Source organism: Geothrix sp., from assembly GCF_030219325.1.
In the GTDB taxonomy this organism is placed as follows: Bacteria; Acidobacteriota; Holophagae; order Holophagales; family Holophagaceae; genus Geothrix.
On the sequence record NZ_CP126625.1, the window covers coordinates 3,668,049 to 3,723,008 of the forward strand.

The following is a 54,960-nucleotide window of genomic DNA, read 5'->3' on the forward strand; positions in this document are numbered from 1 at the left end:
AGGAACTGCAGGGCCGTGAAGAGGGCGGCGAAGATCAGCACGATGGCCCAGGGCGTCCGCTTCCGCAGGCGCGCCCGGAAGTGCTGCTGGAGGGCACCGATTCGCATGGTCTCCAGCATGCCCGAGGCTTGGCCTTCCGGGGCGGGGGTCGCCGGACGGCCCCTCCGGACCGCCCATCCGGCGGGCCGGACCGGTGGTCCGCCCTGGAACGGCGGAGCCGCCGCCGGCACCCAAGGAAGCGCCCCGGAGTCCCCATGCGCCCCGTTCTCTCCCTCGCCCTGCTCAGCGTCCTCTCTCTGCCCGCCGCCGAAAGGAAGGCCCCCATGTCCCTGCACGACATCTCCCTCAACACCCTGGACGGCAAGCCCCAGTCCCTGGCCGCCTACAAGGGCAAGGTCGTCCTCGCCGTGAACGTGGCCAGCGAGTGCGGCTACACCCCCCAGTACGCCGGGCTGCAGAAGCTCTACCTGGAGCAGAAGGAGCGCGGCCTGGTGGTGCTGGGCTTCCCCTGCAACCAGTTCGGCGGGCAGGAGCCAGGCAGCGCCGCCCAGATCGAAAGCTTCTGCCAGAAGAACTACGGCGTGACCTTCCCACTCTTCGAGAAGCTCGAGGTGAAGGGCGCGAACCAAGCGCCCCTCTACCAGTTCCTCACCGCCAAACACGGCGAGCCCGCCTGGAACTTCCACAAGTACCTGGTGGGAAAGGACGGCCAGGTGATCCAGGCCTTCAGCAGCAAGGTGGCCCCGGACAGCGCCGAGCTGAAGGCCGCCATCGAGGCCGCGCTCAAGTAGCCTTCCCGAGCGGGTCGTACCGCTACCATGACGCCATGCGCGATCCGGAAGCCCTGCGGGACCAGCACAAGCGGCGCCTGGCCTGGATGCCCTGGCTCTACTTCGCGCTCAAGGCCCGGCACCGCGCCTGGGCCGAACCCTGGCAGGCCGAGGTGCAGGCGCGGCTCCTGGCCCAGGAGACCGTCCAGCTCGGGGCGGGCTGCTTCATCGCGCCCGATGCGGCCATCTTCGGCGAGCCGGGGCGGGCCGTGGTGATCGGTGACCGCTGCGCCATCGCCGCGCAGGCCTTCCTGCACGGACCGATCCTGTTGGGGAACGACGTGAGTGTGAACGCCGGGGCCCGGCTGGACGGCGGCCGCAAGGGCCTCGCCGTCGGCGACGGCACCCGCATCGCCAGCGGCGCGGCCATCTATGCCTTCGACCACGGCCTGAAGCCCGACCGCGACATCAAGGACCAGCCGGTGCGCTCCCGCGGCATCCGGCTTGGCCGGGATGTCTGGATCGGCGCCAACGCCGGCATCACGGACGGCGTCAGCATCGGCGACCACGCGGTGGTGGCCATGGGCGCCGTGGTGACGAAGGACGTGCCGGACTGGGCCATCGTGGCCGGCGTGCCCGCGGTGATGGTGGGCGACCGGCGGGAGCGTTAAGCGACTTGAGGGCGCCTCTTGCCACAGGGTGGCGCCGCTGCGTTGCAGTTCGCGTCCGCTCCCGTTTGGCCGACGATCCAAATTGCTGTTTTCGTTGATGTTTTAACCTTGGCACGGCTCGTGAAATCCAAGGTGCATGGGGCCAGCACCCTCCCGCCCCATGTAGGAGGTCCCATGCGAAGCCTGGTCCTGCTTGCCCTCGCGGTCCTTGCGACCCTGCCCCTTTCCGCCCACGAGCACGGGCGTGGCCCCCGCCGGGTCGTGGTGGTCGAGCGCCCCTATTGCGCGCCCTATCCCCGCTGGGAGGCCCGGCACTGGGACGACCGGCGCTGGGAGGATCGGGACGAGCGCTGGGAGCGCCGCCGCGCCTACGGTCGCTACGACTGCGACGACGACCGCATCGTGCTCGGCCTGCCCCTGCCCAGGCCCCTGCTGCCCCCGCTTCGCGGCCAGGTGGTCATCCGCCTCCGCTAAGAGTGCCCTTCGACAGTCCCTGTCCAACCCCTGGCTGGACACTGGATCGAGGCCAGGCTGCCGGACCCACGAATTTTTCGCCTCGGGCCTTGACAAAGGCGAATTAAAAACGAATACTGGGTAAACGGGACAGATGGAGCCCCCATGCGGACCCCTTCACGCAGATTTGGTTACAAGTTCAGCGGCTACTTCATGGAATACGGCCCCATCGAGGCCGAGAGCCTGGATGCAGCCAAGGCCGAGATCCGGCAGCGCCTGAGCGTGACCCGCCTGCCCCTGGGGCTCCAGGTCTGGGACCTGGCCGAGCGCCCCCTCACCCGCTGGCGCGTGGACGCCGCCAGCTAGAGGCCTGGGCCAGCCACCCTATTCCCCGTGGGCCTTCCACCAGGTCTTGCCTTCGGCCACGTCCTGGGCGATCTGGACTCTCAGCTCATCGACCGAACCGAACTTCACCTCGCCGCGGATGCGGTGCAGGAACCGCACGGTCAGACGGGTGCCGTAGAGGTCGCCATCAAAGCCGGGCAGGTGGGTCTCCACCGTGAGGCGGCGGCCCTCGAAGGTGGGCTTTTCGCCCACGTTCGTGAGCCCCAGGCGCACACCGCCCTGGTGGGGAAGGAGCACCTCGGTGACGTAGACGCCGAAGGCCGGCAGCTGCTCCTGCTCCCAGGCCAGGTTCGCCGTGGGGAAGCCCAGGTGGCGGCCGCGCCGGTCGCCCTCCACCACCACGCCGGTGAGGGCGTAGGGATGGCCCAGCAGGGCCGCCGCCGCCTCCGCGTCACCCGCGTCCAGAGCCTCGCGGATGCGCGTGCTGGACAGGCGGCCGCCATCCGGCGCCCGCAGGGCCAGGGTGCGCACCTCGCAGCCATGGGCCGCGCCCCAGGCCTCAAGGGTCTCCACGCTGCCGCTGCGGTCCCGGCCGAACTGGAAGGCGCGGCCCACGTGCAGCTCCACTGGCGCAAGGATGCCCTGGAGCCGATCCAGGAAGGCCTCGGGGCTCAGCTCGGAGAAGGCCCGGCTGAAGGGGATCACCCAGGCCAGGTCCATGCCCGCCGCCTCGAAGGCCGCCAGCCGCTGCTCGAGGGTCATGAGCAGCTTCGGCTTGCGCTCGGGCGCCACCACCAGGGTGGGGTGCGGGTCGAAGGTCACCACGGCGGCGCGCTGACCCAGCAGCCGGGCCCGGCCCGCCGCGATCTGCAGCAGTTCCCGGTGCCCCGCATGGACGCCATCGAAGGTGCCCAGGGTCACGACGAAGGGGCCCGAGGCCGGGGCGGTTTCCAGATCGTGGCGCCAGACTTCCATCACTCCGCCCCGTCCTGCTCGGCGGGCCAGGCCAGGCTGGCCACGACGCTGCCCGCCAGCACCGCCGCGATGACCAGGAGGCTGATCTGCACCGGGATGTGCACCCACTGGGCGATGCACATCTTCACACCCACGAAGGCCAGCACCACGGCCAGCCCCGTCTTCAGCCGGTGGAAGCGGTCCATCATCTTGGCCAGCAGGAAGTAGAGGCTGCGCAGACCCAGGATCGCGAAGATGTTCGAGGTGTAGACCACGAAGGGATCGCGGCTCACGGCCAGCACCGCGGGGATGGAGTCCACGGCGAAGACCAGGTCCGTCACCTCGATGGTGATGAGCACCAGCAGCATGGGCGTGGCGAGGCGACGGCCCTCCCGCAGCACCCAGAAGCGCTCGTGGCCCCCGGTCTCGTCGTAGGGCACCAGGCGGCGGAAGGCCCGCACCAGCGGGTACTGCGTGGGATCCGAATCCTCCTCGGCCACCAGCAGCATCTTCAGCCCGGTGTAGACCAGGAAGCCGCCGAAGACATACATCATCCACTCGAAGCGGTTCAGCAGGGCCGTGCCCGCCAGGATCATCCCCGCCCGCATGATCAGCGCGCCCAGCACGCCCCAGAACAGCACCCGGTGCTGGTGGCGGAGGTCCACCTGGAAGCTGCGGAAGACCAGCACGAACACGAAGAGGTTGTCCACGCTGAGGGACTTCTCCAGCACGTAGCCCGTGAACCACTCCAGGCCCTTCTGCGTGCCCTCGGCCTGCCAGATGAGGCCGTTGAAGATCAGCGCCAGGGTGATCCAGACGGCGCTCCAGATGCCCGCCTCGCGCACGGAGGGGGCGTGGATCCGGCGGTTGAACACCCCCAGGTCCAGGGCCAGCATCAGGAACACGAAGGCGTGGAAGCCGACCCACGCCCACCAGGGCGCAGCTTGGAGCAGGGCGTCGACCAAGGATCCTCCAGACTCCCCAGCTTACCTGGGTTGGCCAGGGGCCTGCCGGGTACGACGGAAGGGGCCCCGCGGGGCCCCCTCCGTCACCTGGACACCGTCCTACTTGCGGGTCTGGGCGTCGTGCTTCTCGCGCTTGATGCGGCGGCTCTCGCGGTTCTGCTCGCCCTCGATCTTGGCGGCTTCCTTCTTCGTGATCTTGCCGTCGGCCTCGGCCTTGGCGATGTCCTTGTTGATCTTCCCCTCCTGGCGCTCCAGGCGGGCGGTCTCCTTGGGCGTCAGCGAGCCGTTGGCCACGCCCTTGGCGATGCGCTGCTGCTGCTTCTCGGCGCGCTTCTCGGCGCGGGCTTCGCGCTTGGGGGTGGTGGTCTGGGTGCCCGGCTGGGGCGCCTGGGCGAAGAGGGAGGCGCCCGCGACGAGGGAACCGATCAGGGCGGCGGAGAGACGGCGGAGGTTCATGGCAGATCCTTTTGGGTGGGGGGCGACGGCCCCGCTGGTGTTCATTTCACGGCCCGTGCCAAGTGGGCATCTCTTCTGACCCCAAGGCATCGGAATTGGTTGAAGCGCCCCCGCGTGGATCCTTGCCCCATCCTCCGCCCGGCGATGTCGCAGCCTGCCTCACCACGGCCCAACACGGAGCCGGGGGAATCCCTCATCATGTCCCCATGAGCCTGCCCCGCTTCTTCCTGGCGCCGCTGCCCGCCGCCGAGAACGCCCTCGTACCCCTGGACGCCGAGGCGGCCCGCCACCTCAAGGCCCTGCGCCTGAAGCCCGGCGCCGCCCTGGAGCTGGTGCTGGGCGCCCAGGCCTGGACGGCGGACCTGGCCGAGCTGGACCGGGGCCGGGCCGTGGCGCGCCTGGTGGCGCCCCTGCAGGAGGACCGGGAGCCCCCCGTGGCCCTCCAGGCCTGCCTGCCCCTGCCCGCGCAGCTGAGCCTCTTCGACGAGTGGTTGCCGCCCCTGGTGGAGCTGGGGGTCACGCTCATCCAGCCCGTGGTCTACCAGCGCAGCGAGTTCGACGCCACCAAGACCGCCGCGCGCATGGAGCGGTGGGCGCGCCTCATCCAGTCCGCCTGCGAGCAGAGCCACCGCAGCCGCCTGCCGGAGCTGCGGCCCCCCATGCCCTTCGCGGCCCTGCCGACCTGGGAGGCACCCCAGAAGTGGGTGGCCTACGAGCTGGCCACGGGCCAGGCCAATCCCCCCTGGCGGTCCGAGCCCCTGGCCTTCACCAGCGGCCCCGAGGGCGGCATCACGGACGGGGAGTTCGCGGCCCTGCGCGCCGCCGGCTGGCAGCCCGTGAGCCTGGGCCGCAGCATCCTCCGCGCGGTCACCGCCCCCGTGGCCCTGTTGGGCGCCGTGCAGTACCAGCTGGGCGGGGGCCGTCCCGCCTAGGGCGCCTTCGGTGCCGGAAAAATCATGGTGGGAGGATGGCGGCCGATGACCTACCTGATCCGTCCCCGCGAAGCTGCTGTCGCCCGGGCGCCCCGGGAGGACCCGCCATGAAACGCCGAACGCTGCTCTGCACCCCCTTCCTGCTGGCCGCCCCCCTGGTGGCCGGCGACTACGACGCCCTGGCCCGGACCCTCCGCCAGGCCTGGCCCCAGTGCGGCACCGTGGCCCTGGTCTGCGACACCGCCGGCAGCAAGGGGGTCATCGAGGCCATCACCGGGGCCATGGCGGGCATGAAGGTCATCGTGATGGACGTGAAGGGCCAGCAGGACATCGGCAAGGCCGTGGCCACGCTGACCGGGCGCCACCCCGATGCGGTGGTGCTGGTGGCTGGGGACAAGGTGGCCGGGGACGGCAGCAGCGCCGCCGCCTTCCTCATCCAGCGCCTGGGCGCCGCCAAGATCCCCACCGTGGGCACCACCGAACAGGCCGTCAAGCAGGGCGCCGTCTTCGCCGTGGGGCCCGGCACCGGTGGCAAGGTCCTCGGCAACGCCAAGGCGGCCGGCGTGGCCGGCGTCAGCCTTCCGGCCGGAGCCCTTTCCAACTAAGGTCCGGGACAGACCACCCCCTGGAGGCTCCGGGGCGGGGGTCCCCCATCGGGAGTGGTCTGCGGATTGGGGTTGGAAAGATGCCTTTTCCACCCTGTTCGGTCAAGACCCCCCGGGAGGGGTCGATGAGTCCTCCATGTGCCCGGTCCGGCGTGTGCCCGGATGGCCCCAAGGAGATCGAACCATGAAGCTTGTGACCCTTCTGTCCGCCGCCGCCCTGATGACCACCACCCTGGCCGCCGGCGAGTACGACGCCCTCGGCAAGGCCGTGCGCAGCGCCTGGCCCTCGGTCGCCACCGTGGCCGTGGTCTGCGATTCCGCCAACCACAAGGGCGCCATCGATGCCATCGCCGGCGCCATGCCCGGCATGAAGCTCATCGTGGTGGACGTGAAGGGCCAGCAGGACATGGGCAAGGCCCTCAGCACCCTGGGCAGCCGCCACCCCGATGCCGTGGTGCTCGTGGCCGGCGACAAGGTGGCCGGCGATGGCACCGGCGGCGCCGCCTTCCTCATCCAGCGCATGGCCGCCGCCAAGGTCCCCACCGTGGCCACCACCGAGGCCGCCGTCCGCCAGGGCGCCGTGCTGGGCCTGGGCGCGGGCACCGGTGGCAAGCTGCTGGCCAACGCCAAGGTGGCCGGCGTGGCGGGCGTCACCATTCCCGCCAGCGCCAGCCAGATCTGATCACACCACAACACACGAGGTATGCTGAAGGCTCCCCCGGGAGCCTTCATGCGTTTTCTGCTGCCCATCCTGGCCGCCACCAGCCTGCTCGCCCAGACGGCCCACCCGGCGCCCAAGGTGCAGGAGGGGCCCCTGCGCGCCCACCTGGCCTTCCTGGCCGATGACCTGCTGGAGGGCCGGGGCACGGGCCAGCGCGGCGCCGAGCTCACGGTGCGCTACCTGGAGACCCAGCTGCAGAGCCTGGGCCTGCGGCCGGGGAACGGCGCATCCTACCGCCAGCCGGTGTCCCTGCTGGGCCTGAAGGCCCTGCCCGGGCGCAGCACGCTGAGCTTCCTGGGTGGCGGCGCCTGCGCCACGCCGACCTTCGGCAGCGAGATCGTCTTCGGTTCCGGCGTGGCCCAGGCCGAGCAGACCTTCGACGCGCCCGTGGTGTTCGCGGGCTTCGGCATCGACGCGCCCGAGTGGCGCTGGGACGACTACAAGGGCCTGGACCTGCGGGGCAAGGTGCTGCTCATGCTGGTGAACGAGCCCGCCCCCACCGCCGAGGAGCCGGGCCTCTTCGATGGCGCCAACCTGAGCGCCTACGGTCGCTGGACGAAGAAGTTCGAGATGGCCGCGCAGCACGGCGCCCTGGGCGTCCTGCTGGTCCACACCCCGGCTTCGGCCACCTACGGCTGGACCGTGGTGCGGCCCAGCTGGGAGGCGGAGCGCTTCTCCCTCGCCCAGGGCCCCCGCGGCACCGGGCTGCAGGGCTGGGTCACGGAGGAGGTGGCGAAGGCCCTGGCGAAGCAGGGCGGCCAGGACCTGGACGCCCTGCGGGCCCAGGCCCAGCGCCGCGACTTCCGGCCCCTGGCCCTGGACCTGCGCCTGCAGGGCACGCTGCGCAGCGAGGTCCGCACCGTGGCGCAGTTCAACGTGGCGGGCGTGGTGCCGGGCACCGATCCCGTCCTGAAAGAGGAACTGGTGGTCTACAGCGCCCACTGGGACCACCTGGGCAAGGGCCCGGGCCTGGCCGTGGACACCCACGCGCCCGCCGTGCCCGGCCACGAAGCCGACACCATCTACAACGGGGCCATCGACAACGCCTCGGGCTGCGCGGCCCTGCTGGCCATGGCCCAGGCGGCCCGCCACGCCCCCGCCAAGCGCAGCCAGATGTTCCTGTTCGTGTGCGCCGAGGAGCAGGGCCTGCTGGGCTCCCGGGCCTACGCCGAGGCGCCCCTCTGGCCCCTGGCGAAGACCGCCGCGGATCTCAACCTGGACAGCCTCAACTTCGTGGCCCCCACCCGGGATATCGGCCTGCCCTTCCGCGAGCGCAGCACCCTGGGCGAGGTGGCCGAGGCCGTGGCCAGGGCCTCGAACCTGACGGTGGCCCCCACCCATCCCGACACCGGCGGGGGCTACTTCCGCTCGGACCACTACAGCTTCGTGCAGGCCGGCGTGCCCGCCCTTTCCGTGGGCGGCGGCCGCGACTTCCTGGGCGCCGACCCGGCCGCCCTCAAGGCCAAGGCTTCCGCCTACGGCAAGCGCTACCACCAGGTCACGGACGAGTACGACCCCGCCTGGGACCTGCGCGGCATGGTGCAGCAGGCCCAGTTCACCTTCGACCTCGGCCAGGCCGTGGCCAACGCCCCCACCAGGCCCACCTTCAAGACCGTCAAATAGGGCCGTGGCGCTGGTCACAGGGCCGAACAAGCGCCAGCCACGGGCTGGTAGGCTGGGCGCGCGTGATCCCGAATCCCGCTCCCGACCGCGCGCCCAGTCGGGGAACCATTTCCAATCAACCCTCTCCCAACTTAGACGACAAATCCCCTCCCGAACCCTGTCGTCTAATACTAGTTAGGCATCCCTACTGAGGCAAAAATGACCAACGATGTTCAGCATTTGAAGCTTTTGACGATTTTCCATTATGTAATGGCAGGGCTCACTTGCCTACTTTCATCGTTTTTCTTGTTTCACGCCTTTATCGGTTGGTCGGTGATGCACGGAACCGGACCATTCCGTGAAGCCGCCAAAAGCGCCCCTCCACCCGGTTTTGGAATCATGTTTTTCGCCGTCGGAGTACTTGCCGTTTGTCTCGGCTGGCTGTTCGGAGCCTCAATTGCATATGCTGGCTATTCGATCGCGAAACGGAAGCATTACCTTTTCTGCCTCATAATCGCCGGATTGATGTGCGGGTTGTGCAACCCAATCGGAACGGTCCTCGGGGTCTGCACATTCGTCATTCTGCTCCGGCCCTCCGTAAAGGAAATATTCCAACAAGACACTGTACCCACGGAATGAAACTATCGTCGGTGCCTGGCTGCCTAACCCTCCGCTCAAGTCGGACCCCGCCTGCATTGCCTTCCGCTCTCTGCCACCTTCTTAATTCCTCGGCTTCGCTCGCTGGCTCGGTGCGGGTGCGACCACGGAGCTTCCTCCCCTAGGGGCCCGATATGAGCGCGATGAGCTTTGGCGTCCTGGTCTTCAATCAAGTTGAGGAGCTCGACTTCGTGGGCCCCTGGGAAATGCTCCGGATGTGGAGCAAGCTTGCCGACGGTCCCGACACCTGCCTCATCGTGAGCCAGTCTCTCGATGCGGTCGTTTGTGCGAAGGGGCTGTCCATCAACCCCCACACCTCCTTCGCCGACTGCCCAGCGCTCGACTACTTGCTCATCCCCGGGGGTCAAGGCACGCGGCACGAGGTGAACAACCCCGTGCTCATTGATTTCGTCGCGACTCAAGCAAAGAGCTGCAAGGCCGTGCTGTCCGTCTGCACGGGCTCGTTCCTGCTGCACGCGGCCGGTCTGCTATCCGGCAAGACGGCCACCACTCACTGGGGTTCGCTGGACCGCCTGCGGGCACTCGGAGACGTCTCGGTCGTGGAGCAGCGGTACGTCCAAGACGGCAGCGTTTGGTCGTCCGCAGGCGTGTCGGCGGGCACGGATCTCATGCTTGCCTTTATTGCGAGCGTCGCCGGGGAAGAGGCCGCCGGTAAAGTCCAGTCTGGCGCAGAATACTATCCATCCTCAGTTCGGTACGGCGGCTTTGAAAACCAGGCTCACGCACCCGCATACCTCCGCGGCACCTGACCCGCCGCTCAGGCCGGGCCCCAGCCGGCTCATTCTGCGCTGGGCAGACGGCACACACCCCTTGATGTCGAGACCTTGGTGTTGGCACCCCAGATCACGGAGGCTCCCATGAGACAGCTCAAGATCATCGAACACATCTCGCTGGACGGCGTGATCCAGCATTCGGCCGATGGTGGTGATTTCCCCTACAGCGACTGGACCGCGCCCTATCGGACCCCCGCTGGCCGGGAAGCCGTCACGGCCGCCCATGGCGAGCGCTTCGATCTGCTGCTGGGCCGTCGCACCTACGACATCTGGTCGGGCTTCTGGCCGAAGGCGCCGAGCAGTCCGATCGGGGACCGCCTCAATGCGGCCACGAAGTACATCGCGACCCACCGTCCGGAAAGCCTTGACTGGGGCCCCTTCGAGGGCCTTGGACCGGACCTCGTCGAGGACATTCGCCGCATCAAGTCGCAGGAGGGCCCGGGCCTCATCCTCTCGGGCAGCTCCACGCTGACCTCGACGGTGCTCGAACATGGCCTGGCGGATGAGGTTGTGCTGATCGTCTCGCCGGTGCTGTTGGGCACGGGGAAGCGCTTCTTCGCGGAGGGAACCCCGGCCCGCTCCTTCGAGCTCGTCAGCACGCACGCCACGCCGTCTGGCGTCATCCTCAATGCGTACAAGGTCGTCGGGCCTTTGAAGACCGGAACGCCGTAGCCTGGCAGGCATGAAAGATGTGCCTGCCCATCGTTGCACTCGGAGCTGCCGCAGGCAGCAGCGCCGGTGAGCGCCTTCGTTAGCCCCCATTCATAGGACGCCCGGACCATGAAACCCAAAGAAGTGGTTGCCGCGTGGGTCGATGCCTTCAACAGGGCTGATGCGGCAGCCTTGGCCTCCTTCTACTCGGAAACCGCCATCAACCACCAAGTCGCCGAACGGCCCGTTCAGGGCCGTCCCGAAATCTACCAAATGTTCACCGCCGGGTTTGCCACTGCGAAGATGGTTTGCATCGTAGAGGCCATCTTCGAGGACGGTGAATGGGCCATCCTCGAATGGCGAGACCCGCTCGGCCTCCGGGGTTGTGGGTTCTTTCATGTTGTTGGTGGCCTGATCGTGTTCCAGCGTGGCTACTGGGACAAATTGAGCTTCCTGCGCCAACGCGGCCTTCCCATTCCAACCCATTGAACATTCCCGTCATCATGCTCATGCGGGCTGGCCCTTGGCTCAATTCGGACGCCGCCGGCATCACCCTCCTGCAGCAGAGCCGCAGCCAGCAGAAGCATTCCACTCCCCACCACCGCGCACCGGAGGTCCCATGAAACGAGTCACTGGCATCGGCGGCATCTTCTTCAAGGCCAAGGACGCCCCATCCCTGCGGGCCTGGTACAAGCGGCACCTGGGCATCGATGTCCAGGCCTGGGGCGGAGCCGCCTTCGACTGGACTGACGCCGAGGGCAAGCCGGTGGCAGGCACCACGGCCTGGATGATCGATCCGCAGGAAAGCGACCACTTCGCCCCGAGCCCCGCTCCCTTCATGGTCAACTACCGCGTGGAAGACCTCCACGCCCTGGTCAAGGCCTTGATAGAGGAGGGCTGCCACGTGCTCGAAAACACGGACGATTCCGAGTATGGCAAGTTCGCCTGGGTCATCGATCCCGAGGGAAACAAGATCGAGCTGTGGCAGCCGCCTCAGGGCCAATGAGCGGGCCCGTCCTGGAATCCGTCATCACCTGTCCTGGGTGCGGCCACTCCAGGCCCGAGACCATGCCGACCGAAACCTGCCGGTGGTTCTATCAATGCACCCATTGCGCCGTCATGCTTCGTCCAAAACCAGGGGACTGCTGCGTGTTCTGTTCCTACGGATCGGTCCCATGCCCTCCCATCCAGGCCCGTGGAACCTCAGGGGACGCCTGTTGCGGGGCCTGACCCTCCGCTCAGCCCGGACCCCGCCCCCCTGCCTTCCGCACCCTCTCCTCTTCGCGCGTCCTGAGCTTCGCTTGGCGCCGCGGCACAGGCAGAGTCGATCAGCCTCCGTCGGGCCACCCGGTGACAACTCGTTCCAAAACAACCCTGGAGCCGTTGGTGAGATGCGATCGGTTTTCGTGACGGGGTTCGTGTTCATGCTTGCCAACCGGTTGAAGTGATCCATTCGTGGAGACCTCCACCCGGGCCGACCAACCGGCCGCGGTCCCATCGCCGGCGTTGATCCTCTCGCCCTCGGGCCCGGGCCGCTTCGTCCTGTTCGCAGGTGCAGGGGGCGGCTGGCTGTTCATCGGGGGTTCGGCTGTATGCTGGGCATCGGTCGCGGGGTCTCGGCCATGGTCCGATGGGTCCCATTCGCGAGACCCGCCAAACCATCGGCCTCCCTGGCCCCAAGCATCCTGGGGCTTTTGGGGACCCTTCATGGCCCTCAAATCCCTCCTGACTCTGAGTGGCTGCGCCCTACCCCACCTGCAGCCCTTTCTCCTCTGGAGCATTCCTTGATCACGAGCCCCCCCCGTGTCTGCGCCATCGCCACCCTCGGTTTCCTGCTGGGCTGCGCTTCACCCCACACGCTGACGCAACGAACGCCGGTCCTCGAATTCACCACGCCGTTGTCACCCAGGGAGGTGGCAAGCCGGATCTCCAGAGAATGGTCGAAGGAGCTCGCCAACATCAGCACCCTCCTCGATGGCGACGGATACCTGATCAGCTACATGCATCCCTTCGCCGGAGCGGATGCCACCGTCTCCATCCAGCCGAGCGGAAGCGGGTCGAAGGTCCGCTACTTCGAGCGGATGCCCTCGCTGACCCCGGCCTGGATGTCGGCTCCGGTGAAGGGTTGCAACATCCAGGCGGCGGAAAAGGCGTCCTGATCCCGCGTCAGGACCCTTCGCCACGGCCTTCACGACCCGGTCCGTCCGCCCCTGCCTTGGCCCTGGGCCACCCGCCCCCCACCCCTTCCTCCCCGGAGGCCCCCTTGCCCAGCCCCCGCACCCGCGCGGCCCTGCTCTTCGCCCTCGCACCATGCCTCCTGGCCCAGGCACCGGAGCCCCAGAGCGGCCTCGACCTGGCCCAGGAGGTCATCGAGGCCTACGGGGCCAAGCAGCGGTTCTCCGCCGCCATCCAGGGCCAGCTCCAGACCTTCAAGGCGCAGAACCCGAACCTGCCCGGCGCCCAGATCGAGGCCTTCGCCCGGGAGGTCACCAAGGATGAGCTGTACGTCCGCCTGGCCCGGACCCTGGAGGCGGCCTTCACCGTGGATGAGCTGAAGGCACTGCTCGTCCACTTCCGGAGCAACGGCTGCCGGAAGGCCTTCAACGACCCCGCGCTGGATCCGAAGACCCTGACCCCCGAGGACCGGCTCGACATCGACCGCTTCCTGAAGTCGCCGGTGGGCGTGAAGTTCAGCGGGGAGTGGCCGCGGCTCAAGCAGGCCTTTGCGGACATCGGCCGGCAGTGGGTGACCGATGCCCTCGAGCGGGTCCGCCAGGCGCCCGCGAAGAAATCCGGCCACCATTAGGGAGCGGCCCCCCGGGCCTGCCCTTCCATCCCCGCCTGCACCTGGAGTCCCCCATGCGCCGAGCCGCCGCCCTGCTCATCGTCCCCGCCTTCTTGTCCGTGGGTTGCACCCGGCCCGACCTGGACGTCACCAAGATCAAGGTCGGGATGACCAAGCGGGAGGTCCTTGAGCGGGTGGGCAACCCCACGAAGCGCACCGAAGTCGATCTCCACACCGACCTGCACGAGTACGAGGCCTACGACCGCTACGGCGCCATCAAGATCAACAGCCGCTCCCTGTTCGTGCGCTTCGTGGACGGCAAGGTGGAAGCCGTGGGCACCCTGGAGGACCTGAAGGCCGGGCGCTCCGTCCTCCGCACCGAGGCATCGAAGGCCAGCCCCGCCAGCGCCCCCTTGGCCGCGCCGAGCGCCCCGGCCTTCGACCTGCGGACGGAGCTGGAGAAGCTGGAGAAGCTGAAGAAGGACGGGCTCATCAGCGAGGCGGAGTTCCAGGAGCTGCGCCAAAAGGTCCTGGCCAAGGCCAAGGCCCAGTAGCGACGGCCCGATTCCGGCCCTTGCGGCGGCCCCGGCCCCGGCTACCATTGATGTGATTTTTTGCATCAATGTCGCGGGGGCCGCGGGCCGCCCGCCTTTCGGGCCTCGGCCCAGGAGCCGCCGTGAAGATCGCCGTCATCATCGTCCGCACGCTCATGGGGCTGCTGTTCCTCTTCGCCTCGGTGACCTACCTGTTCAAGCTCATCACGCCCCCGGAGCCCACGGGAGCCATGAAGACCTTCAGCGCCGGCCTGGAGGCCGCGCGCTACCTCATGCCCACGGTGAAGGTCCTCGAGCTGACCTGCGGGCTGGCCCTGGTGACGGGCCGCTTCGTGCCCCTGGCCACGGTGCTGCTGGCCCCCATCATCGTGAACATCCTGCTGATCCACGCCTTCCTGGGCCCCGAGGGCCTGCCCGTGGCCATCTTCCTGGTGCTGGCCAACGGCTTCCTGGCCTACCACCACCGGGAGAGCTACCGGCCCCTGTTCCGGGCCTGAGGTCCGGCCACTGGCGTCAAGCCTGCGGCCGGCCCCCTGACTGGGGCCCGATCATGGGCCCCAGCCCAGGCCTTGAATTTCGACGGCCCTGGGACCCTTGGGTCGAAATGGCCCCACCCTGGGTGAAATCAGTGTAACTGCTGGAAAAGCACGCGTTGAGTGGCTGGTTCCCCGATGGGGCTGGGTCATTAAATTTCCATTCTGGAATTTTGCTGCTTTTTACTATGTCGTGGACATACAGGGCCTTGGTTCTGGCGAATGAAGTTGGTCCATACCTTGCTGTGGCTTCCGGTGTCCTGCCACCCCTGGTGCCGAATGACCGCCCCCTCCACGTCAGCCCCGAGTGTGTCGGGTCAAGGCAACCCGGAAGTCAGACCTGGGCGACCCGGGGCTGCCTCTCTGAAGACCCGGCGCAGCCTGGATCTTTGCTTTGACCGTGGGCTTTGGCTCGGGTTCGGCACGGAACCTGGAACGCAGGTCCGCGAGCAAGAATTGAGGGCGGCTTGACCTACCCTGTGCCGTCCGGTGCACCCCTGCCCACACCACCAGACTGGACGGGTCATTCCCCGTCCACGCTGGTACCGGTGGAGCCGCAGCCCATGACGGACTGGTTCCATCCGGCCCAGCTCGCCGCCACGGCGATCCAGGTGGTCATCTCCACGGTGCTGGGCCGGCAGGCGGATCATCGGATTCTGGAGGCCCTGGCCGCCGGACCCATCGAAACCTACGACTACAGCGCTGGGGACACATTCACCTTCGACTATGTGGCGGATACGGGCGACGGGTGGGATTCCACCTACACCTTGGCCTACCACCTGGCCCAGCCCGGCCTGCATCTGCCCGAGGGGACCGGCACGCGGACCCTGCCCAGGGGCCAGGTGCTCCTGTTTGGCGGGGACGAAGTCTACCCCGTAGCCAATCGGGCCCAGTATGAGAAGCGCCTGGTGGGCCCCTTCGAAACCGCCATGGCGTTGAGTCCCGACCAGAAGCAGGCTCCCCACGTATTCGCCATTCCCGGAAACCACGACTGGTACGACAGCTTGGTGGCCTTCACCCGGCTGTTCATCGGCAAGAGCTGGTTCGCCGCCTGGCAGAGCCGCCAGACGCGGAGCTACTTCGCCCTGAAGCTGCCCCATGGCTGGTGGCTGATGGGTGTGGATGTCCAACTGGATTCGGACCTGGATGCCCCCCAGGTCGAGTACTTCGAGCAGGTCGCCAGGACCATCCCCGAGGGGGACCGCATCATCCTCTGCCTGCCCGAACCCCACTGGATCTACCAGCAGGAACGAGATACCGGCCACTGGGATCGGGCATCCTGGGAGCGGCCCCAGTCTGATTCCCCCGGATCGCAGCCCATCCGCTCCAACCTGGACTACCTGGAACGCAAGCTGTTCAAGAACCAGGTGGCCGTGATGCTGGCCGGGGACCTCCACCACTACCGCCGCCACGCCCACCCCGATGGCCGCCAGAAAATCGTGGCCGGCGGCGGCGGTGCGTTCATGCATGCCTCCCATCCGTGGTCCCAGACCCCCTTGGCCGATGGCTCTCAGCTCAAGAGCGTCTGGCCCCCGACCTCCGAATCTCGGGCCCTCGTCTGGGGCAACCTGAAGTTCCCCCTGCTCCATTGGCCCCTGGGCCTGCTCATCGGGCTCTGCTACCTGCTGATCGATTGGACATTGCAGGTGGACCTTTCCGGGTTCCGTTTCTCGGAGTTCGGCTCCGCCCTGGGCCAAGCACTGCTGGAAGTCCTGCGACGTCCCGGGGGCGCATTCCTGATGCTGGGCCTTCTGGGTGCCTTCATCCTCTTCGCGTCTCCCGAGAGCCGGCGCTTCCGGTGGATCGCAGGCCTGGCCCACGGGCTCGGCCACCTGCTGCTCTGTTTCGTCCTGGGCTGGGGAGCCACCCGTCTCACGGTGGTGGCCTGGGGCCAGACCTACCAGAGCTGGAACCAGCTCCTTCTTGGCGGTGCCCTGGTGTTCCTGGGCGGGGCGATCCTGGGGGCCCTGCTCTTCGGGCTCTACCTGGCCCTCTCCCTCAACGTCTTCGGCCGCCACTGGACCGAAGCCTCCAGCGGCCTCGCGATTCCGGACTGGAAGAACTTCCTCCGCCTCCAGATCGGGTCGGACGGCGCCCTGAGCATCCATCCCATTGGGTTCCGGCGCATCTCCCGCCGCTGGAGGGCTGGCGCGGCAGACCCCACGGGACCTCGCCTGGAGCCGGATGATCCTGCCTTCACAGGACCGGAATACATCGAAGCACCGATCCAGGTGCCGGGACGGCGACCATGACGATCCTTCCCGAGACTTCCATCCCCTTCACCGCCGGTGACGGGCGCGCCCTGCGCTTGCGCCGGCTGGGCCTGGCCGACGAGGCCCCGAAGGGTCCCGTGATGCTCGTGCATGGCGCTGGAGTCCGCTCCAGCATCTTCCAGGCTCCGGTGAAGGAGAACCTGGTCCAGCGCCTGGTGGCCGAGGGCTACGACGTCTGGTTAGAGGATTGGCGCGCCAGCATCGACCTGCCGCCCTGCAATTGGACACTGGACCAGGCGGCCCTCTACGACCATCCGAAGGCCGTGCAGAAAGTGATCGAAGTGACGGGCCGCAACCAGATGAAGGCCATCATCCACTGCCAGGGCTCCACCAGCTTCGCCATGTCGGCCCTGGCCGGGCTGGTGCCCGAGGTGGACACCATCGTCACCAACGCCGTGTCCCTGTGCCCGGTCATTCCAGCCTTCTCCCGGTTCAAGCTGGCCTTCACCCTGCCCCTGGTCCACCGGATCATGGATGGCCTCGATCCCCAGTGGGGCGAGTACGCGCCGGACTGGAAGGCCAAGCTCATCCGGGCGGTGGCGGTGTACACGCACTTCGAACGCGAGAACGCCGTCAGCAAGCTGGTGAGCTTTACCTACGGGTCGGGCCATCCCGCCCTGTGGCGTCACGAGAACCTCAATGAGGCCACCCTGGACTGGCTGCGGCGCGAGTTCGCCCGCGTGCCCCTCAGCTTCTTCGAGCAGATTCGCACATGCGTCCGGGCCGGCCACCTGGTGAGTGTGGATGGGCGTCCGGGCCTGCCTGCGGATTACGCTGCTGGCCCGCTGCGCACCGAAGCCCGCTGGACCTTCCTCGCGGGGGAGCTGAACCGCTGCTTCCTGCCAGAGAGCCAAGTGCGGGCCCATGCCTTCTTCGATGCCCGGCAGCCGGGGCGTCACCGCCTTCATCTGTTCCCGCGCTACAGCCATCTGGACATTTTCATGGGCCAGGCGGCCAGCGAGGATGTCTTCCCCGTGATTCTTTCGGCCCTGCAGGGCCAAGGTTGAGGCGGTACCCATGGGCGTTCCCTCCCGAGTTCTTCGCGCCACTGGCCGCCATGCACTGGTGGATGGCATTCCCTTCCAGCTGCCCGTGCTGTGTGAGGAAAGTCCGGCCCTCTTTGCGGTCTTCCCCATCGATGCAGACAAGGCCAGGGCCCTGCTTCCGGGCAACGAAATCCATCCTTTGCGTTTTTGGAACAGGGGGCTTCTGGTGGTCTCGGTGATGGACTACCGCAAGACCAGCATCGGAAAGTACATCGAGTTCAGTGTGGGCATCGCCTGTACCCGGGGACCCAAACCCGCCCCCCGTCTCCTTCCGGCCCTCCTGCCCTGGTTCTTCAACACCGGCCAATTCGTGGTGGAACTGCCGGTGAGTACGGAGATCTCCACCAAGGGCGGCAAGGGCATCTGGGGCATGCCCAAGCACCAGGGCAGCCTGGACTACCAGATCACGGATCAAACCGTGAGCAGCCAGTACGATCTGGATGGCCAGCTGGGCATCCGGATCTCCATCCAGCGACCGGGCCGAGCCTGGCTTCCCCTTTCGGTGTCTGCCTCCAACTATTGCGCCTACAGGGGCATGATCTGGAAGTCCAACCTGCACTTCAAGGCCAAGGCCGGGCTGACGATGTTCAAGAAGGGCATCGCGGAACTGCTCATCGGCGACCATCCGCGTCTGGCGGCCCTGAAGGGCCTGGGGATCGGGAAGGACGCCCTCTTCGCGGCCTTCATCCCCTCCGCCCAAGGTGTCCTGGATGATCACGTGGAAGGCTGGTTCTACTCGGAGCCAAACCCCATCACCGCCCGCCCCGAAGGGTTCGAGAGCGTGGTGAACCTTGGCCTGGGCCAGGACTGGCCGCCGGCCCCAACCGCGAACGGAAGGAGATCCCAATGAAGCAGCCCTGGACCATCGCCACGAATCTGGGCCTGATGCTGGGCTGCGTCTCCATCTACATGGGCGTGGGCTGGTTCATGTGGGTCATGTCGTTCCCGTCGGCACCCCTTCTCACACCCGACAACATGGCCGTGGTCATGCTGCCCCAGGTGGCCGCCGCCACGCGCCTGTTCACCTTCCTCGTCACCCTGATGGTGATCTGCGAGTCCCTGCTGATCTGGCAGCTCTGGCATACCCCCTTCAGGGTCTGGGCCCTGCTCGCTCTCATCCTTCTGGTGGCCGCCACAGGGGTGCACGTCACCTACTTGAAGCCCATCAATGACGAGCTGGCCAGCCACGCTCCCACGCTGGCCCGCCTCCAGGAACTGCTGATCCCGTGGGTCCACTACAACCGGATCAAGGTGATCCTCTGGAATCTGGAGTGGCTGAACATGGCCGTGATCCTGCTGCGCCAGAGCGCGGGCTACTTCGCGGCAAAGGCGGCTTGATGACCTCGCCACGGCTCCGACTGGTCCTGCTGATCATCGCGGTCCTCACCCTGATCAGCGGGGTCACCCAGATGCTGCTGCCCGCCGTCGTCCTTCACCTGGTGGGCGGACCGGACAACCCCGGCGCGCGCCACTTCTTCGGCATCGTGGGGATGTTCATGGTCCTCTTCGGCGGCCTGGCCTTCCAGTCGCTTCGGGCACCGGAGCCCCAGCAGACACTGCCCCTGCGGTGGGCTGCCCTCCAGAAACTGGGCGCCTCCATCGCCGTGGGCCTGGGGTTCCTCCATGGCCTCTTTGGCCCGCTCGCGATGCTGGTGGCCGGTTTCGACCTGCTCTCGGCGGTGCTGTTCTTCGCCTACCTGCGCCACCTTCCGGGACGGCTGCCATGACCCGCTGTCACTTCGCCGCGCCTCCGGGCGAGGGGCCCCGTCGGTCCCTGCTGCTGGCGGGGGGCGGGATGCGCGTGGCCTGGCAGGCGGGCGTCCTCTTGGCCCTGGACGAGGCGGGTGTCCGGTTCCAGCACTTCGATGGCGCTTCCGGGGGCACGCTGAACCTGGCCATGCTCCTCTCGGGACTGACACCCCTCGAGATGGTCCAGCGCTGGCGGGCTCTGGAGCTCGGGGACTTCATCTCGCTGCTGCCCCTGGCGGACTACCTGAAGGGCGCCTGGCCCGCCCTGGGCGACGCGGACGGCGTGCGCGACAAAGTCTTCCCCAGCCTCGGCATCGACTTCGATTCGATCGGGGCCTGCGAAGGCCTGAGCGCCACCTTCAATCTCTGCAACTTCACTCGGAAAACCCTGGAGGTGGTGGAGCACACGGCCCTGGAACCCGACCTGCTGGTGGCCGCCATGTCCCTGCCCGCCTTCATGCCCGCCGTCCACTGGAAGGGCATGACCTATACGGACGCGGTGTGGATCAAGGACACGAACCTGTGGGAGGCGGTGAAGCGCGGAGCCGAGGAACTCTGGCTGCTCTGGTGCATCGGCAACACGCCGACTTACCGGGACGGGGCCTTTCCCCAATACGTCCACATGATCGAAATGAGCGCGAACGGCGCGCTCTTCGAAGAGCTTGACCGCATTCGCGATCTCAACGACCGGATCCAGCGGGGCGACTCGCCCTTCGGCCAGCGCCAGCCCATCCAGCTGCATGTCATTAAGCCCGCCCAGGCCCTGCCCCTGGACCCGGATTTCTATCTGGGCCGAGTGCGGGCGGAGTCCCTCGTCGCCCTGGGCCACCGCGCCGCCACAGACTACCTGAGCCGCTGCAGCCCCGTCGGGCTTCCCCTCACTCCGGAGGTCACCACCATGATCGATGCAGCTCCCGGACTCTCCTTCCGCGAAACCATGTCGGGTCCCTTCAGCCTTGGCCAGCAGGATCCGCAGGCCGGCGCTGACGCCCAGGGCCCGACCCTCGCCATGCATGCCACGGTCTTCATCCAGGATCTGGACCGCTTCCTGTCTGACCCGACACACCTGGGCAGCCTCAGCGGCACCATCGACTACGCCCCCTTCGGAGCCCCGCTCGAGGCCCACCATGGCGTCTTCCGGCTGTTCTCGCCCACCGATGAGCCGAACACCCAGTACATGGTCTACGAGCTGGCCTTCGAGAAGGATGGCGAGCCCCACTATCTGGCCGGGCACAAGGTGGTGCGCCAGGATCCGGGCTTCGACATGTGGAAGGACACCACCACCCTCTACACCAAGCTCCACAGGGGCCCCGATGCCAAGGGGGAGGTGGTGGGGGCGGGGGTCCTCAGCCTGGGCATGACGGATCTGCTCAAGCTCCTGAGCACGGTTGAGGTCCCGAATGCTGACCCCGCCCAGCGGGTGAGCACCCTCGCCAAGTTCGGGACCTTCTTCCTGGGCGAGCTCTGGAGTACCTACGGCAAACACCTGAGGTGAACATGGTCTGGGACGTGCTCGTCATCGGAAGCGGGTTCGGAGGCGCCATCGTGGGCAGCCGCATGGCGGAAAAGGGCGCCAAGGTACTGATGCTGGAGCGGGGGCGCTGGTGGGACAAGGCCGATAAGCCTGGCCGTAGCGCCTATCCCCGGGGCATCGGTGATCCCTGGCTCTGGAACCAGTCGGCCCCCGAGCGGGAGAACGGCTGGATCGATTTCAGGAATTTCCAGCACATGAGCGTGGTTCAGGGCGCCGCCGTGGGCGGCGGCTCCCTCATCTACGCCAACATCAGCACCGAGGCTCCGCCCTCGGCCTTTGAGGGAGGCTGGCCACCGGAGCTGACCTATGCGGAACTCAAGCCCCACTACGACCGGGTGGCCGCATTCATGAACGTCATGCCCATTCCCGAGGGGCAGTGGACCGAGCGCATGAAGTTCATGCAGCGTTCCGCCGCCGCCATCGGCGAGCCGGCACGGTTCCGGCCCCTGGAGCTGGCCGTGTCCTTTGATCCCCAGTGGCGCTATGCCCCGGACGGATCCACCGAACGGGTGGAGATCTCCCGCCGCTTTGTCAACGCCCAGGGCGAGGAGCAGGGAACCTGCGTGCACCTTGGCAACTGCGACATCGGCTGCGAAGCCGACGCCAAGAACACCCTGGACCGCAACTACATTCCCATGGGCGTTCGGCACGGAATGGACGTGCGACCCCTCCACCTTGTGCGCAACATTGAGCCCTGCCCCGGGGGAGGCTATGTCGTCCACTTCGACCGCATCCAGAACGGACAACTGATCCCCGGGGAGGAGAAGGCCCGCCAGGTGGTGGTGTCCGCGGGCTCCCTCGGCTCCACGGAACTCCTGCTGCGCTGCCGTGACGAGCACCGCACCCTGGAACGCCTGAGCCCCAGACTGGGCGAGGGCTGGTGTAGCAATGGCGATTTCCTCACCCCGGCCTTCTATCCGGACATGGCGCCCCTCCACCCCAGCAAGGGACCCACCATCTCCAGCACCATCTCCTTTCTGGATGGCAGCCAGGGCGAGCGCTTCTGGATCGAGGATGGGGGCTTCCCGAACCTGCTGGCGGATCAAGCCCGGAACCTGGGCGGAGGCCGGATTCGCAACCTGCGCGCCAAGCTGCTGGTGGACGTCCTCCAGCGGCTGCTCCGGGCTCATCCCGAGCCCTTCCCGCACGTGATGCCCTGGTTCGCCCAAGGCATGGACCGGGCCGAAGGCGTCATGGCCCTCCGCCGCCGGTTCTGGATCTTCGGACGGCGGAGCCTGCATCTGGACTGGGAACTGCCCAGCGGCAAGCCTGTGGTGGACGCGATCATCGCCATGCACAAGCGGCTGACCGAGGCCACCGGCGGCACCTTCCACGCGCCTGTGAACTGGAATGTGGCGCATCACCTCGTCACCCCACACCCCCTGGGTGGCTGCATCATGGGCCGCGGACCCTCCGATGGGGTGGTGGACCACGCAGGCCGGGTCTTCGGCCACGAGGGCCTCTACGTGGCCGATGGCGCCATCATCCCCCGGGCCCTGGGCGTCAACCCCAGCCGCACCATCGGGGCGCTTGCCGAGCGAGTGGCGTCACTCATGTAGGCCCGTGGGCTCCTGACGCACCTCCCCGGCCGGTTCTCGCGTCCCCCGGAGGGAGGCCCTGGCGGCCCCCGTGTGGATGCTGGCGGTTGGGCCCACCAGCCCGATGCCACCGGCGTGGCCCACCTGCCCTGGACGCTCCCCGGCGTGGACCTCGGGCCCCGGGGCTTTCCGGCGGACGTGGCGGTGGCGCCCGGCACGGCGTCTGCGCCCTACGCCCGGGCGAACCTGTCCACCTGATCGCCCGGTGGTCTTCCCTGGGCCTTCCATGCCGCCTCGAGGCGCGAATCCCGGGCATGCGGAACTTGCCGGCCCCAAGACCCCCTTGGAGCCTGGCGATGGGAGGGCCATCATGAAGGTTGGCCTGTCGGGCCTTGGCCCGCCGGCGCCGATCGACCCTTCTTTCCCAGGAGCAGACCCATGGCCATCAAAGTAGGCATCAACGGCTTCGGCCGCATCGGACGCATGGTGTTCCGCGCCGCGGTGCAGAACTTCCAGGACATCGAGATCGTGGGCATCAACGATCTGCTGGAGCCGGAGTACCTCGCCTACATGCTGCAGTACGATTCCGTGCACGGCCGCTTCAAGGGCACCATCGCCGTGGAGGGCACCACGCTGATCGTGAACGGCAAGAAGATCCGCCTCACGGCCGTGAAGGATCCCGCCGAGCTGAAGTGGAACGAGATCGGCGCGGACGTGGTCATCGAGTGCACGGGCCTCTTCCTCACGCAGGAGACCTGTCAGAAGCACCTCGCCGCCGGCGCCAAGAAGGTCATCCAGAGCGCCCCCAGCAAGGACGACACCCCCATGTTCGTCTTCGGCGTGAACGACAAGACCTACGCGGGCCAGGCCATCATCAGCAACGCCTCCTGCACCACCAACTGCCTGGCCCCCGTGGCCAAGGTGCTCAACGACGCCTTCGGCATCAAGCGCGGCCTCATGACCACCGTGCATGCGGCCACCGCCACCCAGAAGACCGTGGACGGCCCCAGCAACAAGGACTGGCGCGGCGGCCGCGGCATCCTGGAGAACATCATCCCCAGCAGCACCGGCGCGGCCAAGGCCGTGGGCAAGGTCATCCCCGAGCTGAACAAGAAGCTCACGGGCATGGCCTTCCGCGTGCCCACCAGCGATGTGTCCGTGGTGGATCTCACGGTCGAGCTGAACAAGGAGACCACCTACGAGGCCATCTGCGCCGCCATGAAGGCCGCCTCCGAGGGCCCCATGAAGGGCGTGCTGGGCTACACCGACCAGAAGGTGGTGAGCACCGACTTCCGCGGCGAGAGCTGCACGTCGGTCTTCGACGCCGAGGCCGGCATGGCGCTGGATGGCACCTTCGTGAAGGTGGTCAGCTGGTACGACAACGAGTGGGGCTACTCCAGCAAGGTGCTGGAGATGGTGCGCGTCATCTCGAAGTAGGCGGATCAGGGAAAAGCCCCAATAGGCGGAGGTTCGCGGAGAAAAGCGGAGATGGTTCTTTTCCGCTTTCCTCCGCTTCTCTGTTGCCCTCCGCTTTAAAAATTCCTTTTCAGAAATTCACCGCCATTCATTGGATTGTCCCTGTGGACCTGCTGGAATGCAGGGGCTCTTCCCTTCCAGGAGGCACCTGTGCTGCGATCCCTGCTGCTGCCCGTCCTCATCCTGCTGGGTGGAGCCGCGCTCCCGGCCGTGGCACAGACCAGCCCCGCCGCGCAGATCCCGGCGGACCTGCCCAGGGGCGAGCGGTGGCTGAGGCATTTCAGCGAGGACCTGCTGCCGTTCTGGAACGTGCCGGACGCCTGGGGCTCGCCCCGGGGCGACTTCCCCACCTTCCGCGCCAACGACGGCAAGGCCGTGGACTGGGCGAAGCCGCCCGCGGAGCTGGCGGAGGCGCCGGGCTGGATCAAGGAACAGTTCGGCCGTGAGTACGTGCGCATGAAGTCGCGCCAGACCTACTTCTACGGCGTGGCCTACCACCTGACAGGTGATCCCAAGATGCTGGCCCTGGCCCGGGACGGCGCGGCCTTCATCCGCAGGCGGGCCCTCGATCCGAAGACCGGCAGCGCCGTGTCCTACTGGGAAAAGGGCGTCCCAAAGCCCGAGGTGCTGGCCCGCACCACCCAGGACCTGGCCTATGCCCAGCTGGGCCTGGCCATGTACTACTACCTGACCCGGGACGAGGCCACGCTGCGCGACATCAAGAAGCTCAAGCGCCACATCTTCGCCCAGTACTGGAACCCCCAGTGGCAGGCCCTGCGCTGGGTGAAGAAGGAGGGCCCGGACGGCGAGCACCTGCGCCAGGAGCTGGTGGCCCAGCTGGACCAGGTGAACGCCTACCTGCTTCTGCTCACGCCCATCCTGCCCGCGGCGGACCGCAGGGAATGGACGGCCGACCTCAAGCGCCTGGCCCAGGCCATGGTGCGCGACTACCACGACGCGGAGCGCCACCTCTTCTGGGGCACCATCCACGACCCGGCCCAGAAGCAGCTGGGCTCGCGGCACACGGACTTCGGCCACAGCGCCAAGGCCTACTGGATGCTGGAGCGCATCGGGCGGCTCACGCAGGATCAGGCCCTGGTGGGCCTGGCCACCAGCGGCGCGAGGGCGGTGCTGAAACAGGCCTACCTGCCGGAGTCTGGCACCTGGGGCTCGCGGCTGCGGCCGGACGGCAGCGTCGGCACCGGGAAGGAGTGGTGGATCTACGCGGAGCTGGACCAGCTGGCGGCCACCCTGGCGCTGACGGACCCGGCCCAGGCCGCGCCCCTGCCCCGCACGGCGGACTTCTGGTTCAAGCGCATGGTGGATCCCGTGAACCACGAGGTCTGGGGCGGCACCGGGGGTGCCCCCGACTTCGAGCCCTGGCAGGGTCCCAAGATCCACCAGTGGAAGAGCGGCTACCACTCGGCCGAGCATGCCCTGGTGGGCTACCTCACGGCCCAGGCCCTGCATGGGGAGGCAGCCACCCTCTACTTCGCGCCTCCCAGCACCAAGGTGCTTCTGCGGCCCTATGTCTTCGAGGGCACCGCCGCCAGCCGCAGCAGCGAAGCGCTGCCGGGCTTCCCGGGACGGCGGAAGGTCGAGGTCGCCTTCACCGGGCTGAGGTAGGCCGGGCGAAGGGCTTATGAAACCTTTCCTTGCCTCTATCTGAGGCGGCTACTTCCGGATGATGGCCGAGGTGAGGGCGGGGAGGGTGACGGTGCTGGTCCCGCCGGTGGTGATGATGGTGACGGCCGTGCTTCCCAGGGGGATGGGGGTCAGGCCCGCCTGGACGCCATCCGCCAGCAGGGAGGCGGTGCTGAGGTCCATGCCCGCATTGAAGGACTGGGCGCTGGTGCCGGCGTTGTGGAACACGAAGAAGGTCGAGGCATCCACGGTGGAGGCCACACACTTGTAGCCGAATGCCAGGGTGCTGGAACCGACGCCCACCGGGTCGATGCGGGTGAGGTTGGCGGCGCGGACGCCATCCGGCAGGCGGAAGGCGTTCGTGCTCTTCCGGATGGCCGTGAGGCCCTGGACATAGCTGTAGAGCTTGTAGCCGTTCTGGGTGGCGTCGTAGTTCGTGAAACCGCCGGTGATCGGATCGCTGGCATAGACCGTGGACCACTTCACCAGGTTGATGGCGTCCGAGGCGTTGTAGGAGTTGTCCACGAAGGAGCGGTGGGAGCCGGTGCTGGACTTGGTGTTGGCATAGCCGCCGGTGGTCTCCTTGGTGCGGAACATCTCGTCCCCGGCGTGGAGGAAGGCCAGGCCCTGGGAGGTGAGCAGCACGGCATAGCCCACCTTGGCCCGCTTCAGGAGCTCCGCGTCGCCGGTGGCATCCTTGGTCACGTTGGTGGCCATGGCGAGGACGTCGTAGAGGCAGAGGTTGTCGTGGCAGGTGAGGTAGCTCACCACGTTGTTGGTGGAGCCCGGCGCGAAGCCGTTGGTGGGCAGTCCGGCAACGTTAGAGAAGAGGTTGGCGGGGCTCTGGCCCGCGCCCGACAGGAAGGCCGCGGCGCCATCGCTGGGATAGCCGTTCTTGAAGATCTGCCGGTAGCTGTCGGAGAACATGGCGATGTTCTGGCCGGTGAAGGCGGTCGCGTGCACCTGGTCCGCCCCGCTGGTGGCGGCACCGTTGTAGTCGGTGGCCACGCCACTGTAGAAGCCGTTCCAGCCCTCGCCCAGGAAGACCACCTTCGGGTTGAGGGCCGCGGCGGCATTGTAGGCGGACTGCACGGTCTGGGTGTCCAGCACGCCCATGAGGTCGAAGCGGAAGCCATCCACCTTGTACTCGCCCACCCAGTGGGCCACGGAGTCCACGATCACCTTGCGCACCATCTTGGCGTCGGAGCGCACGTCCTGGCTGCCGGCGCCGTTGTTGCTCGTGCTCCGGTAGAAGTAGCCCTGGATGCCCGAGTCGCCCAGGACATTGTTGTTGGCCGTGTGGTTGTAGACCACGTCCAGGATGACCCCCATGCCCTGCTTGTGGATCTCGTTGATGAGGGTCTTCAGCTCGTTGATGCGGGCGGCGGGATCCAGGGGGTTGGCGGAGTACATGCCCGAGGGCGTGAAGTAGTTCTGGGGGTCGTAGCCCCAGTTGTAGTTGGCGCCCACGGTCTTGGTGATGTCCAGCTCGCGGGTGCGGATCTTGGTCTGGTCGTAGTTGTAGTTGGCCAGGGGGCAGAGCAGCTGAACATGGGTGACGCCCAGCTTCTGGATGTGGGGCAGCATGGCCACCAGGCCCTTGTAGGTGCCCCAGGTGGTGCCGTTCGCAAAGGCGGCGCCCAGGTTCGGGTCCACGGTGAGGTCGCGGATGCCCGCCTCGTAGACGATGGCGTCCCGGTTGGAGGCGTAGGCGTAGGGCACCACGGTGGTGCCATCCGGGCCCTTCATCCGGGAGCCGTCGAAGTAGTTCGCCGCGCCCACATAGGCCCAGCCGCCATCCGGCAGGGTGGTCGCCGGACTGAGGATGGCGCCCTTGCCGATGCTGTCCCCGGGGATGGTGGTGCCGTTGGCGTGGACCCACTGGGCCATGGATTTGGCGTAGGGATCCAGCACGTACTCGCTGCCCACCTTGTAGACGTAGAAGGTCTGGGCCGGGAGGGGGATGGAGCCCGTGGACCAGACGCCGCCGGCGCCCCGGGTCATGGCCACGCTGGCCGCAGGTGAGCTCAGGGCGTCGTTCCAGCTGGCGTACAGGTACAGGCTCACTGCGCCGGCGTTGGGGTTCCAGTAGTTGAACGTGACGTTGGCGCCGCTGAGGAGGGCGCCCAGCTGGGTGTTGGGCACGCCGTAGAAACTGGTGTCCGCGGGCGTGGCGTTGGCATCCTTGTCCATGGCCATCGCGTTCGGCGTGGAGGGCGTGGAGCCCCCGCCACCGCCGCCTCCACCGCAGGCGAGGAGCAGGATCAATCCGGAGGCCGAGAGGGAAGCTAGCAGGCGTGTCATGGGACCTCCAGATCGAAACAGGGCTGGAACCTAGCGGGTGGCCCGCTTGTACATCCGGCTGTAGTACTCGTCGAGCATGCGCTGGACGCCGAAGGCATCCCGGGTGCTCTGGATGGAGGCGACCATCATGTCCACCCAGGTGCCGTGGCGGTCGTAGTAGGTGGGCAGCACCTCGTCGGCCAGCACCTTCTTGAAGGCCTTGAAGTCGTGCTTGTCCAGCACCGCCTCCTCCTCGCTCTCGAAGCCATCGCCGAACTGCCAGCCGTTCACGCCGTGCTGGCAGGCCTCGGGCCACCAGCCATCCAGGATGGAGAGGTTCAGCACGCCGTTCATGGCCGCCTTCATGCCCGAGGTGCCGGAGGCCTCCTTGGGCCGGCGGGGGTTGTTCAGCCACACGTCCGAGCCGCGGGTGAGCATACGGCCGATCTCCATGTCGTAGTTCTCGAGGAACACCACGCTGTTGGGGTAGCGCTTGGACATCTCGAGGATGTTCTCCACGATCTTCTTGCCATTGTCATCCAGGGGATGGGCCTTGCCGGAGAAGACGATCTGCAGCCTGCCGCTCTTGAGCAGAGGTTCGATGAACTTGCGGTCCGTGAAGATGAAGTTGGAGCGCTTGTAGGGCGCGGCCCGGCGGGAGAAGCCGATGAGCAGCTGCTCGGGGTCAAGCTTCACGCCGGTGCGCTGCTCCACGAAGGCGATGAGCTTCTTCTTGTTGTCCAGGTGCGCCTTCCAGAGGGCCTCCTTGGCCTTCTTCGAGCCGTCGCAGGCGGCGGCCAGGTCCAGCATCCGGGGATCCACCCAGGTGGGGCGGTGGATGGCGTTCGTGATGCCGATGATCTCGCAGCGGCCGGAGATGTCCTTCCACATCTTGTTGGCGGTCACCCGGTGCAGGTCGGCCACGGCATTGGCGATGCGGGAGAGGTGCAGGGCCCCCACGGTCATGTTGAAGGGGCTGCCGCCCAGCTGCTTGAGCTGAGCCTTGTTGAGGCCCAGGTTGGCGCCCATGTACAGGAAGCGGTCGATGGGGTGGGACTCGTTGCCCTGCACGATGGGCGTGTGGGTGGTGAAGACCACCTCTTCACGGGTTTTGGCCAGGGCGGCATCAAAGGTGGCCCCCTTGACCATGCGCTGGTGCATGAGCTCGAAGCCGGCGAACAGGGCGTGGCCCTCGTTGAAGTGGTAGACATCGGGCTTGATGCGCAGGGCCTGCAGGGCCCGCACGCCGCCGATGCCCAGCACCATCTCCTGGGCCACGCGCTCCTCGCCAAACCAGCCGTAGAGCTGGCCCGTGATCCAGCGGGACTCGCCGTCGTTCTCTTCGATGTCCGTGTCCAGCAGGTAGAGGGAGTCCACCCCGAAGGTGTTCACGCGCCAGACCTTGATCTTCACGGGCTTGCCCTTGATCTCGATCTCGACGAGAACGCCCGTGTCCTCCAGGAACTCGTGGTTGCCGCTGCGGTAGGCGTCGTAGACCTTGCCGGACTCCGCGTCCACCATCTGCTCGCCGTAGCCCTGCTTCCAGCGGATGCCGATGCCCACCATGGGATAGCCGTGGTCCTTCACGCCCTTGAGGTAGTCGCCGGCCAGGATGCCCAGGCCCCCCGCGTAGATCTTGAACGGGCTATCGAGGGCGTACTCCATGCAGAAATATGCGACCCGGGGCAGCTTCTTCACAGACATGAGGACTCCTTCGTCGTTCATCAAGGCACTGCGCGCCATTCTTGCGAATGGCGCGAGAGGAAAAGATCAATGGGCGGCTGTCGCGACGCGTTCGAGCAGGACGACCGACTCGGCCTGGAGGGCGACCTTGCCGCCGGTGACCTGGGCGGTGCGGCCGGTGTAGGCGTCGCGCAGGGTCTGGCCGTCTTCGAAGACGCCGGCCACGCTGAGGCTCACCGGGCCCTTGGCGTCCAGGGCCACCACCACGCGGTCGCCGCTGGCGGCCTCCACGCGGCTGAAAGTGTAGGGCGCCTCGCCCAGCTGCCTGTGCTCGCCGGTGGCCAGGGCGCGGTGGCGGGCCCGGAAGGTGCCCAGCTTGCGCCAGTGGGCCAGGACCTTGGCATCCACCTTGTCCCAGTTCATGTCGGAGCGGGTGGCCTGCTGCTGGTCGGTGCGCGGCGCGATGCCCAGGGGCCGGGCGGTTTCGTCGCCGTAGAAGATCTGCACGCCGCCAGGCGCCAGGAGCAGGGCCGTGCCGCCTTCGATGAGGCGCTCGCGCTCGAAGAGCTCGGTGTCGTGCGAGGAGATGTAGTTCAGCATGTGGACGGGCTTGCCGGCCTGGGCCGCAGCATAGCTCTTGAAGAGCTTCTCGGGCTTGGCGAAGCCGCCCTCCTGCTGCTGGAAGTCGAAGTTGATCATGGCGTCGAAGCCCGAGGCCGTGAGCTTGTGCTTGGTGGGCCCCACGCCCCAGTACTCGCCCACCATCCAGAAGGGGGCGTCGTCCACCTTGCGGGTGGGGTTCTTGGCCTTGAACTCGGCCAGGGCCTTGGCGGCCTCAGCCTTGAGCTGCGCCCAGGCCTCGGCCTCCACATGCTTCACCGTGTCGCAGCGGAAGCCGTCGATGCCGAACTCGCGCACCCAGTCCGTGAGCCACTTGATGAGGTAGCCGCGCACCGTGGTGTTGGGCAGGTCCACGGCCCGGGTGTCGGCCTTCTCCTTGAGGAACTTCGGGAGCTTCACGAACTCGGTGCTCTCCGTGCGGAAGTCCGGCAGGTAGGCCAGCTGCATGGTGAGGTCGTCGCGGCCGCCGTCGATGTAGCCGGGCAGGCCCGCGCGCACCCAGGGGCGGCCCCACCAGTCACCGAACTTGAAGGAGTTGTAGTCGATGTAGTTGTGGTAGTTCCGCAGGAGGTTGGCGTCCTTCTCCCAGTCCGGCCAGAGGACGTCCACCTTCAGATCCTTGGCGGTCTGGATGTCCAGGTAGCCGGGGTGGTTCAGGACGATGTCGAAGAGGATGCGGATGCCCTGGGCGTGGGCCGTGTCCACCAGCTCCCGCAGCTCGTCGGGGGTGCCCATGTTCTTGTCCAGCACCGTGTAGTCCAGGGCGTAGTAGCCGTGGTAGGCGTAGTGCTTGAACTCCTTCTGCCCGCCCTGCACCCAGCCGTGGATCTGCTCGTAGGGTGCCGTGATCCAGAGGGCATTCACGCCCAGCTCCCTGAACCAGCCCTCCTTGAGCTTCAGGGTGAGGCCCTTGAGGTCGCCGCCGTGGAAGGTGCCCACGTCCGCCTTGGGGGTGGTTTCCCGCTGCCGGCCGTAGCTCTGGTCGTTGGCCGGGTTGCCGTTCACGAAGCGGTCCGTCATCACGAAGTAGACGATGGGGTTCTCGGCGAAGGTGCCGGGGATCGACTGGGGTTCCTGGGCGACGCAGCGCAGACTGGCCGCGAAAAGGCCCGCGGCCAGAAGGAGAGAACGGGTGGCAATGCGCATGGAACCCCCTGGGCTCAGATTCGGAGAAACGCGCCAGGGAAGGTCGAATCCCCTCCCCTGGCGAAAGCCCTGCTCCGGAGCGAAGCTCTGGAGCCCTTCCAAACTACTTCTTGCAGACGTGGTCCTTCAGGGCCTCTTCCTTGGAGAAATAGATGGTGCGGTCTCCCGTCACCACCCAGATCGCCTTGTGGGCCCGGCCGTCGAAGGCCATGTCCTTGGCGCCCTGCTCCTTGATGTCGCCCTTGTGGATGATGTAGTTCACCTGGGACTTGGAGCCGGTGTTGAACTCCTCCAGGTCCACGTGCCAGTAGACGCCGAAGTCGTTGGTGCCCGTGGGCATCATGGGATTGGGCCACTCGATGTCGGGAAGCGGCATGTTGGGGCTCTTCCAGAGGTGCACACCCCACTTGACGTAGTTGCCGTCGCAGCGGTGGTAGTTGATCTCGATCTTGCCGTCGGGAGGAGCGGCGATCGCGGGGGAGATGGCCAGGGCGATCACGGCGATCGCCTTGAGGAGGCTCGAGCGGAGGCTCATGCGTGGCTCCTTGTGGGGGGTGGGAGGGCGAGGGCCCTCGGGTTGGGGAAGATCAGCCCTTGTTGGCGCCGGAGGTGAGGCCGGAGATCATCCACCGCTGGACGAGGATGAAGACGATGGCGATGGGCAGGCCGGAAAGGACGGCCGCCGCCGCGAAGTCGCCCCAGAGGTACTTCTGGGCGTAGAGGAACTGCTTGGAGCCCACGGCGATGGTGAGCTGGTCCTGGCTGCGCAGCAGGATGGAGGCCACCGGGTACTCGTTCACGGCGCCGATGAAGGCCAGCAGGAAGACCACCATGAGGATGGGCAGGGCCATGGGCAGCAGCACCCGCCAGAAGGCCTGCCAGGGCGTGGCGCCGTCCACGGTGGCCGCCTCTTCGATCTCGGCGGGGATGGTTTCGTAGAAGCCCTTGATGGTCCAGATGTGCAGCGCGATGCCGCCCGAATACGAAAGGACCAGGGCCCAGGGGCTGTCGATGCCGAAGAGCGGGAAGGTGTGGCCCAGGCGCGAGAAGATCGAGTGGATGGCGATGAGGGCCAGCACCGTGGGGAACATCTGCATGAGCATGAGGCCCATGAGCGAGGCCTTCTTGCCGGCGAACTTGAGGCGGGCGAAGGCGTAGGCGGCCGTGGTGGAGAGCAGCACGGCCACGGCGGCCGACAGGGTGGCCACCTTCACGGAATTCCAGAGCCAGCGCAGCACCGGCAGGTCGGGGATGATCACGCGGCCATCGGCGTTGGTCACGGGCAGGCCCAGGGCGAAGCGCCAGTGCTCGAGGCTGATCTCCTTGGGAATCAGGCTCCCCGTGGCGAAGTTGCCGGGGCGGAACGAGATGGAGATGGTCACCAGCACCGGGAACAGCACCAGGGCGCAGAGGAAGATGAGGAAGGCGTGGGCGGCGATGACGCGCCAGCGCTGGGACTTGTCGATGACGATGGCCATGGCTCCTCCCTTCAGCGCTTCGTGTCTTCGGCGATCTTGGTCGACCGGATCTGGATGACGGAGATGGCGGCCACCATGAGGAAGACGACCGTGGAAATGGCCGCGCCCAGGCCGAACTTCTGACCCGAATCCTGGAAGGCCATGCGGTAGGTGTAGGACACGAGGATGTCCGTGGTGCCCGCGGGCACCGACGTGTTCAGGAAGTCCGGCAGACCGCCCGTGAGCAGGCTGATGAGCACGAAGTTGTTGAAGTTGAAGGCGAAGGAGGAGATGAGCAGGGGCGTCAGGGGCTTCAGGATCAGGGGCATGGTGATCTTGAAGAAGTTGGTGAGCGGTCCCGCGCCTGCCACCGCCGAGGCCTCGTAGAGGTCGTTGGGAATGGCCTTGATGAGGCCCATGCAGACCACCATCATGTAGGGGAAACCCAGCCAGGTATTGACGATGAGGATCATCGTCTTGGCCAGGAAGGGATCCGAGAACCAGGTGGGTTTCAGCCCGAAGAGGGTGCCCAGCACGAGGTTGATCTCGCCCGTGTTGTTGTTGAAGAGGCCCTTGAACACCAGGATGGAGATGAAGCCCGGGATGGCGTAGGGCAGGAAGAGCAGCAGCCGGTACACCGAGCGGAAGCGCAGGTTCTCCCAGTTCAGGAGCACCGCCAGCACCATGCCCAGGGCCGTGCAGAACACCACCGTGAGGGCCGAAAACACGAGGGTCCAGACGAAGATCCGCACGAAGGGTTCGCGCAGGGCGGCGTCCGTGAAGATCTCCACGTAGTGCTGCCAGCCGATGTCTACCTGGAAGCCGGGATCCACGGGGTCACCGCTGGCGGTCACGTAGAAGCCGGTCTTGAAGTCGGGGTTCAGGCGGCTCTGGTCCTGGTTGTTGGTGAGGCTGCCGTCCTTGTTCAGGGTGTAGAGGGAGCGGGCCGAGGCGAACTCCCGCAGCCCGGTCATGCGCACCTGGCCCCCGCTGGGCAGCATCACTGCGAGGCCCTTCAGGAACTCCTGGTGCTCGATGAGATCCTTCAGCGGCATCTCCTCGCCCGCCAGAGGCGCGGCCAGGGGTTCGGCCTTGAGGGTCCAGGCCTTGGGCGGGCCCAGAACGAAGGGCTCGGTCACCAGGGTGGCGCTGCCCCCTTCCGCATCCTCCAGGCGCAGGCGCCACCTCCCGCCCTCGGCATGGAGGGTGGAGGTGTAGGTGGGGCCTTCGGCGCGGTAGGTCTCCTCCAGCAGGTATTGGGTGGCGCGCTTGTAGGTAAGCAGGTTCTTGGAGCTGTAGTTGGTGAAGCCGATGCGCACTGTGTAGAGCATCGGGAAGACCACGAAGATCAGCGCCGCCCCGATGCCCGGGAAGAGGTAGCGGTAGGCGTAGGTCCTCGGCGAGGTGTAGATCCAGATGAACGCGGCCAAGGTCACCAGCATCACGCCGGCCAGCAGGCTTTCACCCGTGGCGTAGATGACGGTGATGAAGTACAGCCCCACCAGGCCCAGGAGGAGCATCAGGGCGGGCTGGAGGAAGCGCTTGAGGGCCTTGGGCATGGCGCGGTCCGGAACGAGGCGTGCGGGGCGGGCCGAGGCCCGCCCCGCATCGGGGTGGCGGCTACTTCAGGATCCGCTTGGCGGCGGCGTCCAGGGCTTCCTTGGGGGTCTGCCGGCCTTCGGTCATGTTGTTCAGGGCCGAGACCATGGCGGCCCAGAAGCGGCCCATCTGCGGGTTGTTGGGCATCACCACGCCATCCTTGGCGCTGGCCATGGAGACCTGGATGAAGGGATCGTTCTTCATCTTGGCGAAGACCGCCTTGTTGGCGGGGGCGCCGATGGCCACGTCGGCGTTCATGGTCTCGAGGCCCTTCTGGCTCAGCATGTGGTTCTCGATGAACTCGCGGGCGATGTCCACGTTGCCGGCGCCGGAGGCGGCCTTGGTGATCATGGCGCCCAGGTAGCCCACGAAGGGTGCGGCGGGCTTGCCGCCCACGCTGGGGATCTTGGCCACGCCGAAGTTGATCTTGGCCTTCTTGAGGTTGTCCCAGGCCCAGGGGCCGCTGATCATCATGGCGATCTTGCCCTGCGCCATGCCGGCTTCCATGTCGGCGTAGGTGGCGCCCTTGGGCATGACGCCCTCCTTCACCAGGCGGGTGAGCATCTCGGCGCCCACCAGGGCCCCGGCGTTGTTCACGCCCGTGTCCTTGGCGTCGTAGGTGCCGTCCGCCTTCATCTTGAAGGCGTAGCCGCCGTTGGCCGCCAGCATGGGCATGGTGAAGTAGGTGTTGGTGTAGTCCCAGAGGATGGCCTTCTTGCCCTGGGCGGCCAGCTTCTTGTCGAGGGCGAAGATCTCCTCGAAGGTCTTGGGTGGGGTCTTGACGAGGTTCTTGTTGTAGATGAGGGACACGGCCTCGATGGCCACGGGGTACGCCCAGATCTTGCCCTTGATGGTGAAGGCCTGCCAGGCGGTGGCATCGATGTCCTCCTTGATCTTCTTGCCGGGGGTCAGGGCGTTGATGACGCCGTTCTCGGCCCATTCGCCCACGCGGTCATGGGCCCACATCCAGATGTCGGGGCCCTTGCCCTCCTCGGCCGCCGCCTGGAACTTGCCGGGGGCGTCCTCGGGGTGCTCGACCACGACCTTGATGCCGGTCTTCTTGGCGAACTCGTCGCCCACCTTCTGGAGCCCGTTGTAGCCCTTGTCGCCGTTGATCCAGATGAGGAGCTTGCCCTTCTCGGCGGCCTGGGCCAGGGTCAGGGCGCCCGCGACGAGGATGGTGGCGGTGGTGGCCGCCAGTCTGCGGAGGGAGGTTGGATGGCTCACGGAAGTCTCCTTGGGAAGGCCGGAAGGGCCGGAGGGGATGGGGGTGCTAGATGAGGCGGGGCAGGGCCCGGTCGTCCGGGCCGAACAGGTGGCAGTGCTTGGCGGGGAACCGGAGGTGGGTGGCGTCGCCGGAGTGGAGCGGCGTTTCGGGCGGGGCCTTCACCGTGAGCTGGCCCTGGGCGCCGGGGGCCTGGACATAGAGGAAGACGGTGTCCCCCAGGTGCTCGGACACGAGCACCGTGGCCGCGACGGCGCCCTCGCCGCCTGTGGTATCTGCCAGGAGGCGCTCGGGCCGGATGCCGAGGGTGAGACCCGCGCCCTCGGCCAGGCCCCGGGCATCGACCTGGGCGGTGAGCAGGGTGCCGTCCTCAAGCCGGACCGTGGCCAGGGCCTCCGTGGCCGAGACCAGCTGGCAGGACAGGAAGTTCATCTTCGGCGAGCCGATGAAGCCCGCCACGAAGCGGTTGGCGGGGCGGCGGTAGAGGTCCAGCGGCGCGCCCACCTGCTCGATGCGGCCCTGGTTGAGCACCACGATGCGGCTGGCCAGGGTCATGGCCTCCACCTGGTCGTGGGTGACGTAGACCATGGTCGTGGCCAGGTCCTTGTGCAGCCGGGCCAGCTCCACGCGCATCTGCACGCGGAGGCCCGCGTCGAGGTTGGAGAGGGGCTCGTCGAAGAGGAAGACCCCGGGCTTGCGGACAATGGCCCTGCCGATCGCCACCCGCTGGCGCTGTCCCCCCGACAGCGCCTTGGGACGGCGATCGAGCAGGGATTCGATCTGGAGGATCTCGGCGGCCTTCTGGACCGCCTCCGTGATCTCCGTCTTCGAATGTCCGGCCAGCTTCAGACCGAAGGCCATGTTCTCGGCCACGGTCATGTGGGGATAGAGGGCATAGCTCTGGAACACCATGGCGATGCCGCGCTTGGAGGGCGGCACCTCGTTCATGGGCTGGCCGCCGATGGCCAGCTCGCCGCTGGTGATCTCCTCCAGCCCCGCAATGCAGCGCAGCAGCGTGGACTTGCCGCAGCCCGAGGGGCCCACGAACACGATGAACTCGCCATCCTCGATCTCGAGGTCGATCCCGTGGAGGATCTCCAAGTCGCCGAAGGACTTGCGCAGGGCTTTGAACTGGAGGTTGGCCATGGGGGAGTCCGGAGAGGTCAGGGGAGGTCGCCGTGGAGGGTGGTCTGGAAGCCGGTGCCCGCGAGGTAGAGCACCCGCACGCCGTAGGGTGGGATGCTGGCCGCGGTGTAGGCGTCGCCGGCCAGGGCCGTCACGCCCTTGAGGTCGCCCAGGATGGCCTGCACGGGTCCGCCCGAGGGCACGCCGTGGGCCGTAAGTCCGCTCACGACCACGGTCTGGGTGGCGGCGCCCAGGTTCGCCACCACCAGCACGCGCTCGGCGCCGGCGTCCCGCAGGTAGGCCAGGGCCTTGGTGGGACCGACATCGGTACCCAGAGTGGCGTAGCCACCCCGCAGCGCCGGATAGGTCTTCCGCGCCTGGATGAGGTACTTGCACCAGCTGAGGATGGAATCGGGCTGGCCGGTCTGGGCCGTGACGGCGGCCCAGTCCATGGGCTGGCGCAGGTTGAGGTCCGTGCCGGACTGGCCGGTCATCCCGACCTCGTTGCCGTAGTAGAGGATGGGCGTGCCGGGCGAGAGCAGGGTCAGGGCCTCGGCCAGGATGATCCTGGCCTTGCTGCCGCCGTACTGGGTGCCGGGCCGCGAGATGAGGTTGTCGTGGTTCGAGTCGAAGACGGCCGACCGGTACCCCGCGGGGTAGTGGCTCTGCTCGAATTCCCACAGGGAGGTCACCTGGGTGGCATCGCCCCGGGAGAGGGCGTTGGAGATGGCCCAGGGCGCGCTGAAGTCCAGGCACAGGTGAAACTCGTTGGTCCCGTTGCCGTAGTAGGGCGCCACGCCGGCGGCGTCGTTGGTCCAGGCCTCGGCGATCATGGCCTTGCTGGCGTGCTTCACCGGGTCGCCGCCCGGGTGGGGGTGCAGGTCCCCGCTGTCGTACTCGTCGAGCAGGCTGCGGAAGACCCGCAGCCGCGCGTGGGTGTCGGGCTGGTCCGCCTGCTGGCCGGGACCCGTCTCGCAGAGGTAGCGCACGGCATCCACCCGCATGCCGTCGAAGCCCCGATCCAGCCAGTAGGCTTGCACCTTCTGCATCTCCGCCTGCACCGCGGGATTGTAGAAGTTGAGGTCGGCCAGGGTGTCGGTGCTGAAGGAGGTGTAGAAGTAGCCGGAGGCGCCGGAGCGCCAGACGTCCTGCGGCGAGCCGCCGCCCCAGGGGAGGCCCCAGCCGGCGGGCTGGCCTGGGTTCCAGATGTACCAGCTGTCCCGGGTGGCCGCGTTGGTGAACCAGGGGTGCCTGGTGGAGGTGTGGTTGGGCACGAAGTCGAAGAGGATTCGCATGCCGCGGGCATGCACCGCGTCGATCAGGTTCTTCAGATCGGCCTTCGTGCCGAAGCGGTCGTTCACGGCGTAGTAGTCCGTCGTGTCGTACCCATGCATGTTCGTGCCCTTGTTGTCGCACTCGAAGATGGGCGACAGCCAGAGCGTGTTGACGCCCAGAGCCTGCAGGTAGTCCAGCTTGCCCTGGAGGCCGGGGAGGTCGCCGATGCCATCCGAATAGACGCCATCGGCGAAGGCCTTCACCCAGACGTGGTAGATCACGGCATCCCCGTACCAGCCGGGGGCGCTCTCCAGCTGCTGCCCGGGCCCGATGCTCGTCGTGTCCACGGGGTAGCGGCTGGCGTCCGAGCTGGGGCCATGGCACGCCAGCCCGGCCAGGAGCAGGGCGACGGTGGTCAGCGCGGGACGGAGCATCACGTCGATTTCCTTTCAGGACCAGCGAGGAAACGGCCCGTCCACCGGGACGGGCCGTTCCATCACTGCGGCATTACCACCAGGCTTCCACCTGGGCGCCGAAGGTCATGCCCTGGAGGGAGTTGCCGAACTGGCCTTCACCCACCTTGTTCCAGTTGTTGGCGTTCTTGTTCCAGTCCGCGCGGGTAGCGAAGAGGCGGATGACCGGGCGGCTCCAGAAGGAGGCCTGGGGGCTCCACTGCAGCGCGATGGTGTTCTTGAGGAGCTTCCGGGATTCGTCTTCGTTGTCGAACTTCAGCTTGTCCATGCCCACTTCGTAGGCGACGCTGAAGTGCTTGGTGAAGAAGTAGACGGGGCGGACGCCGGCGGAGATCCAGGTGTTGGTGCTGCCGGCCATGGAGTTCTTGCCGTTCTGCTTGCGGTACTGGACGGTGCCCTGCATCTCGAGGTTGGTCACGGGCTTGATGTAGAACACGTCCATGACGTGCCACCAGGTGTTCTCGGTCTTGACGTCGGGGTTGTACCAGTTCCAGTAGGTGGAGCCGTTGCCATAGGTGGCGTAGACGCGGTTGTCGCCGCCCATGACGCCGGCCTGGTTGAGGATCACGTTGAACTGGGTGCCCTTGTTGTCGTTGCCGCCGGCGCCGGTGACGGCCGTGCCGCTCTTGTTGCTGGCGTCGTTGTACTGGAGGCCGAGGGTCAGCGAACCGCCCGACCAGAGCTTGATGTCGGACACGCGCAGGTCATGCGAGGCGACGATGTTGTGGCCGCCGCCGCCCACCCACTGGCTGTAGGGATTGAGGGTGCCCCGGATGGAGCCGTTGTTCCAGTCGCTGCTCAGGTTGCCCGTGTCGTGCTGGATGTAGGCGTAGTGCATCTTCATGAAGCCGAAGTCGATGTTCTCGAGGCCCACGCCATCGCCGCTGTTGTTCCAGTACCACTGGTCGCGCATGTGGAGATCCTGGCGCATGTAGAAGCGCCGGCCAGCCCACAGGGAGGCATCCTTGAAGGCGCCGCTGTTGCCGAAGATGCCGGTGGCCTCGCCCCAGGCTTCGCGGATCCAGATCTGCTGGTTGGGGTTCGCAGCCTTGCTGTTGTCCACGTTGCCGCCCGCATCGGTGGAGGCATCGCGGACCTGGTAGTACTCGCGGAAGGCGGGGCGGAAGTGCAGTTTGAAGTTGGTGTTGCCCTTCTCGTAGGCCTTCACGTCCACGGCCAGCTCGAGGTAGTTGTCGGTCTCGTTGCCGAGGCGGTAGCCGGGGCCGCCGGTGGGGCTGCCACCGGTGTTGGCGAGGAAGAAGGACACCTGCTCGCCGCCGTTCGAGGAACGGCCGACGCCGGCGCGGGTGTAGCCGTGGATCTCGACGACGTCGTCGGCCACGAGGGTGCCGCAGACCAGCGCCAGGGGCAGCGCGGCCTTGATGAGGGAGAGAGACTTCATGGTCTTGCCTCCAGTGAGAGATGCCGCAGTGCGGCAGGTGAGTGGCTGAGAGCGGAGAAGGATCGGCGCATGGGGTCAGACCAGGCGGCCGAAGAACCCTCCCCAGGGGGGGAGCTGGATGTCCCGGCCTTCCCAGGGGCAGGGCGCGAGGCCGTGTCCTTCGAGGCAGAGGGCCGCAGCCGGGAGGGTGTACCGGACGGGCTCGGGACTGAGGTTGAAGACGGCCAGGATCCGATCCGGACCCAGGTCGCGCCGGAGGGCCAGGATCGGCTCGGGCGTGGCATAGAAGTGGATGCTGCCGCGCCAGAGCGGAGCCAAGTCCTTCCGCCAGGCGAGGAACTGGCGGTAGAAGCCCAGAACCGACTGCGCGTCGCCGTCCTGGGAGGCCACGGAGCGGTCCAGGTGGTCCGGCGACATGGGGAGCCAGGGCTCCACGGTGGAGAAGCCGCCGCGGGGCCGCTCGGCGGTCCAGGGCATGGGCGTGCGGCAGCCGTCGCGCCCCTTGTAGTCGGGCCAGAAGGCGATGCCGTAGGGATCGATGAGGCGGTCGAAGGGCACCTCGCCCTCGGGCAGGCCCAGCTCCTCGCCCTGGTAGATGCAGAAGCTGCCCCGGAGGGAGCCCAGCACCGCCACCAGCAGCTTGGCCAGGCCGGCATCGTCCACGCCCCTGCCCCAGCGGGTGACCACCCGGACGTTGTCGTGGTTGGAGAGGGACCAGCAGCCCCAGCCCCCGCCGCGGCGGATGCGCTTCTCGTACTCCTGCACCACGGAGCGGATGCGCTCGGCGCTGAACTCCTCCGTGAAGAGGCTGAAGCCGTAGGCCATGTGCAGCTTGTCGCCGTCAGCGGTGTACTCGGCCATGGTGGCCAGGGCGCCCTCGTCGCCCACCTCGCCCACGCTCATGGCGCCGTACTCGTTCATGAGGCTGCGCAGGCGCTTCAGGAAGGGCAGGTTCTCCGGGCGGCTCTTGTCGAAGCGGTGGATCTGGCAGCCGTAGGGATTGCCCTCGCGGACGGACGTCAGCTCCACCTTGCCGGGCTTGGCGGGCGGGTTGTTCCGGAGCTTCCTGTCGTGGAAGTGGAAGTTGCAGGCGTCGAAGCGGAAGCCATCCACGCCGCGCTCCATCCAGAAGCGGACCTCGTCGAGCATCTCGGCCTGCACCGGCTCGTGGTGGAAGTTCAGGTCGGGCTGGGACTCCAGGAAGTTGTGCAGGTAGTACTGGCGGCGGCGAGGCTCCCAGGACCAGGCGGAACCGCCGAACACGGACTGCCAATTGTTGGGCGGCGTGCCATCCGGCCGCGCTTCGGCCCAGACATACCAGTCGGCCTTGGGATTGGTGCGGCTGGTCCGGCTCTCCTTGAACCAGGCATGCTGGTCCGAGGAATGGGACAGCACCTGGTCGATGAGCACCTTCAGGCCCAGGCGGTGGGCCTCGGCCACCAGGCAATCGAAATCCGCCAGGGTGCCGAAGGTGGGGTCCACGTCCCGGTAATTCGACACGTCGTAGCCGAAGTCCTTCATGGGCGAGGTGAAGAAGGGTGAGATCCAGATGGCGTCCACGCCCAGCTCGGCCACGTAGGGCAGGTGGGCCGTGATGCCCGGCAGGTCGCCCACGCCGTCGCCGTTGGTGTCCTGGAAGCTGCGGGGATAGATCTGATAGATCGAGGCGCCGCGCCACCACTCGGCCGAGGTCCGGGGGTCGTGAGCCTCGGGAGAGGGCGCGGTCACGATTCCTTTGGGGGTGGGGAGAAGCGACATGGGGGGGACATCCAGGAGGGGGTGCGGAGGCGGGACGGGGCCGGGTGGGCAGGGTCTGGAATCATCTTTGTAACCGGTTACACGACGGAGACCAGGAAAGCGCGCCTGCCTTGGTTGGGGAGTAGTTGGAGGGGGGCAGGGGGTCGTATGGCGGACAAAATGTAAACGGTTACAAGAAGGTCGCAGGTATGGTCAACCGGCGTCACGGGTCTGTCAAGCGGGTAATTCCGGGGTCCGGAGACTTTTTGTCCGAGGGCACCAAACCCCTGGTTTCTGGCGGTCTCCGGCCTAAGCCCACTGCGCTCACGGCTTGTCCCGAGCACCCGAGCCGGGGGGTCCAGTGGACGCCCGGAGCGGGACCGGGGACCATGGAAGTCACATTGGTCCCCGCCCAGGCTGGATGCCTGTGCCTGAGTCCTTCTGCTGTCCTGTCGTGGTGAGGTTCCGTGCCTGCAAGCGCTGACAATCTGATCCTGGTCGCCGACGTGGGCGGCACCAACCTCAACCTGGCCCTCCTGGCCCCGGAGGGCGGCCGCTACCGCCTGCTGCGCAAGACCCGCTTCCGCACCCAGGAGGAGGCCTCGCTCCTCGAACCCGTCCAGCGCTTCCTGGGCGGGGATCCCGCCCTCCGGCCCGCCCGGGCCTCCTTCTGTGGTGCCGGTCCGGTCCTGGACCGCCGCATCCACCTGACCAACGCACCCTGGGACATCGATGCCAACGCCCTGGAGCGCAGCCTCGGCGTGCCCGTCCACCTGGTCAACGACTTCACCGCCCTGTCCTGCGGGGTGCTCCAGCTCGACCTGGGGGATCCCCGCCAGGTGACGCCCCTCGCCCACGGCGACGGCAGCCGGCCCGCCGCGGATCCCCAGGGCCTGGCCCTGGTGGTGGGGGCCGGCACGGGGCTCGGCGTGGGTTTCGTGGTGCGTACGCCCCAGGGCGCCCGGGCCTTCCCCAGCGAGGGCGGCCACATCGGCCTGCCCGTCTTCGACGAGGACTCGCTGGCCCTCTGGCGACACCTGCAGCAGGGCCTGCCCGGCCCTCCGGGCGCGGAGATGGCGGTCTCGGGCGTGGGGCTCGCCCACCTCTTCCGCTTCCTGCTGGACTCCAAGCGTGTGCCCTGGACGCCGGCCGCCACCGCGATCCTGGCCCTGGCGGCCCCCGACCAGCCCGCGGCCATCTCGGCCCTGGCGACCTCCGATCCTGCCTGCGCCCGCGCCATGGCGCTGTTCGTGGACCTCTACGCGCGGGTCTGCGCCGAGCTCTGCGCCGTGTTCCTGCCCACGGGGGGACTCTTCCTCGCAGGCGGCATCGCCGCCAAGAACGCCCCGCACTTCGTGGAGGACCCGCGCTTCATGGCCCGCTTCGAACGCAACTACCGGGCGCACCTGGATCTCCTCACCCGCGCCACGCCCGTGTTCCTGGTCCACGACTACGACCTCAGCCTCTACGGCGCGGCCCACGCACCGGATTGCGCCACCTGACGCGAAATCGTCGCCCGGGCGGCAACGTCGCATTGACAGTTCCGGAAGCCGAACGGTATTCATGGGGAGTCGCTTTCTTCCTTCCGTTTCCCAACCCCTGCGGCCCCCCATGAAGATCACCATCGGCGAGATCGCCCGCCAGTCCGGCGTTTCGACCGGGACCGTGAGCCGTGTCATCAACGGCAAGCCCACGGTGGCGGTGGATACGCGGGCCACGGTGCTGGCCGTGATGAAGAAGCTGGGCTACGAACCCGACCCCGTGGCGCGGGAGCTGTCGCGGCGCACCAAGCACACCCTGGGCATCTGGGTGGGCGCGGGCGAGAACCGCCTGTCGCCCTACTTCAACGTCATCTGGCGGGCCCTGCTGCGCGAGATGCAGAGCCACGCCACCCAGTTCGTGGAGCTGCCGGTGGACATCACGCCGGTGCGGCGGCGCATGGACGCGGTGCTCATGTTCCACTGCGCCGACATCGACCAGCGCCTGGCCACCCTGTGGCGGCGCGGTGTGCCCGGCGCCCTCATCGGGCATCACCCCGGCGTGTCCTGCGTGGCGCCCGATGACATCGGCGGCGGCCGGCTGGCCGCGGCGAAGCTCCTCTCCCTGGGCCACCGGGACCTGCTGCACCTCACCGTGGCCGACGAGCACCAGTGGGCCGTGGACCGCGCGGCGGGCTTCACCGCCTCCCTGGCCGAGAACGTCGGGGGCTCCCTGGCCCCGGTCATCCTGCGGGGTGGCGGCTCGGTGCTGGGTGGTTACCGCCTCATGCGCGACGCCTGGCAGCGGGGCCACCGGCCCACGGGGATCTTCTGCGCCACGGACGAAATGGCCGTGGGGGCCCTGGGCGCCCTGGCGGATCTCGGCGTGGCCGTGCCCACCCAGGTGTCCGTGCTGGGCTTCGACGGGCTGGTGGACCTCTACCCGGGCCTGGCCTCCGTGGCCCAGGACATCCCCGCCATCGCCCACGAGGCCGTCACCCTCGCCCTGGGCGCCATCGATCGCGATGCCGTGCGGCACACCATCGTCCCGGTGAAGATCCTGGAGGGCGCCACCCTGGGCCCCGCGCCCCGGAAGGGCTGACATGGCCGACGCCCCCGAGATCCTCTGGCTGCCCGACGTGGAGGAGCACGACTACCCCGCGGCGGAGTCCTACCTGGGCCTGATCTATCCGGAAGGCCAGGCCGCGGATCTGGTGGCGCGCCTGCGGACGGCCCCCCTGGTCCGGTTCAAGGCCAAGGACATCTTCCGGGCCTCGGGCTTGTCCTCGCTGGGCGTCAGCAACGCGCGGGTGGAGAAGGACCGGAAGAAGATCGAGAAGGGCACCCCCCTCTCGCCCCTCCTGTTGGTGCGGGATACGGCGAACGGCAAGGTGGTCGTCGCCGATGGCTATCACCGCCTGTGCGCCATCTACGGCTTCGATGAGGGCGCCTGGATTCCCTGCAAGATCGTCTGAGACGCGGCTCCCACCCCCAAGGAACGCCATGCACACCCTCCTCCGACCGGTCCTGATCCTCGTGGCCCTCCTGGCCCCCCGCGCAGCGATCGCCGAGGAGCAGCCACCGGCGCCGGCCGGGTTCAGCTGGGTCAAGGCCAAGCCCATGAAGGGCGTGTTCCTCCTGCCGGAGGGCTGGCATTTCCTCGAAGAGCAGAAGGGCGACATCTCGGCCTGCTTCATCACCAAGGAGAAGATCACGCCGCCCGGCGGAGCCTTCCACACGGGGGTGAGCATCAACCTGATCCGGGGCCTGCCCCAGAAGGCCAAGCTGCTGTCCTCCCAGTACGCCCAGCGCTACCTCCAGGTCGTGGCGGCCAAATACAAGCCCATCAAGACGGTGAGCCGCAAGCTGGGGCCCTTCGATCACTTCGGCATCGAGTTCATCAGTACGGATCCCGCCGCTCCACCCATCCACATGTGGCACATCCTCATCGCCAATGACAGAACGGGCAGCGTGTACATGGCGGTGGTGGAGTCGCCGGAGGCGGAATGGGCAGAGAATTGGCCGATTCTCGAGAAGATCAGCGCCATGATGGGCGTGGATGACGAGGCGTAGGGCCCATGACGACCACCCGCAATCCCTACCAGATCAAACCCAAGGAACAGCTGGTCCGCGAGGAGCAGAAGCTCATCCAGATCCGGGACGACTCGGTGCGGCCCCCCTCCTCCATCGGCGTGGATTCGTTCCAGGCGACGCTCTTCGGGGCCCCGGCGCTGCAGCCCTCCAAGGCCTCCGCTTCGGATGGGGACGGCGCCTTCTTCTCGGGCCGGCTCGTGGTGATCCTGATCCTCCTGCTCCCGCTGGCCCTGGCCCTCAAGCTGACCTGTTCCCGCTGAGGCCGCCGGATGACGACCCGGGGGTTGTTATAGACTGGGACCATCCCCACACCCGCCCGGCAGGCCCACCTTCACCGTGGCAGCCACCCCGGCCCACGATGAGGTTCCCATGGTCCTTCGACGCTGCCGCGCGGCCTGGCTTCCCGCCTGCCTGAGCGCCCTCTGCCTGCAAGCCCAGACGACACCGGCGCCCCAGGCCCCCCCCGCCGCCGTGGCGGCCTCGGCCCCGGGCCTGCTCTCGGACAAGCCCCTCTGGTCGGCCAAGGCCACGGGCGGCATGCCGGGCCTCGTCGTGGGCCAGGATGCGGTGGTGTTCCGGCACGAAGACGCCCTCAAGCGGCTCAGCCTCGCGGATGGCACCGAGCTCTGGTCTGCGGCGGTGGACGGATACCCCGTGCGGGAGGAGGACGGCCTGCTCTTCCTCATGAATGCCCAGTACGAGCTCACCTGCCTGGACGCCCGCACCGGCCAGCAGGCCTGGAAGACACCCATCGTGAAGGAGGGCAGCGCGGGTTTCGGCAAGGGCAACCTGGTGGTGATCCGGGGCGGGCTGAAGGGGCCGGTGGTGGCGGGGGACAAGGTGCTGGTGGGCACCTTCGGCGGCTCCTTCTTCAAGGGGCGCACCGGGAAACTCTACGCCTACGACCGCAAGGACGGCAGACTGCTCTGGTCCTTCGAGGCTGAGGACGGGGTGGAGAACCCGCCCCTGGTCCACCAGGGCCTGGCGCTGTTCGGCGGCATCGCCGCCTGCTACGGCGTGGACCTGGCCACGGGCAAGCAGGTCTGGAAGGCCGGCACCCGCAGCGACAACCAGTGGATGTTCAAGCTGGCGGGCGACACCCTGCTGGTCTCGGCGGGCCACTACGGCGCCCAGCAAAGCGCCTTCGGCGGCACCCTGTACGCCTTCGAGGCCGCCACGGGGAGGCCCCGCTGGAAGTACGACATCGGCGGTCCCAGCCTCCTCCGGGTGGCCGGAGACCGGCTCGTGGGCATCGAGTGGGGCATGATGGGCGGCACCCGCCTCACCTGCCTGAACCTGGACACGGGCACCCAGGCCTGGGAGTACAAGGAGAAGAGCTCGGCCTGGCCCGTGGTCCACGAGGGGAAGGTCATCTACATCACCAAGGACAACCGCATCCACGTGGTGGACCTGGCCAGCGGCAAGGCCGGCAGCCCCATCCCGGCGGCCGGTGACTTCCAGATGGGCTTCTTCAAGGGCCCCTGGGGACGCTTCCTTGATCCCGTGGTCCTCCAGGACCAGGCCGTGGTGGGCTCCTGGGACAAGGCGAAGAAGGAGAGCATCCTGCAGATCCTTGATGCCAAGCAGGCCAAGGTGGTCCAGGAGCGGCGCCTGCCGGGCGAGATCTGGGCCTTCTGGGACCGCAGGGACCTGCTGGTGGTCCTTATCAAGGAGGGCGAAACCGCCTGGTCCCTCCAGGTCTTCGGGCGCTAGGCCCCCTCTGGGAGATCAGGCCCGCTGGACCGCGAAGCCCTGGAAGCCCTCGCCCTCCCAGCGCAGGGGGTGGGGGCGGAAGGTGGCGCTGAGGCCCGTGTTGCCATCGACCTCTGCGCCCAGGGCCGCAGGCCATACCTCGGCCGGATGCAAGTCCGGCTGGGCCTCCACCAGCCAGTCCCGGTGGGCGACGCCCTCCTCCGGCAGCCAGGAGCACACGGCGTAGATGAGCAGCCCGCCGGGGGCCAGGCGGTCGGCGGCGGCGTTGAGCAGGCGTCGCTGGAGGCCCGTCAGGCGGGGCAGGTCGTCGTGCTTGAGCCAGGGCCACTCCGGGTGTTTCTGCAGGGTGCCGCTGCCGCTGCAGGGCGCGTCCAGCAGGATGAGGTCGAAGGTGGCGCCGCAGACCTCCAGCCACTCGGCGGCGTCCGCCTGGATCACCTGGGCCTCCACGCCCCGCTGCTGGAGGGTCTGGCGCAGCCGGGCGGCCCGCCTGGGATGCACCTCAAGGGCTGTGATGGCCGCGCCCGGATGGCGGCGGGCCAGGGTGGTGGTCTTGCCGCCGGGCGCGGCGCAGGCGTCCAGGATGCGGGTCACCGGCCGCTCCCACTGGTAGGCCAGCAGGGCCTGGGAGCTGCGGTCCTGCACCATGCCGTCCCCGGCTTCCAGCCAGAGACGGGGGAAGGGGGCCCCCTCCATCAGGCAGAGACAATCAGGCAGGCCCCCCACGGGAACCAGCCCCTCGGGAACCACTCCCTGCAACAGGCGGACGTCGGGGCGGGGCGGCTGCTGGAGCCGCGCCCACAGGGCCTCCAGCTCACCTTCGGCACCATGGGGGGCCAGGGCCGCGTCCAGGGCGCGCGCCACGGCGGGGCTGCGGTCCAGGCTCGCGGGCAGGACTTCGAGCTCGGCCGCCAGGGCGGCGCGATCCTTGGCGGCCCGGCGCAGCAGGGCGTTCACCAGCCCCTTGTGGGGCAGGAAACCCAGGTCGCGGTCCGCCGCCAGATCCACGGATTCATTCACGGCGGCGTGGTCGCTCACGCCCGGCAGCCAGGCCAGCTGGGCCAGCCCCATGGCCAGGCTCACCCGCGTCCCCAGGGGCACGCCGCGGTCCGGATCCTTCAGCTTGGGTTTCACCCAGGCCTGGAGGCGGCCCCAGCGGCGCAGGCAGAGACCCAGCAGGGCCTGGGCCAGCTGGGCATCCTCCCCCAGCTCGCGATCCCAGATGTCCGGCACCCGCCCGCCCTCTCCGAAGACTTCGTGCAGGGCGTGGGCGACGTGGATGCGGGCGGGCGTGGGCATGGGGCTCCGGAGGCAAATCCAGGCTAGCACGCAGGCTGTGGCATCCTGGGCGCAGGCATTCCGGGAGGACCCCATGGCCCACCACTACCCCCTTCAGCTCCACTGGACCGGCAGCACCCTCGACGGCACCTACAACCGCAATGCGACCGTCACGACCGCCGGCAAGCACCCCCTGTCGGTCAGCAGCGCCCCGGAATACGCGGGCGACGCCACCCGCTGGAACCCCGAAGACCTGCTAGGCGCGGCGCTCGCCACCTGCCACATGCTCACCTTCCTGGCCCTCTGCGCCAAGGCCAAGGTGGAGGTGGTGGGCTACGAGGACCACGCGGAGGCCATCCTGGACACCGTGGACAAGGTCACGCGCGTCACCCAGGTGCACCTGCGCCCGGTCATCCGCGTCACGCGGGGCACCAGCATGGCCAAGGTCACCGAACTCTTCGAGAAGGCCCACAAGTACTGCTTCGTGGCCAATTCCGTCACCTGCGAGGCGGTGCTGAATCCGCGGATCGTCGAGGTCTAGCCACCAGGAGCGTCATGCACTGTCCCTTCTGCGGGCACATCGAGGACAAGGTGGTGGATTCCCGCGAGTCCCGCGAGGGCGACTCCATCCGCCGCCGCCGCGAGTGCCTCTCCTGCGGCCGGCGCTTCACCAGCTACGAGCGGGTGGAGGAGGTGCCCCTGGTGATCCTGAAGAAGGACGGCCGTCGGGAGCCCTTCGAGCGGCAGAAGCTCATGAAGGGCCTGCTGGCCGCCTGCCAGAAGCGGCCCGTGTCGCTGGACCGCATCGAGCAACTGGTGGGGGACGTCCACGCCCGGCTCATGGAGCGTCCCGACCGCGAGATCCGCAGCCGCGAACTGGGCGAGCTCATCATGGACGAGCTGAAGGGGCTCGACCAGGTGGCCTACGTGCGCTTCGCCAGCGTGTACCGCGAGTTCAAGGACCTGCCCGATTTCGTGAAGGCCCTGGAGGGCCTCATGCACAAGGAGGCCGCCACGGGCCGCGGCACGGGCGCCCCGAAACTTGGCCACGACAGCGCAACGCCCCAGCCGCAGGCCCTGTTCCCGGGCGAGACCGTGGACGTGGCCGCCATGAAGTCCCGGAAAAAGTAGGGGTATCCTGGGGTCCGAGGTTTTTCCGTGGCCGATGATGTCCTCCTGCCCCCCCCACCCGACGAGACGCCGAAGCTGCCGGAGGAGCTGCCCGTCCTCCCGCTGCGGGACGTGGTGGTCTATCCCTACGTGATCCTGCCCCTCAGCATCAGCCGCGAGAAGTCCATCCGCGCCGTGGACACGGCCCTGGTGGAGAACCGCATGATCCTGCTGCTCTCCCAGAAGCAGACGGAGATGGACAACCCGCGCCCCGAGGACCTCTACCAGGTGGGCACGGCGGCGCTCATCATGCGCGTGCTGAAGCTGCCGGATGGCCGCATCCGCGCCCTGGTGCAGGGCCTGCAGCGGGTCCGCGTGGAGTACTTCACCGAGACCGAGAACCTCTTCAAGGCCCGGGTGGAGCCCCTCGCGGAGCCCGAGCTGAAGACGCCGGACCTGGAGTCGGACGCCCTGCTGCGCAGCGTGAAGCAGACGCTCGAGAAGGCCGTGGCCCTGGGCAAGACCCTGCCCCAGGAGGTGCTGGTCATCGCCGGCAACCTGGACAATCCGGGCCGCCTGGCGGACCTGGTGGCCTCCAACCTGGATCTCAAGCTCCAGCAGACCCAGGAGGTGCTGGAGATCGCCCATCCGGGCCTGCGTCTGAAGCGCGTGAACGAGCTGCTCATGCGGGAGATCCAGCTCCTCGAGGTGCAGCAGAAGATCACCATGGAAGCCCGCGGCGAGATGGACAAGAGCCAGCGGGAGTACTACCTCCGCCAGCAGCTCAAGGCCATCCAGCAGGAGCTGGGCGAGGGCTCGGAGCTGGCCGAGGAGGTCACGGCCTTCCGCGACAAGCTGGCCAAGATGAAGGTGCCCGACGAGTCCCTGGTGGAGATCGAGCGCAACCTCAAGAAGCTGGAGCGCATGCACCCGGATTCCAGCGAGACCGCCGTGACGCGGACCTACCTGGAGTGGATGACGGAGCTGCCCTGGGGCATCCAGACCGAGGACAACCTGGACCTCAAGCAGGCCCAGACCGTGCTCGACGAGGACCACTTCGGCCTGGCCAAGATCAAGGACCGGCTGCTGGAGTTCCTGGCCGTGCGCAAGCTCAAGCCCGACCTCCGCGGCACCATCCTCTGCTTCGTGGGACCCCCGGGCGTGGGCAAGACCTCGCTGGGCAAGTCCATCGCCCGGGCCCTGGGCCGCAAGTACAGCCGCATCTCCCTGGGCGGCGTCCACGACGAAAGCGAGATCCGCGGCCACCGCCGCACCTACGTGGGCGCCATGCCGGGCCGCATCGTGCAGGCCCTGCATCAGGTGAAGAGCATGAACCCCGTGATCATGCTCGATGAGGTGGACAAGATCGGCCGGGACATGCGCGGCGACCCCAGCGCGGCCCTGCTGGAGGTGCTGGACCCTGAGCAGAACCACACCTTCCGCGACCACTACCTGAACGTGCCCCTGGATCTGTCCCAGGTGCTCTTCCTGGCCAACGCCAACGAGCTGGAGCCCATCCACCCGGCCTTCAAGGACCGCATGGAGATCATCTACCTCAGCAGCTACACGCTGGAGGAGAAGATCGGGATCGCCGAGCAGCACCTGATCCCCAAGCAGCTGGAGAAGCACGGCGTCACCCGCAAGCAGGTGGCCATCCCCAGGGCCGCCCTCAAGGCCATCATCACGGGCTACACGCGCGAGGCCGGGCTGCGCCAGCTGGAACGCGAGATCGGCGCCATCTGCCGCAAGGTGGCCCGCCGCGTGGCGGAGAACACCCTAAAGAAGAAGCTCACCCTGGACGACAAGAGCATCCACGAGCTGCTGGGCCCCGTGAAGCTCCTGCAGGACGAGCGCCTGAAGGCCCCCCGCGTGGGCGTGGTGACGGGCCTGGCCTGGACCGCCGTGGGCGGCGACGTGCTCTTCGTCGAGGCCCTGAAGATGCCGGGCAAGGGCCTGCTCACCCTCACGGGCCAGCTGGGCGACATCATGAAGGAAAGCGCCCAGGCGGCGCTCAGCTACATCCGCAGCCGGGGCGAGGCCTTCCAGATCGACCCCGAGGTGTTCCAGAAGCAGGACATCCATGTGCACTTCCCCGAGGGCGCCATCCCCAAGGACGGCCCCAGCGCGGGCCTGGCCATCGCCACGGTGCTGCTCTCCGTGCTGAAAGGCGTGCCCGTGCGGAACACCCTGGCCATGACCGGCGAGATCGACCTGCGCGGCGAGGCCCTGGCCATCGGCGGCCTCAAGGAGAAGTCCCTGGCGGCGCTGCGCGTGGGCATCAAGGACATCCTCATCCCCCACGCCAACCAGAAGGACCTGGAGGAGATCGACCCTGAGCTGCGCAAGCAGCTGCGCTTCCACCCCGTGAAGCATGTGGAGGAGGTCTTCGAACACGCCCTGGTGGGCTGGCACCGACCCGAGCGGGCCAAGCCGACCGCCAAGGCCAAGGTCAAGCCCCGTCCTCGGCGCTAGCCTGCTGGCCCAAACATCGATATAAAACAAGTTGGGGCCTTGTCTGGCCCGAGCCGGGGCGTTACATTCCCCACCGGAGGGTCACCATGCTGACCGAGGTCTTCTCCCTGGTGCTCCAGCTCCCGCCCCTGGCCTTCGGCCCCGCCAGGGTCCCCGAGGCCTTTGCGCCGCCCCGGGCCCTGGCCTGCGAGGTCCGTCAGCTCGGCCAGGTCCAGGTGCCAGAACGCCCCCTGCGCCCCATCGCTTCGGGAAGTTCCCTGGATCCAAGGGACCTGAGGCCGGCTCCGGAGCGCTACCTGGTGAACCGCCCCGTGGACATCCTGCTCCTCCTCGCCACGGCCTATTCCGGCCGGGCCACCTGGGATGAGACCCCCTGGTCGGTCCGCACCTGGCAGGCCACGGGGGCGGCGGCGCCGGTCCTGATTCCACCCCAGCCGCCGCCCTTCCTGGCCCCGCAGCGCTGGTAGTTCCACGTGGAACACTACTTAGCCTTCAAGCTCCCGAGATACTTCCCCAGCAGTTCAGCCTCCTGTTCAGTGCCGGCAAAGGGCGGCATGCGGTCCAGGTAGGGGTTCAGGGCCGGGTCCAGCTCGCGAAGGGCCTGGATGAAGGCCACGTTGTCCCCCTCGGAGTTGCTGGCCGTGAGGCCCTTCAGGCCCCGGTAGCCGTCCCGGGTGTGGCAGGCCAGGCACTGGCTCCGCAGGAGGGCCTCGCCCCGGGCCAGGTCCGTGTCCCCCTTCGAGGCGGCGAAGGTCCGGGCCCAGGCGTTCCGGGGCAGGAAGCCCTCCTTCTGGTACTCCGCCACCTGCTCCACCCGGATGCCGTTGGAGTACATCACGTCCCGGATGACGAAGGGCTTGCGGGCCACCTCACGGATCCACTCGAAGCCGCCGAAGCCCCAGCAGGCCAGGAGCAGGCCCAGCAGGGCCAGGGGGCGCCGGAAGGAGGCGGAGGCGAAGAAGGCCCAAAGCACCAGCAGGCCCGGCACCAGGAAGGCGCCCAGGCCCCAGAGCGCCCAGCGGAACCCGCGGGCCAGGCTGGTGGCGCCCTTGAGGTTGCCCAGCACCAGCTCCCGCGCGGCCGGGGGGAAGCTCTGGAAGTAGTACCAGCCTGAGGCCACGGCCAGCAGCACGCCCGCCAGGGTGAAGAGGGCCGAGGGCTTCAGGATCCGCGGCTTCAGCGCCGGCCCTGCGGTGGCCCCCGCCGCCAGGGCCCAGAGCCCGCCCAGAACCAGGGCCACGCAGGTCCGCAGCAGGAGGCTGGGCAGGTAGGTGGCGTTGAAGAAGCCGTCCCACATGGCGTGGCTGGCGACCCAGCCCTTTCCCGGGCTCAGCATGAAGGTGATGATGCCGTTGATGACCACGAGGCTCAGCCAGGCGCAGAGCGCATAGAGCCAGTAGACGGCCAGGCGCTGGCGGGGCCGCAGCCGGTCGTAGGCCCGGACCAGCACGATGAGGGTGGCCATTTCGCCCACGAAGATCAGCCACTCGATGGCCCAACCCATGACGAAGGCCCGGATGAGGTGCTGGGTGGCCGTGGGGTTCACGAGGCCGATGGCCACCCAGATGCCCACGCCGGTGGCCGCCCCGAAGATGCTGGACAGCCAGAGCAGGGCCTTGGCCCGGCCCCGCAGCCAGGCCTGCAGCTCCAGATCCCCGGCCCGCTGGGCGCGGCCCTCCATGATCGGCAGCCAGAGGCCGGCACCCACCACCAGGTGGGCGATGGAGACGTGGATGATGCTGATGAGGCCGATGAGCCAGCCGCTGCCGAGGAGGGGGATGTCCCACACGGGATGGTTCATGGCCGCTCCTCCCCCACCGTCCGCGGCTGGGTGGCCCAGCGCAGGACGATCACCAGCATCACCACCAAGGCCGCCAGCGTCAGCCCGAAGACCCCCAGGGACAGCCAATCGGTCTTGTGGGGCAGGGCCCCGGGCTGGAAGCCGAAGGCGGCCAGGCTGGCGTCCCGGGCCTGATCCCGCAGCAGGATCATGCCCAGCATCGAGGCCAGGCCCAGGGCGACCGGGGGCCAGACCCCCTTGGCCGGGGCCCCGGCCTGGCTGGCGGGGATGGCCAGGAACAGGGCCAGCCCCCCACAGGCGATGGAGATCCACATGGTCAGGCTGGGGGCCGTGGTGGCGTTCATCAGCAGGTCGAAGACGGGGGCGGGCTGCTTCACCAGCAGCCAGGTGCCCCAGGCCCCCTGGCTGGCGGTGGCGGCGATGAACCAGACGAGCCCGGCCCGGCGCGCGTAGGCGTGCTGCCGCCAGCCCCCCCAGCCCGCCAGCAGCAGGCCCGCCACGGCCGCGATGCCCGCCACCATGTGGAGGTACCGAGGCCACAGCGTGGGGTCCGCGGTGTTCATGCGGAGGCCGTGAGGCGAGGCGGCCGCGTGGGCGGCCCAGAGGTCGGGGCGGAGGGAGAGCGTGGTGACGTTCACCAGCATCAGCCCCACGGACAGCAGGAGGAGGGCGCTCAGGATGCCCGTCAGGGTCCGGACTGCGTCCGAGGCCACCGAGCCCACGAAGCGGTACAGCAGCACGTAGCCCGCCATCAGGAGGGCCAGGAGCCCCGCCCAGGGGATGGCCGTCAGCACGGAGGCGGTGTAGAAGAAGGGGCCGTAGGTCAGCTGCAGGAAGAGCAGGGGGGCCACCCCCAGGGTGATGGCGAAGGTCACGGCCCCGGGCAGCATGGGGGCCAGGCGCCGCACCAGCTCGCGGTCCTCCGGCTTGCCACGCAGGGCATGCACGGCCGCGAGGAGGCTGCCACCCACTCCGAGGTTCACCGCCATCAGGTGCAGGGTGAAGGTGGCCAGCAGCAGGGCCTTAAGCACGGCGGGTGGCATGGGCAGGGGCAGGGGATCCGGGGACGGGATGGGCGGGAGCGGCATGGGGACTCCGGTGGTCTTACCTGGGATGCCGCCCAGGCTAGCCGGATTCCGGCCTCGGGGAACCCTGAATGCTTCGGTAGACTGGACCTTCGCGAGGTGTCCGTGGGTCTGCTCGGTGGCCTGTTCAACCAGTTCAAGAAGGGCCTGAAGCGCACCCAGGAGCTGGTGCTGGCGCCCATGGGGCGCCTGCTG

57 protein-coding genes (2 of these 57 running past the window's edge) are annotated in these 54,960 nt (G+C 67.9%); 39 read left to right on the plus strand and 18 right to left on the minus strand.

Annotated elements, in window-relative coordinates:
* Positions 1-107, minus strand: the beginning of a protein-coding gene (locus QOZ81_RS16365; RefSeq protein ID WP_291203724.1) for a sensor histidine kinase. Its footprint begins 985 nt before the window's first position; 107 of the gene's 1,092 nt are visible here — the first part of the coding sequence; it begins with the start codon at positions 105-107; its stop codon lies off the left edge, out of view.
* 147 nt (positions 108-254) lie between these two features.
* Between QOZ81_RS16365 and QOZ81_RS16370 the strand changes: the two genes are divergently transcribed.
* The 4 genes from QOZ81_RS16370 to QOZ81_RS16385 all read left to right on the plus strand — a co-directional run bounded on the left by QOZ81_RS16370 (position 255) and on the right by QOZ81_RS16385 (position 2,260).
* Positions 255-791, plus strand: coding sequence for a glutathione peroxidase (locus QOZ81_RS16370; protein ID WP_291203721.1), 537 nt, complete (start codon positions 255-257; stop codon positions 789-791).
* Between the two features lie 35 nt (positions 792-826).
* Positions 827-1,441: an acyltransferase gene (locus tag QOZ81_RS16375; protein WP_291203718.1), complete on the plus strand. Its 615-nt coding sequence runs from the start codon at positions 827-829 to the stop codon at positions 1,439-1,441.
* Between the two features lie 174 nt (positions 1,442-1,615).
* Positions 1,616-1,915 (plus strand): hypothetical protein, encoded by a 300-nt coding sequence (locus QOZ81_RS16380; protein WP_291203715.1) that lies wholly within the window; start codon positions 1,616-1,618, stop codon positions 1,913-1,915.
* A gap of 144 nt (positions 1,916-2,059) precedes the next feature.
* Positions 2,060-2,260, plus strand: a complete 201-nt coding sequence (locus QOZ81_RS16385; RefSeq protein WP_291203713.1) for a hypothetical protein — start codon at positions 2,060-2,062, stop codon at positions 2,258-2,260.
* Positions 2,261-2,278: 18 nt separating this feature from the next.
* On the opposite strand, the gene QOZ81_RS16390 is transcribed toward QOZ81_RS16385, so the two are convergent.
* The 3 genes from QOZ81_RS16390 to QOZ81_RS16400 form a co-directional block, all read right to left on the minus strand.
* The gene (locus QOZ81_RS16390) at positions 2,279-3,214 is read right to left on the minus strand and encodes a bifunctional riboflavin kinase/FAD synthetase (RefSeq protein ID WP_291203709.1); all 936 of its coding nucleotides are present in this window, start codon (positions 3,212-3,214) and stop codon (positions 2,279-2,281) included.
* The gene (locus tag QOZ81_RS16395) at positions 3,214-4,158 is read right to left on the minus strand and encodes a TerC family protein (RefSeq protein ID WP_291203706.1); all 945 of its coding nucleotides are present in this window, start codon (positions 4,156-4,158) and stop codon (positions 3,214-3,216) included. The genes QOZ81_RS16390 and QOZ81_RS16395 overlap by 1 nt, the downstream gene beginning before the upstream one ends.
* 99 nt (positions 4,159-4,257) lie before the next feature.
* A complete protein-coding gene (locus QOZ81_RS16400; RefSeq protein WP_291203703.1) occupies positions 4,258-4,614 on the minus strand; it encodes a hypothetical protein in 357 nt (118 codons plus the stop codon).
* Positions 4,615-4,820: 206 nt separating this feature from the next.
* Here QOZ81_RS16400 and QOZ81_RS16405 point away from each other — a divergent pair, with 206 nt between their 5' ends.
* From QOZ81_RS16405 to QOZ81_RS16520, 24 genes are all read left to right on the plus strand, one after another.
* The gene (locus QOZ81_RS16405) at positions 4,821-5,546 is read left to right on the plus strand and encodes an RsmE family RNA methyltransferase (RefSeq protein WP_291203700.1); all 726 of its coding nucleotides are present in this window, start codon (positions 4,821-4,823) and stop codon (positions 5,544-5,546) included.
* A gap of 107 nt (positions 5,547-5,653) precedes the next feature.
* Positions 5,654-6,151, plus strand: a complete 498-nt coding sequence (locus QOZ81_RS16410) for a hypothetical protein (RefSeq protein ID WP_291203697.1) — start codon at positions 5,654-5,656, stop codon at positions 6,149-6,151.
* 184 nt (positions 6,152-6,335) lie between these two features.
* Complete coding sequence (locus tag QOZ81_RS16415) at positions 6,336-6,833, plus strand: hypothetical protein (RefSeq protein WP_291203694.1); 498 nt, start codon at positions 6,336-6,338, stop codon at positions 6,831-6,833.
* Positions 6,834-6,881: 48 nt separating this feature from the next.
* Complete coding sequence (locus QOZ81_RS16420; protein ID WP_291203692.1) at positions 6,882-8,495, plus strand: M28 family peptidase; 1,614 nt, start codon at positions 6,882-6,884, stop codon at positions 8,493-8,495.
* Positions 8,496-8,693: 198 nt separating this feature from the next.
* A complete protein-coding gene (locus tag QOZ81_RS16425; protein WP_291203690.1) occupies positions 8,694-9,113 on the plus strand; it encodes a hypothetical protein in 420 nt (139 codons plus the stop codon).
* A 161-nt stretch (positions 9,114-9,274) separates the two neighbouring features.
* On the plus strand, positions 9,275-9,901 hold the full coding sequence (locus QOZ81_RS16430; RefSeq protein WP_366083019.1) for a DJ-1/PfpI family protein: 627 nt from the start codon (positions 9,275-9,277) through the stop codon (positions 9,899-9,901).
* Positions 9,902-10,009: 108 nt separating this feature from the next.
* A complete protein-coding gene (locus QOZ81_RS16435) occupies positions 10,010-10,597 on the plus strand; it encodes a dihydrofolate reductase family protein (RefSeq protein ID WP_291203684.1) in 588 nt (195 codons plus the stop codon).
* A gap of 108 nt (positions 10,598-10,705) precedes the next feature.
* The gene (locus tag QOZ81_RS16440) at positions 10,706-11,065 is read left to right on the plus strand and encodes a nuclear transport factor 2 family protein (RefSeq protein ID WP_291203681.1); all 360 of its coding nucleotides are present in this window, start codon (positions 10,706-10,708) and stop codon (positions 11,063-11,065) included.
* Between the two features lie 130 nt (positions 11,066-11,195).
* A complete protein-coding gene (locus tag QOZ81_RS16445) occupies positions 11,196-11,582 on the plus strand; it encodes a VOC family protein (RefSeq protein WP_291203679.1) in 387 nt (128 codons plus the stop codon).
* A complete protein-coding gene (locus QOZ81_RS16450; RefSeq protein WP_291203677.1) occupies positions 11,579-11,806 on the plus strand; it encodes a GDCCVxC domain-containing (seleno)protein in 228 nt (75 codons plus the stop codon). The genes QOZ81_RS16445 and QOZ81_RS16450 overlap by 4 nt, the downstream gene beginning before the upstream one ends.
* Before the next feature lie 554 nt (positions 11,807-12,360).
* Positions 12,361-12,735, plus strand: coding sequence for a hypothetical protein (locus QOZ81_RS16455; protein WP_291203674.1), 375 nt, complete (start codon positions 12,361-12,363; stop codon positions 12,733-12,735).
* Positions 12,736-12,839: 104 nt separating this feature from the next.
* Entirely contained in the window at positions 12,840-13,382 is a 543-nt protein-coding gene (locus QOZ81_RS16460) for a DUF2059 domain-containing protein (protein WP_291203671.1), read from the plus strand.
* A gap of 53 nt (positions 13,383-13,435) precedes the next feature.
* Positions 13,436-13,915 (plus strand): SHOCT domain-containing protein, encoded by a 480-nt coding sequence (locus QOZ81_RS16465; protein ID WP_291203668.1) that lies wholly within the window; start codon positions 13,436-13,438, stop codon positions 13,913-13,915.
* A gap of 122 nt (positions 13,916-14,037) precedes the next feature.
* Complete coding sequence (locus QOZ81_RS16470; protein WP_291203665.1) at positions 14,038-14,412, plus strand: DoxX family membrane protein; 375 nt, start codon at positions 14,038-14,040, stop codon at positions 14,410-14,412.
* A 599-nt stretch (positions 14,413-15,011) separates the two neighbouring features.
* Complete coding sequence (locus tag QOZ81_RS16475) at positions 15,012-16,700, plus strand: metallophosphoesterase (protein ID WP_291203662.1); 1,689 nt, start codon at positions 15,012-15,014, stop codon at positions 16,698-16,700.
* Entirely contained in the window at positions 16,697-17,728 is a 1,032-nt protein-coding gene (locus tag QOZ81_RS16480; protein ID WP_291203659.1) for a hypothetical protein, read from the plus strand. Before QOZ81_RS16475 ends, QOZ81_RS16480 begins: the two co-directional genes overlap by 4 nt.
* A gap of 10 nt (positions 17,729-17,738) precedes the next feature.
* Positions 17,739-18,617 carry an acetoacetate decarboxylase family protein gene (locus tag QOZ81_RS16485; protein ID WP_291203656.1) on the plus strand — a complete coding sequence of 293 codons (879 nt, stop codon included), beginning with the start codon at positions 17,739-17,741 and terminating at the stop codon, positions 18,615-18,617.
* Entirely contained in the window at positions 18,614-19,105 is a 492-nt protein-coding gene (locus tag QOZ81_RS16490; RefSeq protein ID WP_291203653.1) for a hypothetical protein, read from the plus strand. The genes QOZ81_RS16485 and QOZ81_RS16490 overlap by 4 nt, the downstream gene beginning before the upstream one ends.
* Positions 19,105-19,494 (plus strand): hypothetical protein, encoded by a 390-nt coding sequence (locus QOZ81_RS16495; RefSeq protein ID WP_291203650.1) that lies wholly within the window; start codon positions 19,105-19,107, stop codon positions 19,492-19,494. Before QOZ81_RS16490 ends, QOZ81_RS16495 begins: the two co-directional genes overlap by 1 nt.
* Positions 19,491-21,011, plus strand: coding sequence for a patatin-like phospholipase family protein (locus QOZ81_RS16500; RefSeq protein WP_291203647.1), 1,521 nt, complete (start codon positions 19,491-19,493; stop codon positions 21,009-21,011). The genes QOZ81_RS16495 and QOZ81_RS16500 overlap by 4 nt, the downstream gene beginning before the upstream one ends.
* A gap of 2 nt (positions 21,012-21,013) precedes the next feature.
* Positions 21,014-22,609: a GMC oxidoreductase gene (locus tag QOZ81_RS16505; protein ID WP_291203644.1), complete on the plus strand. Its 1,596-nt coding sequence runs from the start codon at positions 21,014-21,016 to the stop codon at positions 22,607-22,609.
* A gap of 72 nt (positions 22,610-22,681) precedes the next feature.
* Positions 22,682-22,846 carry a hypothetical protein gene (locus QOZ81_RS16510; RefSeq protein ID WP_291203642.1) on the plus strand — a complete coding sequence of 55 codons (165 nt, stop codon included), beginning with the start codon at positions 22,682-22,684 and terminating at the stop codon, positions 22,844-22,846.
* A 180-nt stretch (positions 22,847-23,026) separates the two neighbouring features.
* Positions 23,027-24,025: a type I glyceraldehyde-3-phosphate dehydrogenase gene (gap, locus tag QOZ81_RS16515; RefSeq protein ID WP_291203639.1), complete on the plus strand. Its 999-nt coding sequence runs from the start codon at positions 23,027-23,029 to the stop codon at positions 24,023-24,025.
* Positions 24,026-24,214: 189 nt separating this feature from the next.
* Positions 24,215-25,690 (plus strand): hypothetical protein, encoded by a 1,476-nt coding sequence (locus tag QOZ81_RS16520; protein WP_291203636.1) that lies wholly within the window; start codon positions 24,215-24,217, stop codon positions 25,688-25,690.
* A gap of 48 nt (positions 25,691-25,738) precedes the next feature.
* On the opposite strand, the gene QOZ81_RS16525 is transcribed toward QOZ81_RS16520, so the two are convergent.
* The 11 genes from QOZ81_RS16525 to QOZ81_RS16575 all read right to left on the minus strand — a co-directional run bounded on the left by QOZ81_RS16525 (position 25,739) and on the right by QOZ81_RS16575 (position 41,755).
* Positions 25,739-28,012 (minus strand): alpha-amylase family glycosyl hydrolase, encoded by a 2,274-nt coding sequence (locus tag QOZ81_RS16525; protein WP_291203633.1) that lies wholly within the window; start codon positions 28,010-28,012, stop codon positions 25,739-25,741.
* A gap of 30 nt (positions 28,013-28,042) precedes the next feature.
* Positions 28,043-29,695, minus strand: a complete 1,653-nt coding sequence (gene glgP / locus QOZ81_RS16530; protein WP_291203630.1) for an alpha-glucan family phosphorylase — start codon at positions 29,693-29,695, stop codon at positions 28,043-28,045.
* A 66-nt stretch (positions 29,696-29,761) separates the two neighbouring features.
* Positions 29,762-31,441, minus strand: a complete 1,680-nt coding sequence (locus tag QOZ81_RS16535; protein ID WP_291203627.1) for an alpha-amylase family glycosyl hydrolase — start codon at positions 31,439-31,441, stop codon at positions 29,762-29,764.
* 103 nt (positions 31,442-31,544) lie between these two features.
* Entirely contained in the window at positions 31,545-31,976 is a 432-nt protein-coding gene (locus tag QOZ81_RS16540; protein ID WP_291203624.1) for a pullulanase-associated domain-containing protein, read from the minus strand.
* A 52-nt stretch (positions 31,977-32,028) separates the two neighbouring features.
* Positions 32,029-32,919 (minus strand): maltose ABC transporter permease MalG, encoded by an 891-nt coding sequence (gene malG, locus QOZ81_RS16545; RefSeq protein WP_291203621.1) that lies wholly within the window; start codon positions 32,917-32,919, stop codon positions 32,029-32,031.
* A gap of 11 nt (positions 32,920-32,930) precedes the next feature.
* On the minus strand, positions 32,931-34,457 hold the full coding sequence (gene malF, locus QOZ81_RS16550; RefSeq protein ID WP_291203618.1) for a maltose ABC transporter permease MalF: 1,527 nt from the start codon (positions 34,455-34,457) through the stop codon (positions 32,931-32,933).
* 61 nt (positions 34,458-34,518) lie between these two features.
* The gene (gene malE / locus QOZ81_RS16555; RefSeq protein WP_291203615.1) at positions 34,519-35,724 is read right to left on the minus strand and encodes a maltose/maltodextrin ABC transporter substrate-binding protein MalE; all 1,206 of its coding nucleotides are present in this window, start codon (positions 35,722-35,724) and stop codon (positions 34,519-34,521) included.
* 46 nt (positions 35,725-35,770) lie between these two features.
* Positions 35,771-36,868 carry an ABC transporter ATP-binding protein gene (locus tag QOZ81_RS16560; RefSeq protein ID WP_291203612.1) on the minus strand — a complete coding sequence of 366 codons (1,098 nt, stop codon included), beginning with the start codon at positions 36,866-36,868 and terminating at the stop codon, positions 35,771-35,773.
* 17 nt (positions 36,869-36,885) lie between these two features.
* Positions 36,886-38,556 carry an alpha-amylase family glycosyl hydrolase gene (locus tag QOZ81_RS16565; protein WP_291207569.1) on the minus strand — a complete coding sequence of 557 codons (1,671 nt, stop codon included), beginning with the start codon at positions 38,554-38,556 and terminating at the stop codon, positions 36,886-36,888.
* Positions 38,557-38,629: 73 nt separating this feature from the next.
* Complete coding sequence (locus tag QOZ81_RS16570) at positions 38,630-39,997, minus strand: maltoporin (RefSeq protein WP_291203609.1); 1,368 nt, start codon at positions 39,995-39,997, stop codon at positions 38,630-38,632.
* 75 nt (positions 39,998-40,072) lie between these two features.
* Positions 40,073-41,755 carry an alpha-glucosidase gene (locus tag QOZ81_RS16575; RefSeq protein WP_300715151.1) on the minus strand — a complete coding sequence of 561 codons (1,683 nt, stop codon included), beginning with the start codon at positions 41,753-41,755 and terminating at the stop codon, positions 40,073-40,075.
* A gap of 446 nt (positions 41,756-42,201) precedes the next feature.
* On the opposite strand from QOZ81_RS16575, the gene QOZ81_RS16580 reads away from it, so the two are divergent.
* From QOZ81_RS16580 to QOZ81_RS16605, 6 genes are all read left to right on the plus strand, one after another.
* Positions 42,202-43,236, plus strand: coding sequence for a glucokinase (locus QOZ81_RS16580; RefSeq protein WP_291203605.1), 1,035 nt, complete (start codon positions 42,202-42,204; stop codon positions 43,234-43,236).
* Positions 43,237-43,345: 109 nt separating this feature from the next.
* Complete coding sequence (locus QOZ81_RS16585) at positions 43,346-44,314, plus strand: LacI family DNA-binding transcriptional regulator (protein WP_291203602.1); 969 nt, start codon at positions 43,346-43,348, stop codon at positions 44,312-44,314.
* A 1-nt stretch (position 44,315) separates the two neighbouring features.
* Positions 44,316-44,687 carry a hypothetical protein gene (locus QOZ81_RS16590; RefSeq protein WP_291203599.1) on the plus strand — a complete coding sequence of 124 codons (372 nt, stop codon included), beginning with the start codon at positions 44,316-44,318 and terminating at the stop codon, positions 44,685-44,687.
* Between the two features lie 28 nt (positions 44,688-44,715).
* A complete protein-coding gene (locus tag QOZ81_RS16595) occupies positions 44,716-45,285 on the plus strand; it encodes a hypothetical protein (protein WP_291203596.1) in 570 nt (189 codons plus the stop codon).
* A 5-nt stretch (positions 45,286-45,290) separates the two neighbouring features.
* Positions 45,291-45,566, plus strand: coding sequence for a hypothetical protein (locus QOZ81_RS16600; protein WP_291203593.1), 276 nt, complete (start codon positions 45,291-45,293; stop codon positions 45,564-45,566).
* A gap of 109 nt (positions 45,567-45,675) precedes the next feature.
* Positions 45,676-47,019 carry a PQQ-binding-like beta-propeller repeat protein gene (locus QOZ81_RS16605; RefSeq protein WP_291203590.1) on the plus strand — a complete coding sequence of 448 codons (1,344 nt, stop codon included), beginning with the start codon at positions 45,676-45,678 and terminating at the stop codon, positions 47,017-47,019.
* 15 nt (positions 47,020-47,034) lie between these two features.
* Here the strand turns inward: QOZ81_RS16605 and QOZ81_RS16610 are convergent, their stop codons facing one another.
* The gene (locus QOZ81_RS16610) at positions 47,035-48,318 is read right to left on the minus strand and encodes a transcription antitermination factor NusB (protein WP_291203587.1); all 1,284 of its coding nucleotides are present in this window, start codon (positions 48,316-48,318) and stop codon (positions 47,035-47,037) included.
* Between the two features lie 73 nt (positions 48,319-48,391).
* Between QOZ81_RS16610 and QOZ81_RS16615 the strand changes: the two genes are divergently transcribed.
* The 4 genes from QOZ81_RS16615 to QOZ81_RS16630 all read left to right on the plus strand — a co-directional run bounded on the left by QOZ81_RS16615 (position 48,392) and on the right by QOZ81_RS16630 (position 52,346).
* The gene (locus QOZ81_RS16615) at positions 48,392-48,838 is read left to right on the plus strand and encodes an OsmC family protein (protein ID WP_291203584.1); all 447 of its coding nucleotides are present in this window, start codon (positions 48,392-48,394) and stop codon (positions 48,836-48,838) included.
* A gap of 14 nt (positions 48,839-48,852) precedes the next feature.
* Positions 48,853-49,428 carry a transcriptional regulator NrdR gene (nrdR, locus tag QOZ81_RS16620; RefSeq protein WP_291203581.1) on the plus strand — a complete coding sequence of 192 codons (576 nt, stop codon included), beginning with the start codon at positions 48,853-48,855 and terminating at the stop codon, positions 49,426-49,428.
* Positions 49,429-49,455: 27 nt separating this feature from the next.
* The gene (gene lon, locus QOZ81_RS16625; RefSeq protein WP_291203578.1) at positions 49,456-51,879 is read left to right on the plus strand and encodes an endopeptidase La; all 2,424 of its coding nucleotides are present in this window, start codon (positions 49,456-49,458) and stop codon (positions 51,877-51,879) included.
* An 86-nt stretch (positions 51,880-51,965) separates the two neighbouring features.
* Positions 51,966-52,346: a hypothetical protein gene (locus tag QOZ81_RS16630; RefSeq protein ID WP_291203575.1), complete on the plus strand. Its 381-nt coding sequence runs from the start codon at positions 51,966-51,968 to the stop codon at positions 52,344-52,346.
* Positions 52,347-52,360: 14 nt separating this feature from the next.
* Here the strand turns inward: QOZ81_RS16630 and QOZ81_RS16635 are convergent, their stop codons facing one another.
* Both QOZ81_RS16635 and QOZ81_RS16640 read right to left on the minus strand, forming a co-directional pair.
* Positions 52,361-53,680, minus strand: coding sequence for a c-type cytochrome (locus QOZ81_RS16635; protein ID WP_291203572.1), 1,320 nt, complete (start codon positions 53,678-53,680; stop codon positions 52,361-52,363).
* Positions 53,677-54,768, minus strand: a complete 1,092-nt coding sequence (locus QOZ81_RS16640) for a hypothetical protein (RefSeq protein ID WP_291203569.1) — start codon at positions 54,766-54,768, stop codon at positions 53,677-53,679. Before QOZ81_RS16640 ends, QOZ81_RS16635 begins: the two co-directional genes overlap by 4 nt.
* Before the next feature lie 102 nt (positions 54,769-54,870).
* Here QOZ81_RS16640 and ftsY point away from each other — a divergent pair, with 102 nt between their 5' ends.
* Positions 54,871-54,960 carry the beginning of a signal recognition particle-docking protein FtsY gene (ftsY, locus tag QOZ81_RS16645; RefSeq protein WP_291203566.1) on the plus strand. The gene runs 822 nt beyond the window's last position, so the window shows 90 of its 912 coding nt (coding positions 1-90); the start codon lies at positions 54,871-54,873; its stop codon lies off the right edge, out of view.

What these genes read in the sequence shown, in the direction of transcription:
- QOZ81_RS16420 (WP_291203692.1), top strand. Translation starts at nt 6,882, where the DNA reads ATGCGTTTTCTGCTGCCCATCCTGGCCGCCACCAGCCTGCTCGCCCAG.
- malG (WP_291203621.1), bottom strand. Translation starts at nt 32,919, where the DNA reads ATGGCCATCGTCATCGACAAGTCCCAGCGCTGGCGCGTCATCGCCGCC.
- QOZ81_RS16415 (WP_291203694.1), top strand. Translation starts at nt 6,336, where the DNA reads ATGAAGCTTGTGACCCTTCTGTCCGCCGCCGCCCTGATGACCACCACC.
- QOZ81_RS16425 (WP_291203690.1), top strand. Translation starts at nt 8,694, where the DNA reads ATGACCAACGATGTTCAGCATTTGAAGCTTTTGACGATTTTCCATTAT.
- QOZ81_RS16380 (WP_291203715.1), top strand. Translation starts at nt 1,616, where the DNA reads ATGCGAAGCCTGGTCCTGCTTGCCCTCGCGGTCCTTGCGACCCTGCCC.
- QOZ81_RS16500 (WP_291203647.1), top strand. Translation starts at nt 19,491, where the DNA reads ATGACCCGCTGTCACTTCGCCGCGCCTCCGGGCGAGGGGCCCCGTCGG.
- QOZ81_RS16490 (WP_291203653.1), top strand. Translation starts at nt 18,614, where the DNA reads ATGAAGCAGCCCTGGACCATCGCCACGAATCTGGGCCTGATGCTGGGC.
- QOZ81_RS16410 (WP_291203697.1), top strand. Translation starts at nt 5,654, where the DNA reads ATGAAACGCCGAACGCTGCTCTGCACCCCCTTCCTGCTGGCCGCCCCC.
- QOZ81_RS16430 (WP_366083019.1), top strand. Translation starts at nt 9,275, where the DNA reads ATGAGCTTTGGCGTCCTGGTCTTCAATCAAGTTGAGGAGCTCGACTTC.
- QOZ81_RS16450 (WP_291203677.1), top strand. Translation starts at nt 11,579, where the DNA reads ATGAGCGGGCCCGTCCTGGAATCCGTCATCACCTGTCCTGGGTGCGGC.
- QOZ81_RS16635 (WP_291203572.1), bottom strand. Translation starts at nt 53,680, where the DNA reads ATGAACCATCCCGTGTGGGACATCCCCCTCCTCGGCAGCGGCTGGCTC.
- QOZ81_RS16495 (WP_291203650.1), top strand. Translation starts at nt 19,105, where the DNA reads ATGACCTCGCCACGGCTCCGACTGGTCCTGCTGATCATCGCGGTCCTC.
- QOZ81_RS16525 (WP_291203633.1), bottom strand. Translation starts at nt 28,012, where the DNA reads ATGACACGCCTGCTAGCTTCCCTCTCGGCCTCCGGATTGATCCTGCTC.
- QOZ81_RS16540 (WP_291203624.1), bottom strand. Translation starts at nt 31,976, where the DNA reads ATGAGCCTCCGCTCGAGCCTCCTCAAGGCGATCGCCGTGATCGCCCTG.
- nrdR (WP_291203581.1), top strand. Translation starts at nt 48,853, where the DNA reads ATGCACTGTCCCTTCTGCGGGCACATCGAGGACAAGGTGGTGGATTCC.
- gap (WP_291203639.1), top strand. Translation starts at nt 23,027, where the DNA reads ATGGCCATCAAAGTAGGCATCAACGGCTTCGGCCGCATCGGACGCATG.
- QOZ81_RS16505 (WP_291203644.1), top strand. Translation starts at nt 21,014, where the DNA reads ATGGTCTGGGACGTGCTCGTCATCGGAAGCGGGTTCGGAGGCGCCATC.
- QOZ81_RS16600 (WP_291203593.1), top strand. Translation starts at nt 45,291, where the DNA reads ATGACGACCACCCGCAATCCCTACCAGATCAAACCCAAGGAACAGCTG.
- QOZ81_RS16375 (WP_291203718.1), top strand. Translation starts at nt 827, where the DNA reads ATGCGCGATCCGGAAGCCCTGCGGGACCAGCACAAGCGGCGCCTGGCC.
- QOZ81_RS16565 (WP_291207569.1), bottom strand. Translation starts at nt 38,556, where the DNA reads ATGCTCCGTCCCGCGCTGACCACCGTCGCCCTGCTCCTGGCCGGGCTG.
- malF (WP_291203618.1), bottom strand. Translation starts at nt 34,457, where the DNA reads ATGCCCAAGGCCCTCAAGCGCTTCCTCCAGCCCGCCCTGATGCTCCTC.
- glgP (WP_291203630.1), bottom strand. Translation starts at nt 29,695, where the DNA reads ATGTCTGTGAAGAAGCTGCCCCGGGTCGCATATTTCTGCATGGAGTAC.
- QOZ81_RS16445 (WP_291203679.1), top strand. Translation starts at nt 11,196, where the DNA reads ATGAAACGAGTCACTGGCATCGGCGGCATCTTCTTCAAGGCCAAGGAC.
- QOZ81_RS16480 (WP_291203659.1), top strand. Translation starts at nt 16,697, where the DNA reads ATGACGATCCTTCCCGAGACTTCCATCCCCTTCACCGCCGGTGACGGG.
- QOZ81_RS16605 (WP_291203590.1), top strand. Translation starts at nt 45,676, where the DNA reads ATGGTCCTTCGACGCTGCCGCGCGGCCTGGCTTCCCGCCTGCCTGAGC.
- QOZ81_RS16390 (WP_291203709.1), bottom strand. Translation starts at nt 3,214, where the DNA reads ATGGAAGTCTGGCGCCACGATCTGGAAACCGCCCCGGCCTCGGGCCCC.
- QOZ81_RS16590 (WP_291203599.1), top strand. Translation starts at nt 44,316, where the DNA reads ATGGCCGACGCCCCCGAGATCCTCTGGCTGCCCGACGTGGAGGAGCAC.
- QOZ81_RS16575 (WP_300715151.1), bottom strand. Translation starts at nt 41,755, where the DNA reads ATGTCGCTTCTCCCCACCCCCAAAGGAATCGTGACCGCGCCCTCTCCC.
- QOZ81_RS16465 (WP_291203668.1), top strand. Translation starts at nt 13,436, where the DNA reads ATGCGCCGAGCCGCCGCCCTGCTCATCGTCCCCGCCTTCTTGTCCGTG.
- QOZ81_RS16400 (WP_291203703.1), bottom strand. Translation starts at nt 4,614, where the DNA reads ATGAACCTCCGCCGTCTCTCCGCCGCCCTGATCGGTTCCCTCGTCGCG.
- QOZ81_RS16385 (WP_291203713.1), top strand. Translation starts at nt 2,060, where the DNA reads ATGCGGACCCCTTCACGCAGATTTGGTTACAAGTTCAGCGGCTACTTC.
- QOZ81_RS16560 (WP_291203612.1), bottom strand. Translation starts at nt 36,868, where the DNA reads ATGGCCAACCTCCAGTTCAAAGCCCTGCGCAAGTCCTTCGGCGACTTG.
- QOZ81_RS16570 (WP_291203609.1), bottom strand. Translation starts at nt 39,997, where the DNA reads ATGAAGTCTCTCTCCCTCATCAAGGCCGCGCTGCCCCTGGCGCTGGTC.
- QOZ81_RS16485 (WP_291203656.1), top strand. Translation starts at nt 17,739, where the DNA reads ATGGGCGTTCCCTCCCGAGTTCTTCGCGCCACTGGCCGCCATGCACTG.
- QOZ81_RS16595 (WP_291203596.1), top strand. Translation starts at nt 44,716, where the DNA reads ATGCACACCCTCCTCCGACCGGTCCTGATCCTCGTGGCCCTCCTGGCC.
- QOZ81_RS16640 (WP_291203569.1), bottom strand. Translation starts at nt 54,768, where the DNA reads ATGCCGCTCCCGCCCATCCCGTCCCCGGATCCCCTGCCCCTGCCCATG.
- QOZ81_RS16615 (WP_291203584.1), top strand. Translation starts at nt 48,392, where the DNA reads ATGGCCCACCACTACCCCCTTCAGCTCCACTGGACCGGCAGCACCCTC.
- QOZ81_RS16435 (WP_291203684.1), top strand. Translation starts at nt 10,010, where the DNA reads ATGAGACAGCTCAAGATCATCGAACACATCTCGCTGGACGGCGTGATC.
- QOZ81_RS16610 (WP_291203587.1), bottom strand. Translation starts at nt 48,318, where the DNA reads ATGCCCACGCCCGCCCGCATCCACGTCGCCCACGCCCTGCACGAAGTC.
- QOZ81_RS16475 (WP_291203662.1), top strand. Translation starts at nt 15,012, where the DNA reads ATGACGGACTGGTTCCATCCGGCCCAGCTCGCCGCCACGGCGATCCAG.
- QOZ81_RS16585 (WP_291203602.1), top strand. Translation starts at nt 43,346, where the DNA reads ATGAAGATCACCATCGGCGAGATCGCCCGCCAGTCCGGCGTTTCGACC.
- QOZ81_RS16370 (WP_291203721.1), top strand. Translation starts at nt 255, where the DNA reads ATGCGCCCCGTTCTCTCCCTCGCCCTGCTCAGCGTCCTCTCTCTGCCC.
- QOZ81_RS16440 (WP_291203681.1), top strand. Translation starts at nt 10,706, where the DNA reads ATGAAACCCAAAGAAGTGGTTGCCGCGTGGGTCGATGCCTTCAACAGG.
- QOZ81_RS16535 (WP_291203627.1), bottom strand. Translation starts at nt 31,441, where the DNA reads ATGCGCATTGCCACCCGTTCTCTCCTTCTGGCCGCGGGCCTTTTCGCG.
- QOZ81_RS16630 (WP_291203575.1), top strand. Translation starts at nt 51,966, where the DNA reads ATGCTGACCGAGGTCTTCTCCCTGGTGCTCCAGCTCCCGCCCCTGGCC.
- QOZ81_RS16405 (WP_291203700.1), top strand. Translation starts at nt 4,821, where the DNA reads ATGAGCCTGCCCCGCTTCTTCCTGGCGCCGCTGCCCGCCGCCGAGAAC.